The organism is Streptomyces sp. NPDC037389 (assembly GCF_040636475.1).
GTDB lineage: Bacteria > Actinomycetota > Actinomycetes > Streptomycetales > Streptomycetaceae > Streptomyces > Streptomyces hesseae.
In genome coordinates this window covers 1-57,671 of record NZ_JBEZUS010000024.1, presented here as the reverse complement: position 1 = coordinate 57,671, position 57,671 = coordinate 1, and the positions used below count along the sequence as shown (strand labels likewise).

Annotated in this window: 42 protein-coding genes and 1 other RNA gene (1 of these 43 running past the window's edge); 29 read left to right on the top strand and 14 right to left on the bottom strand. The window is 72.6% G+C overall.

Annotated elements, in window-relative coordinates:
• Positions 1-638, top strand: the 3' portion of a protein-coding gene (locus AB0E98_RS32250) for a response regulator transcription factor (RefSeq protein WP_361709673.1). Its footprint begins 106 nt before the window's first position; only the last 638 of its 744 coding nucleotides appear in the window; its start codon lies off the left edge, out of view; its stop codon occupies positions 636-638.
• A gap of 57 nt (positions 639-695) precedes the next feature.
• Here AB0E98_RS32250 and AB0E98_RS32245 read toward each other — a convergent pair whose 3' ends face one another.
• Complete coding sequence (locus AB0E98_RS32245; protein ID WP_361709672.1) at positions 696-1,949, bottom strand: crosslink repair DNA glycosylase YcaQ family protein; 1,254 nt, start codon at positions 1,947-1,949, stop codon at positions 696-698.
• Between the two features lie 13 nt (positions 1,950-1,962).
• Positions 1,963-2,556 (bottom strand): GNAT family N-acetyltransferase, encoded by a 594-nt coding sequence (locus tag AB0E98_RS32240; RefSeq protein ID WP_361709670.1) that lies wholly within the window; start codon positions 2,554-2,556, stop codon positions 1,963-1,965.
• Positions 2,557-2,783: 227 nt separating this feature from the next.
• On the opposite strand from AB0E98_RS32240, the gene secA reads away from it, so the two are divergent.
• Complete coding sequence (gene secA, locus AB0E98_RS32235; RefSeq protein WP_361709668.1) at positions 2,784-5,603, top strand: preprotein translocase subunit SecA; 2,820 nt, start codon at positions 2,784-2,786, stop codon at positions 5,601-5,603.
• A 64-nt stretch (positions 5,604-5,667) separates the two neighbouring features.
• On the opposite strand, the gene AB0E98_RS32230 is transcribed toward secA, so the two are convergent.
• Positions 5,668-6,108: an Rv3235 family protein gene (locus tag AB0E98_RS32230; protein WP_361709666.1), complete on the bottom strand. Its 441-nt coding sequence runs from the start codon at positions 6,106-6,108 to the stop codon at positions 5,668-5,670.
• Between the two features lie 285 nt (positions 6,109-6,393).
• Between AB0E98_RS32230 and AB0E98_RS32225 the strand changes: the two genes are divergently transcribed.
• The 4 genes from AB0E98_RS32225 to AB0E98_RS32210 all read left to right on the top strand — a co-directional run bounded on the left by AB0E98_RS32225 (position 6,394) and on the right by AB0E98_RS32210 (position 14,221).
• The gene (locus tag AB0E98_RS32225) at positions 6,394-6,897 is read left to right on the top strand and encodes a hypothetical protein (protein ID WP_361709664.1); all 504 of its coding nucleotides are present in this window, start codon (positions 6,394-6,396) and stop codon (positions 6,895-6,897) included.
• A gap of 35 nt (positions 6,898-6,932) precedes the next feature.
• On the top strand, positions 6,933-7,637 hold the full coding sequence (locus AB0E98_RS32220) for an HAD family hydrolase (protein WP_361709661.1): 705 nt from the start codon (positions 6,933-6,935) through the stop codon (positions 7,635-7,637).
• A 332-nt stretch (positions 7,638-7,969) separates the two neighbouring features.
• Entirely contained in the window at positions 7,970-12,976 is a 5,007-nt protein-coding gene (locus AB0E98_RS32215; RefSeq protein WP_361709659.1) for an NAD-glutamate dehydrogenase, read from the top strand.
• A gap of 84 nt (positions 12,977-13,060) precedes the next feature.
• The gene (locus AB0E98_RS32210; protein ID WP_361709656.1) at positions 13,061-14,221 is read left to right on the top strand and encodes a hypothetical protein; all 1,161 of its coding nucleotides are present in this window, start codon (positions 13,061-13,063) and stop codon (positions 14,219-14,221) included.
• Here AB0E98_RS32210 and AB0E98_RS32205 read toward each other — a convergent pair.
• Complete coding sequence (locus AB0E98_RS32205) at positions 14,149-14,712, bottom strand: GtrA family protein (protein ID WP_361709654.1); 564 nt, start codon at positions 14,710-14,712, stop codon at positions 14,149-14,151. The two genes, AB0E98_RS32210 and AB0E98_RS32205, sit on opposite strands and share 73 nt — an antisense overlap.
• A 138-nt stretch (positions 14,713-14,850) precedes the next feature.
• Between AB0E98_RS32205 and AB0E98_RS32200 the strand changes: the two genes are divergently transcribed.
• From AB0E98_RS32200 to AB0E98_RS32175, 6 genes are all read left to right on the top strand, one after another.
• Positions 14,851-15,930 (top strand): NDP-sugar synthase, encoded by a 1,080-nt coding sequence (locus tag AB0E98_RS32200; RefSeq protein WP_361709652.1) that lies wholly within the window; start codon positions 14,851-14,853, stop codon positions 15,928-15,930.
• Between the two features lie 127 nt (positions 15,931-16,057).
• Positions 16,058-16,873 carry a polyprenol monophosphomannose synthase gene (locus AB0E98_RS32195; protein WP_361709649.1) on the top strand — a complete coding sequence of 272 codons (816 nt, stop codon included), beginning with the start codon at positions 16,058-16,060 and terminating at the stop codon, positions 16,871-16,873.
• A gap of 3 nt (positions 16,874-16,876) precedes the next feature.
• A complete protein-coding gene (locus AB0E98_RS32190) occupies positions 16,877-18,493 on the top strand; it encodes a hypothetical protein (protein WP_361709646.1) in 1,617 nt (538 codons plus the stop codon).
• Positions 18,490-19,746 carry a glycosyltransferase family 87 protein gene (locus AB0E98_RS32185; RefSeq protein ID WP_361709643.1) on the top strand — a complete coding sequence of 419 codons (1,257 nt, stop codon included), beginning with the start codon at positions 18,490-18,492 and terminating at the stop codon, positions 19,744-19,746. Before AB0E98_RS32190 ends, AB0E98_RS32185 begins: the two co-directional genes overlap by 4 nt.
• A gap of 3 nt (positions 19,747-19,749) precedes the next feature.
• Positions 19,750-22,599, top strand: a complete 2,850-nt coding sequence (locus tag AB0E98_RS32180; RefSeq protein WP_361709641.1) for a CDP-glycerol glycerophosphotransferase family protein — start codon at positions 19,750-19,752, stop codon at positions 22,597-22,599.
• Positions 22,596-23,768 (top strand): glycosyltransferase, encoded by a 1,173-nt coding sequence (locus AB0E98_RS32175; protein ID WP_361709639.1) that lies wholly within the window; start codon positions 22,596-22,598, stop codon positions 23,766-23,768. The genes AB0E98_RS32180 and AB0E98_RS32175 overlap by 4 nt, the downstream gene beginning before the upstream one ends.
• Before the next feature lie 50 nt (positions 23,769-23,818).
• On the opposite strand, the gene AB0E98_RS32170 is transcribed toward AB0E98_RS32175, so the two are convergent.
• Positions 23,819-25,630 (bottom strand): glycosyltransferase family 2 protein, encoded by a 1,812-nt coding sequence (locus AB0E98_RS32170; protein WP_361709636.1) that lies wholly within the window; start codon positions 25,628-25,630, stop codon positions 23,819-23,821.
• A gap of 89 nt (positions 25,631-25,719) precedes the next feature.
• Between AB0E98_RS32170 and AB0E98_RS32165 the strand changes: the two genes are divergently transcribed.
• Positions 25,720-27,264, top strand: coding sequence for a glycosyltransferase family 39 protein (locus tag AB0E98_RS32165; protein ID WP_361709633.1), 1,545 nt, complete (start codon positions 25,720-25,722; stop codon positions 27,262-27,264).
• A gap of 59 nt (positions 27,265-27,323) precedes the next feature.
• Here AB0E98_RS32165 and AB0E98_RS32160 read toward each other — a convergent pair whose 3' ends face one another.
• The 4 genes from AB0E98_RS32160 to AB0E98_RS32145 form a co-directional block, all read right to left on the bottom strand.
• Positions 27,324-28,220: a carbohydrate ABC transporter permease gene (locus AB0E98_RS32160; protein ID WP_361709631.1), complete on the bottom strand. Its 897-nt coding sequence runs from the start codon at positions 28,218-28,220 to the stop codon at positions 27,324-27,326.
• Positions 28,217-29,578: an ABC transporter permease subunit gene (locus tag AB0E98_RS32155; protein WP_361709628.1), complete on the bottom strand. Its 1,362-nt coding sequence runs from the start codon at positions 29,576-29,578 to the stop codon at positions 28,217-28,219. The genes AB0E98_RS32160 and AB0E98_RS32155 overlap by 4 nt, the downstream gene beginning before the upstream one ends.
• A 14-nt stretch (positions 29,579-29,592) precedes the next feature.
• Positions 29,593-31,032, bottom strand: coding sequence for an ABC transporter substrate-binding protein (locus tag AB0E98_RS32150; RefSeq protein ID WP_361709625.1), 1,440 nt, complete (start codon positions 31,030-31,032; stop codon positions 29,593-29,595).
• Between the two features lie 177 nt (positions 31,033-31,209).
• Positions 31,210-34,971, bottom strand: a complete 3,762-nt coding sequence (locus AB0E98_RS32145) for an FtsK/SpoIIIE domain-containing protein (protein WP_361709690.1) — start codon at positions 34,969-34,971, stop codon at positions 31,210-31,212.
• A 512-nt stretch (positions 34,972-35,483) separates the two neighbouring features.
• Here AB0E98_RS32145 and AB0E98_RS32140 point away from each other — a divergent pair.
• The 4 genes from AB0E98_RS32140 to AB0E98_RS32125 all read left to right on the top strand — a co-directional run bounded on the left by AB0E98_RS32140 (position 35,484) and on the right by AB0E98_RS32125 (position 41,550).
• Positions 35,484-37,319: a serine/threonine-protein kinase gene (locus AB0E98_RS32140; RefSeq protein ID WP_361709623.1), complete on the top strand. Its 1,836-nt coding sequence runs from the start codon at positions 35,484-35,486 to the stop codon at positions 37,317-37,319.
• A 200-nt stretch (positions 37,320-37,519) separates the two neighbouring features.
• The gene (locus AB0E98_RS32135) at positions 37,520-38,842 is read left to right on the top strand and encodes a serine/threonine-protein kinase (protein ID WP_361709621.1); all 1,323 of its coding nucleotides are present in this window, start codon (positions 37,520-37,522) and stop codon (positions 38,840-38,842) included.
• 244 nt (positions 38,843-39,086) lie between these two features.
• Complete coding sequence (prfB, locus tag AB0E98_RS32130) at positions 39,087-40,193, top strand: peptide chain release factor 2 (RefSeq protein ID WP_361709619.1); 1,107 nt, start codon at positions 39,087-39,089, stop codon at positions 40,191-40,193.
• A 256-nt stretch (positions 40,194-40,449) separates the two neighbouring features.
• The gene (locus tag AB0E98_RS32125; protein WP_361709617.1) at positions 40,450-41,550 is read left to right on the top strand and encodes a hypothetical protein; all 1,101 of its coding nucleotides are present in this window, start codon (positions 40,450-40,452) and stop codon (positions 41,548-41,550) included.
• 122 nt (positions 41,551-41,672) lie between these two features.
• On the opposite strand, the gene AB0E98_RS32120 is transcribed toward AB0E98_RS32125, so the two are convergent.
• Positions 41,673-41,867, bottom strand: a complete 195-nt coding sequence (locus tag AB0E98_RS32120; protein WP_311615800.1) for a hypothetical protein — start codon at positions 41,865-41,867, stop codon at positions 41,673-41,675.
• A 242-nt stretch (positions 41,868-42,109) separates the two neighbouring features.
• On the opposite strand from AB0E98_RS32120, the gene ftsE reads away from it, so the two are divergent.
• The 5 genes from ftsE to ssrA all read left to right on the top strand — a co-directional run bounded on the left by ftsE (position 42,110) and on the right by ssrA (position 46,149).
• On the top strand, positions 42,110-42,799 hold the full coding sequence (gene ftsE / locus AB0E98_RS32115; RefSeq protein WP_361709615.1) for a cell division ATP-binding protein FtsE: 690 nt from the start codon (positions 42,110-42,112) through the stop codon (positions 42,797-42,799).
• A 28-nt stretch (positions 42,800-42,827) separates the two neighbouring features.
• Entirely contained in the window at positions 42,828-43,742 is a 915-nt protein-coding gene (ftsX, locus tag AB0E98_RS32110) for a permease-like cell division protein FtsX (RefSeq protein WP_361709612.1), read from the top strand.
• A 112-nt stretch (positions 43,743-43,854) separates the two neighbouring features.
• Positions 43,855-45,147, top strand: a complete 1,293-nt coding sequence (locus AB0E98_RS32105) for a S41 family peptidase (protein ID WP_361709610.1) — start codon at positions 43,855-43,857, stop codon at positions 45,145-45,147.
• A gap of 18 nt (positions 45,148-45,165) precedes the next feature.
• On the top strand, positions 45,166-45,681 hold the full coding sequence (gene smpB / locus AB0E98_RS32100) for an SsrA-binding protein SmpB (RefSeq protein WP_361709607.1): 516 nt from the start codon (positions 45,166-45,168) through the stop codon (positions 45,679-45,681).
• Positions 45,682-45,779: 98 nt separating this feature from the next.
• Positions 45,780-46,149, top strand: a transfer-messenger RNA (tmRNA) gene (gene ssrA, locus AB0E98_RS32095).
• A 103-nt stretch (positions 46,150-46,252) separates the two neighbouring features.
• Here the strand turns inward: ssrA and AB0E98_RS32090 are convergent.
• Complete coding sequence (locus AB0E98_RS32090) at positions 46,253-46,714, bottom strand: GNAT family N-acetyltransferase (RefSeq protein ID WP_361709604.1); 462 nt, start codon at positions 46,712-46,714, stop codon at positions 46,253-46,255.
• Between the two features lie 73 nt (positions 46,715-46,787).
• On the opposite strand from AB0E98_RS32090, the gene AB0E98_RS32085 reads away from it, so the two are divergent.
• The 3 genes from AB0E98_RS32085 to AB0E98_RS32075 all read left to right on the top strand — a co-directional run bounded on the left by AB0E98_RS32085 (position 46,788) and on the right by AB0E98_RS32075 (position 49,894).
• Positions 46,788-48,014 carry a hypothetical protein gene (locus AB0E98_RS32085; protein ID WP_361709601.1) on the top strand — a complete coding sequence of 409 codons (1,227 nt, stop codon included), beginning with the start codon at positions 46,788-46,790 and terminating at the stop codon, positions 48,012-48,014.
• A 245-nt stretch (positions 48,015-48,259) separates the two neighbouring features.
• Positions 48,260-49,237, top strand: coding sequence for a LysR family transcriptional regulator (locus AB0E98_RS32080; RefSeq protein WP_361709598.1), 978 nt, complete (start codon positions 48,260-48,262; stop codon positions 49,235-49,237).
• Positions 49,238-49,300: 63 nt separating this feature from the next.
• Positions 49,301-49,894 (top strand): NAD(P)H-dependent oxidoreductase, encoded by a 594-nt coding sequence (locus AB0E98_RS32075; RefSeq protein WP_361709595.1) that lies wholly within the window; start codon positions 49,301-49,303, stop codon positions 49,892-49,894.
• Positions 49,895-49,904: 10 nt separating this feature from the next.
• Here AB0E98_RS32075 and AB0E98_RS32070 read toward each other — a convergent pair whose 3' ends face one another.
• The 3 genes from AB0E98_RS32070 to AB0E98_RS32060 form a co-directional block, all read right to left on the bottom strand.
• On the bottom strand, positions 49,905-50,093 hold the full coding sequence (locus AB0E98_RS32070) for a DUF397 domain-containing protein (protein WP_361709593.1): 189 nt from the start codon (positions 50,091-50,093) through the stop codon (positions 49,905-49,907).
• A 415-nt stretch (positions 50,094-50,508) separates the two neighbouring features.
• The gene (locus AB0E98_RS32065; RefSeq protein ID WP_361709590.1) at positions 50,509-50,886 is read right to left on the bottom strand and encodes a hypothetical protein; all 378 of its coding nucleotides are present in this window, start codon (positions 50,884-50,886) and stop codon (positions 50,509-50,511) included.
• Positions 50,887-51,026: 140 nt separating this feature from the next.
• Positions 51,027-51,923, bottom strand: a complete 897-nt coding sequence (locus tag AB0E98_RS32060; protein ID WP_361709587.1) for a helix-turn-helix transcriptional regulator — start codon at positions 51,921-51,923, stop codon at positions 51,027-51,029.
• Between the two features lie 631 nt (positions 51,924-52,554).
• On the opposite strand from AB0E98_RS32060, the gene AB0E98_RS32055 reads away from it, so the two are divergent.
• The 4 genes from AB0E98_RS32055 (at position 52,555) to AB0E98_RS32040 (ending at position 57,083) form a co-directional block, all read left to right on the top strand.
• Positions 52,555-53,160 (top strand): ABATE domain-containing protein, encoded by a 606-nt coding sequence (locus tag AB0E98_RS32055; protein ID WP_361709586.1) that lies wholly within the window; start codon positions 52,555-52,557, stop codon positions 53,158-53,160.
• 127 nt (positions 53,161-53,287) lie between these two features.
• Positions 53,288-53,809 carry a sigma-70 family RNA polymerase sigma factor gene (locus AB0E98_RS32050; protein WP_361709584.1) on the top strand — a complete coding sequence of 174 codons (522 nt, stop codon included), beginning with the start codon at positions 53,288-53,290 and terminating at the stop codon, positions 53,807-53,809.
• On the top strand, positions 53,806-54,606 hold the full coding sequence (locus tag AB0E98_RS32045) for a zf-HC2 domain-containing protein (RefSeq protein ID WP_361709582.1): 801 nt from the start codon (positions 53,806-53,808) through the stop codon (positions 54,604-54,606). Before AB0E98_RS32050 ends, AB0E98_RS32045 begins: the two co-directional genes overlap by 4 nt.
• A 170-nt stretch (positions 54,607-54,776) precedes the next feature.
• Positions 54,777-57,083, top strand: coding sequence for a UvrD-helicase domain-containing protein (locus tag AB0E98_RS32040; protein ID WP_361709579.1), 2,307 nt, complete (start codon positions 54,777-54,779; stop codon positions 57,081-57,083).
• The last annotated feature ends 588 nt before the right edge of the window (positions 57,084-57,671 follow it).

The window sequence follows — 57,671 nt, the reverse complement described above, 5'->3', positions numbered from 1 at the left end:
TGGACGACCACGCGCTCTTCCGCAGGGGGCTGGAGATCGTCCTCAAGCACGAGGAGGACATCGAGGTCGTCGGCGAGGCCGGGGACGGCGCGGAGGCGGTGGACAAGGCGGCCGACCTGCTGCCCGACATCGTCCTCATGGACGTCCGGATGCCCAAGCGCGGCGGCATCGAGGCCTGCACCTCCATCAAGGAGGTGGCCCCCAGCGCGAAGATCATCATGCTGACGATCAGCGACGAGGAAGCCGACCTCTACGACGCCATCAAGGCCGGGGCGACCGGCTACCTCCTCAAGGAGATCTCCACCGACGAGGTGGCGACGGCCATCCGGGCGGTCGCCGACGGCCAGTCCCAGATCAGCCCGTCGATGGCCTCCAAGCTCCTGACCGAGTTCAAGTCGATGATCCAGCGCACCGACGAGCGCAGGCTGGTGCCCGCCCCCCGGCTCACCGACCGCGAGCTGGAGGTCCTCAAGCTCGTCGCCACCGGGATGAACAACCGCGACATCGCCAAGGAGTTGTTCATCAGCGAAAACACCGTCAAGAACCACGTCCGCAACATCCTGGAGAAGCTCCAGCTGCACTCCAGGATGGAAGCGGTCGTCTACGCGATGCGGGAGAAGATCCTCGAGATCCGCTGAGCCGCCGGCTGCCGCCCGACGCCCACCGCCCACCCGCCCGCCGGGCCGTCGTGGGGCTCAGCCCAGGGCGCCCACCAGGGCGGCGGCCAGCTTCGCGTCGTCGCAGCGCTCGACACGCACGCTGTCGCAGCCCACCCACTCGGCCGCCTCCCACAGCGCCCGGGCCATGGGCTCGACGGCCCTGGGGCCTTCGAGCGACACCTGCCGGGCCACCAGCGTCCGGCCGTCGCGCGCCGGATCCACCCGGCCCGCCAGCCGGCCGCCCGTCAGCAGCGGCATCGCGAAATAGCCGTGGACGCGCCTGGTCTTGGGCACATACGCCTCCAGCCGGTGGGTGAAGCCGAATATCCGCTCTGTGCGCGGCCGGTCCCAGATCAGCGAGTCGAACGGCGAGAGCAGCGTCGTACGGTGCCGGCCCCGGGGCTCCTCGGCCAGCGCCGCCGGGTCCGCCCACGCCGGCTTGTCCCAGCCCGCCACCTCGACCGGCACCAGCCCCGTACCGCCGATGACAGCGTCGACCTGCTCGCCCTTGAGCCGGTGGTAGTCCGCCAGGTCCGCGCGCGTCGCCACACCCATCGCCGAGCCCGCCTGGGCCACCAGGCGTCGCATGCACTCGGCGTCGTCGAGGTCGTCGTGGAAGAGGGCGTCCGGCACGGCGCGCTCGGCCAGGTCGTAGACCCGCTTCCAGCCGCGCCGGCGGGTGCAGACCACCTCGCCGGTGTCCAGCAGCCACTCCACCGCGATCTTCGTCTCGGACCAGTCGTACCACTCGCCGCCGTTCTTGGCACCGCCCAGATCCGTGGCCGTCAGGGGGCCCTCGGCCCTGAGCCGGTCCCGGACGGCCGCGCACGAACGGTCGGCGTCCGCCATGATGTGCCAGCGGTGGCCGCGCTCCCGCATGGCCCGGCGGCGGAAGGCGAACAGCGGCCACTCCTCGATCGGCAGCACGCACGCCGCGTGCGACCAGTACTCGAAGGCCCCCGTCTCGGCGTCCCCGCTCCAGTACGCCTCCTCGACCGCACCGCGCCCGACGGCGCCCAGCCGCGCGTAGGGCACCAGCTCGTGCGAGCGGGCGAGCACCGAGATCGTGTCCAGCTGGACCGCGCCCAGCCGGCGCAGCACGCCCCGGACGCCCCCCTTCCGGTCGGGCGTGCCGAGCAGGCCCTGCGCGCGGAGGGCCACCCGGCGCGCCTCGTCGGCGGAGAGCCGGAAGGCGTCCCCGTGATCCCCGGAAGGGTGCGCGCCGGACGTACCGGCCTTGACTGTGGCGGCAGTTGTCATGCCGATCACCCTAGAGGGGACCACTGACATCGCCCGGTGATGATCAGCCGCGCTCGGGAAACGGCAGGTAGGGGGTGTGGGCCGGCCGGCCGAGGTCCGAGGGGAGCAGCGAGCCGATCCAGGCGTCACGGCGGGTGCCATTGTGGACGATCTTCGAGCGCATGGTGCCCTCCATCCGGAACCCAGCCTTCAGGGCGACGGCGCGCGAGCCTTCGTTGCCCGCCTCCGCGTACCACTCCAGGCGTTCGACGCCCAGGTCCTCGAAGGCCCAGCGGATCACCTCGCGCGCGGCCTCCACCGTGTAGCCGCGGCCGCGGGCGTCCTTGGCGGTCCAGTAGCCGAGCTCGGCCTGACGCTCGGGGGTGCGCAGCTCGGCGAGCCGCACCAGGCACATGGAACCGATCAGCCGGGCGTCCTCGCGGGAGAAGAGACCGAACGTGTACATGGAGTCATCGCGCCAGCCGTCCGGGCACTTCTCCTCGACGAACGCGCGGGCGTCCTCCGGCGTGTAGGGGGAGGGAACGCCGGTGTAGCGCGGAATGTCCGGGTCCTGGCAGGCCGCGTGCGCGGCGGGTACGTCCGACGAGGTGAACGGGCGCAGCAGCAGGCGTTCGGTGGTCAGATGTATGGGCTCCATGGGCGGAGTCTAGATTCGGGGCGCCTCGGACGTGTCCGAATTTCGCCGCTCCGGCACCTTCCGGGACTGCCGTTCGTTCTCACAGTGGGTGACACCCGGCCTCGGTGATGACGGACCTCCCGGCGTGGTGGGGTCCTCGCTTACGATGGCCGTTGCGGCGGGGACTGTCCCGTCGTGCCCGCGCACCCCAACCGTGCCCAGGCCCGACCGGCAAGGAGCCAGCCTACGTGTCCGTCTTCGGCAAGATCATGCGTGCAGGAGAAGGCAAGATCCTGCGCAAGCTGCACCGCATCGCGGACCAGGTCAATTCCATCGAAGAGGACTTCCTGCACCTCTCCGACGCTGAGCTGCGCGCCCTGACCGAGGAGTACAAGCAGCGGTACGCCGACGGCGAGAGCCTGGACGACCTGCTGCCCGAGGCCTTCGCGACCGTCCGCGAGGCCGCCAAGCGCGTCCTGGGCCAGCGGCACTACGACGTCCAGCTCATGGGTGGCGCCGCGCTGCACCTGGGCTATGTCGCGGAGATGAAGACCGGTGAGGGCAAGACCCTCGTCGGCACCCTCCCGACGTACCTGAACGCGCTGTCGGGCAAGGGCGTCCACCTGATCACGGTGAACGACTACCTGGCGGAGCGCGACTCGGAGTTGATGGGCCGGGTGCACAAGTTCCTGGGCCTGTCGGTCGGCTGCATCCTCGCCAACATGACCCCGGCGCAGCGTCGCGAGCAGTACGGCTGCGACATCACGTACGGCACGAACAACGAGTTCGGCTTCGACTACCTGCGCGACAACATGGCGTGGTCCCAGGACGAGCTGGTCCAGCGCGGGCACAACTTCGCCGTGGTCGACGAGGTCGACTCCATCCTGGTCGACGAGGCCCGTACGCCGCTGATCATCTCCGGCCCGGCCGACCAGGCCACCAAGTGGTACGGCGACTTCGCCAAGCTCGTCACCCGCCTGGCCAAGGGCGAGCCGGCGAACCCGCAGAAGGGCGTCGAGGAGACCGGCGACTACGACGTCGACGAGAAGAAGCGCACGGTCGCCATCCACGAGACCGGCGTGAGCAAGGTCGAGGACTGGCTGGGCATCGACAACCTCTACGAGTCGGTCAACACCCCCCTCGTCGGCTATCTGAACAACGCCATCAAGGCGAAGGAACTGTTCAAGAAGGACAAGGACTACGTCGTCATGGACGGCGAAGTCATGATCGTCGACGAGCACACCGGCCGTATCCTCGCCGGCCGCCGCTACAACGAGGGCATGCACCAGGCGATCGAGGCGAAGGAAGGGGTGGACATCAAGGACGAGAACCAGACGCTCGCCACGATCACCCTCCAGAATTTCTTCCGCCTCTACTCCAAGCTGTCCGGTATGACCGGTACGGCCATGACCGAGGCCGCCGAGTTCCACCAGATCTACAAGCTCGGCGTGGTGCCGATCCCGACGAACCGTCCGATGCAGCGCATGGACCAGTCGGACCTGATCTACCGCACCGAGGTCGCGAAGTTCGCCGCCGTCGTCGAGGACATCGCCGAGAAGCACGAGAAGGGCCAGCCGATCCTGGTCGGCACGACCTCGGTCGAGAAGTCGGAGTACCTCTCGCAGCAGCTGTCCAAGCGCGGCATCCCGCACGAGGTCCTCAACGCCAAGCACCACGAGCGCGAGGCCCAGATCGTCGCCCAGGCGGGCCGCAAGGGCGCCGTCACCGTCGCCACCAACATGGCCGGCCGCGGTACGGACATCAAGCTCGGCGGCAACCCCGACGACCTCGCCGAGGCGGAGCTGCGCCAGCGCGGCCTCGACCCGGAGGAGCACATCGACGAGTGGGCGGCCGCGCTGCCCAACGCCCTGGAGAAGGCCGAGGCGGCGGTCAAGGCCGAGTTCGAGGAGGTCAAGGGCCTCGGCGGGCTCTACGTCCTCGGCACCGAGCGCCACGAGTCGCGCCGTATCGACAACCAGCTGCGCGGACGCTCCGGCCGTCAGGGCGACCCGGGCGAGTCCCGTTTCTACCTGTCGCTGGGCGACGACCTGATGCGCCTGTTCAAGGCCCAGATGGTCGAGCGCGTGATGGCCATTGCCAACGTCCCCGACGACGTGCCGATCGAGAACAAGATGGTCACCCGGGCCATCGCCTCCGCCCAGTCGCAGGTCGAGCAGCAGAACTTCGAGACCCGTAAGAACGTCCTGAAGTACGACGAGGTGCTCAACCGCCAGCGCGAGGTCATCTACGCCGAGCGCCGTCGCGTCCTGGAGGGCGAGGACCTCCACGAGCAGGTGCGGCACTTCATGGACGACACCATCGACGACTACATCCGCCAGGAGACCGTCGAGGGCTTCGCCGAGGAGTGGGACCTGGAGCGGCTGTGGGGCGCCTTCAAGCAGCTCTACCCGGTCAAGGTCACCATCGAGGAGCTGGAGGACGCGGCGGGCGACCGCGCGGGCATCACCGCCGAGTTCATCGCCGAGTCCGTCAAGGACGACATCCACGAGCAGTACGCCACCCGCGAGGAGCACCTCGGCTCCGACATCATGCGTGAGCTGGAGCGCCGCGTCGTGCTGTCCGTCCTGGACCGCAAGTGGCGCGAGCACCTCTACGAGATGGACTACCTCCAGGAGGGCATCGGCCTGCGGGCCATGGCCCAGAAGGACCCCCTGGTCGAGTACCAGCGCGAGGGCTTCGACATGTTCACCGCGATGATGGAGGGCATCAAGGAGGAGTCGGTCGGCTACCTGTTCAACCTGGAGGTCCAGGTCGACCAGCAGCTCGAGGAGGTCCCCGTCGAGCAGCGCGAGGCGCCGTCCCTGGAGAAGAGCCAGGACACCGTGCCCGCCGCCCGTCCGGAGATCCGCGCGAAGGGCCTGGACGCCCCGCAGCGCCCCGACCGCCTGCACTTCTCCGCCCCCACGGTGGACGGCGAGGCCGGTCTCGACGAGCGCGACCTCACGGGTGACGAGATGACCGAGTACCGCTCCGAGGCGGACGGCATGACCCGCGCCGAGCGCCGCAAGGCCCAGCGCGGCGCCGCCGGCCGCCGCCGCAAGAAGTAACGCGGCACGCCCACAAGGGCTCGTAAGGGGCGGGACACCGGTGGTGTCCCGCCCTTCGCCGTGTTCAGGTACGGGCTCCGCCCAGCTCCACCGCGGCGCACCGCCACCGCCGGTCAGGGCAGTGCTCCAGCCGGAAGGCCAGCGCCCGAAGCCGGTCCCCCGAGGCGATCCGGGCGAACGCCTCGATCACTCCGGGCCGGGGCTGGAACTCGTCGCAGTGGCGTACGAAGGGGATGCCGCGCCCCGGCGGGAGGGGCCGCAGGGGCGCCCCGGGCGCCAGCTCGGCCAGCTGGTCGTAGGCCGGTGGCAGGGTGTGCCCGAGCATCCAGTGCACCGGGCGCTGTCCGCTGAGGGTGAGCAGCAGCCGCTCGGCGAACCAGTAGCGCGGATGGCGACGTTCGCGTTCGTGGCGACGGGCGGCCGCGTCGGCGGCCGGCCGTCGGGAGTCCGTGCGCCGTGGTGGCGCGGCCGGGCCCGATCCGGCGGGTCCCCTGGTCCTGTACACGCGATCGCCCCCGTGGTGCGCGGCCCGGCTGGTACCGGGCGTGGCTTCGGTCGTGGATCTTCTACCGGTGCCGTCCGGAGGCGGGCAAGGACGTCCCGGGGGCGGCCTCGGGGCCGGGATCGTTCACCTATCAGGGGGACACGGGGCCCGAGGGGCGGGCACGGCCGGGGACCGGGGCGTCCGGGAGGCGGCCCCCAGGGGACCTCCGGCACTTCGAAGGGGGACTCGCGCCCGTATGCTGGCAGCACTGTTCGTAAGCCCTCAGGAAGCAGGAAAGCGGCGGTCATGCGCGTCTACGTCCCCCTGACCCTCCCCGGCCTCGCCGAGGCCCACAAGGCGGGCCTGCTGGGCCCGGCACCGCTGGACGCCTACGCCATCACCCCCGCCCTGCGCGAGTGGTACGTCTCGGACGACACCGAGGAACTGGAGTACGCGGCGCTGAGCCGGGCCGCGCAGGGCTCGCTGCGGCAGCTGGCGGCCGATCCGCGGGCGCCGCGACGGCGCGTGGTCGTGGCGGTCGACGTGCCCGACACGGCGGTGACCGCTGGCCCGGAGCGCGGGCGGGACCAGTCGGCGCTCGGCGAGGTGCGGCTGGCGGAGGCCGTGCCGCTGAAGAAGGCGGCCTCGGTGCACGTCGACGCGGACGACGCCGAGGAGGACGTGGCCGCCGCCGCGGCCGCGCTGGGCGCCGCGGACCAGGGCGACGACGACGCTCAGTTCACCGTGGACGGGGCCGACGACCACGAGCTGATGTGGTTCGGCGTCCAGGAGATCCCGAACCTCGTCTGAGGGGTCTGTCGGACCCGGACGGTACGGTCGTGAGCATGGGGACGCAGAGCATGGGCACGCGGGGCACGGGGGAGCGGGGCACGGAAGCCCCGCCGCACATCGTCTGGGACTGGAACGGGACCCTGTTCCACGACATCGACGCGGTGATCACGGCGACCAACGCCGCCTTCGCCGAGATCGGCCTGGCGCCCATCACCCTGGCCAGGTACCGGGAGCTGTACTGCGTCCCGATCCCGCGCTTCTACGAGCGCCTGATGGGCCGCCTCCCCACCGAGGCCGAGTGGCAGCACATGGACGTCGTCTTCCACCGGCACTACGCGGACCACCGCATACGCTGCGGCCTCACGGACGGCGCCGAGTCGTTGCTGTCGCGCTGGCAGGACGCCGGCGGCACCCAGTCGATCATGTCGATGTACGGACACGAGGACCTGCTGCCGCTGGTGCGGGGCTTCGGCATCGAGCGCAGATTCATCCGGGTGGACGGACGCACCGGGCCTTCCGGCGGCAGCAAGACGGAGCACATGGCGCGCCATCTCGCGGGGCTGGACGGTGTGGCGGCCGGGCGTACGGTGGTCATCGGGGATGCCGTGGACGACGCCGTCGCGGCGGCGCACATCGGTGCCCACGCCGTGCTGTACACGGGCGGTTCGCACAGCCGGGGCAGTCTGGCGGCGGCGGGCGTGCCGGTGGTGGACAGTCTGGCGGAGGCCGTCGCCGAGGCGGAACGTCTCGTTGCCTGAGGCCGTGCTGTCCAGAGTGCGAAGGTTTCGTGGCCGTAATGTATAGAAGCTGCTCATGGACGCGTCCTGGGGGAAGAGCGATAGCCTTACCAGGTGATCAGCGCGATATCCAGCAGGGGCGCCGTCGCCCCTGTCCTGCCCCCGGGCCGCCACCGCGCCCGGGCCATCGCAGCGGATCCCCGGAGCCGGGCTCTCCTGACGGCGTTTCGCCGTGTTCCGCCCGGCCACCCCTCATCCCGGCGGACCGTCGATGACGACCGGACACCCCGAGTCGCGACGTGAAACCATCACCACCTATGTCACGCAACGGCGCGCGACAGGAGCCAGAGGACATGCAGACCAAGCTGGACGAAGCAAAGGCCGATTTGCTCGAGCGGGCGGCCCGCGTCGCTGAAGGCAGCCCGGGGGGAGCGCACCCGGCCGGCCCCAAGGGCGAGGGCGGACTCGACCAGAAGACCCTGACCGCCTACCTCCAGCGCTACTACCTGCACACCGCTGCCGAGGACCTCACCGGCCGTGACCCGGTCGACGTCTACGGCGCGGCGATCTCGCACTTCCGGCTGGCCGAGAACCGGCCGCAGGGCACCGCGAACGTGCGCGTCCACACGCCGACGGTCGAGGAGAACGGCTGGACGTCCAGCCACTCCGTCGTCGAGGTCGTCACCGACGACATGCCCTTCCTCGTGGATTCCGTCACCAACGAGCTCTCCCGCCAGAACCGTGGCATCCACGTCGTCATCCACCCGCAGGTCGTCGTCCGCCGTGATGTGACCGGCCGCCTCCTCGAGGTCCTCGGCTCCGCCTGCGACGCCCACGGCAACGGGAAGGACTCCGAGCTGCCGCACGACGCGCTCGTCGAGTCCTGGATCCACGTCGAGACCGACCGCGAGACCGACCGCGACGATCTCAAGCAGATCGCCGCCGACCTGGTGCGCGTCCTGTCCGACGTCCGCGAGACCGTCGAGGACTGGGGCAAGATGCGCGACGCCGCGCTGCGCATCGCCGAGGGCCTGGCCGAGGAGCCGACCGCCGACGTCCCGCAGACCGAGCTCGACGAGGCTCGTGAGCTGCTGCGCTGGCTGGCCGCCGATCACTTCACCTTCCTCGGCTACCGCGAGTACGACCTGACCAAGGTCACCACCGACGGCGAGGAGGAGGACGTCCTCACCGCCGTCCCCGGCACCGGCCTGGGCGTCCTGCGCTCCGACCCCTCGCACACGGCCAACGGGCACCACGGGGGCCACCACGCCCCGCTGCCCCGCCCCACTTCGCCGTCCTTCAGCCGGCTCCCGGCGGACGCCCGCGCCAAGGCCCGTGAGCACAAGCTGCTCGTCCTCACCAAGGCCAACAGCCGCGCCACCGTCCACCGCCCCTCCTACCTCGACTACGTCGGGGTGAAGAAGTTCGACGCCGCCGGCAACGTGGTCGGCGAGCGCCGCTTCCTGGGCCTGTTCTCCTCGGCCGCCTACACCGAGTCCGTCCGCCGCGTCCCGGTCATCCGCCGCAAGGTCTCCCAGGTCCTGGACGACGCCGGCTTCAGCCCCGACAGCCACGACGGCCGCGACCTGCTCCAGATCCTGGAGACCTACCCGCGCGACGAGCTCTTCCAGATCCAGGCCGACCAGCTTCGCGCCATCGCCACCAGCGTGCTCTACCTCCAGGAGCGCCGCCGGCTGCGGCTGTACCTGCGCCGCGACGAGTACGGGCGCTTCTACTCCGCCCTGGTCTACCTGCCGCGCGACCGCTACACCACCGGCGTCCGGCTGCGCCTGATCGACATCCTCAAGGAAGAGCTCAACGGCACCAGCGTCGACTTCACGGCCTGGAACACCGAGTCCGTCCTCTCCCGGCTGCACTTCGTCGTCCGCGTCGAGCCCGGCTCCGCGCTGCCCGAGCTCTCCGAGGCCGACGCCGACCGCATCGAGGCCCGCCTCGTGGAGGCCGCCCGCTCCTGGGCCGACGGCTTCGCCGAGACGCTCACCGCCGAGGTCGGCGAGGAGCGCGCCGCCGAGCTGCTGCGCCGCTACGGCCAGGCCTTCCCCGAGGGCTACAAGGCCGACCACACCCCCCGTGGCGCCGTCTCCGACCTCGCCCACCTGGAGAAGCTGACCACCGCCGGCGGTGCGCAGGACTTCGAGCTCAGCCTGTACGAGCCGGTCGGCGCGGGCCCCGGTGAGCGCCGCTTCAAGATCTACCGCACGGGTGAGCCCGTCTCCCTCTCCGCCGTCCTGCCGGTGCTCCACCGGCTCGGCGTCGAGGTCGTCGACGAGCGCCCGTACGAGCTGCGCTGCGCCGACCGGACCACTGCCTGGGTCTACGACTTCGGGCTGCGGCTGCCCGGGGACATCGTGGGCGACAACGCGCGCGCCCGCTTCCAGGAGGCCTTCGCGGCCGTGTGGACCGGCGCCGCGGAGAACGACAACTTCAACAACCTCGTGCTGCGGGCCGGTCTCGACTGGCGTCAGGCGATGGTGCTGCGGGCCTACGCCAAGTACCTCCGGCAGGCCGGTACGACCTTCAGCCAGGCGTACATGGAGGACACCCTCAGCAACAACGTCCACACCACCCGCCTCCTGGTCAACCTGTTCGAGGCCCGGATGTCCCCGGCGCTCCCGCAGGACGGCCGGAACGAGCTGATCGAGGGGCTGCTGGAGGAGCTCGAGGGCGCCCTCGACCAGGTGGCGAGCCTGGACGAGGACCGCATCCTGCGCTCCTTCCTCACCGTCATCAAGGCCACGCTGCGCACCAACCACTTCCAGAGGGATGGGCACGGCGAGCCGCACTCGTACCTCTCGCTGAAGCTGGACCCGCAGGCCATCCCGGACCTGCCCGCGCCCCGCCCGGCCTTCGAGATCTGGGTCTACTCGCCGCGCGTCGAGGGTGTGCACCTGCGCTTCGGCAAGGTCGCCCGAGGCGGTCTGCGCTGGTCCGACCGGCGTGAGGACTTCCGCACCGAGATCCTGGGCCTGGTCAAGGCGCAGATGGTGAAGAACACCGTCATCGTGCCCGTCGGCGCCAAGGGCGGCTTCGTCGGCAAGCGGCTCCCGGACCCGTCCGTGGACCGTGACGCGTGGCTCGCCGAGGGCATCGCCTCGTACAAGACCTTCATCTCCGGTCTCCTCGACATCACCGACAACATGGTCGGCGGCGAGGTCGTCCACCCCAAGGACGTCGTCCGCCACGACGAGGACGACACCTACCTCGTCGTCGCCGCCGACAAGGGCACCGCGACCTTCTCCGACATCGCCAACCAGGTCGCCGAGTCCTACGGCTTCTGGCTGGGCGACGCCTTCGCCTCCGGCGGCTCGGCCGGCTACGACCACAAGGGCATGGGCATCACCGCCCGCGGCGCCTGGGAGTCGGTCAAGCGGCACTTCCGCGAGCTGGGCCACGACAGCCAGACCGAGGACTTCACGGTCGTCGGCGTCGGCGACATGTCCGGTGACGTCTTCGGCAACGGCATGCTGCTCTCCGAGCACATCCGCCTGGTCGCCGCCTTCGACCACCGCCACATCTTCATCGACCCCAAGCCGGACGCGGCGGTCTCCTACGCCGAGCGCCGCAGGCTCTTCGAGCTGCCCCGCTCCTCCTGGGCCGACTACAACACCAAGCTGCTCTCCGCGGGCGGCGGCGTGCACCCCCGCAGCGCCAAGTCGATCCCGGTCAACGCCCATGTGCGCGAGGCCCTGGGCATCGCCCCCGGCGTCACCAAGATGACCCCCGCCGAGCTGATGAAGGCCATCCTCAGCTCCCCGGTCGACCTCCTGTGGAACGGCGGCATCGGCACCTACGCCAAGGCGTCCACCGAGTCGCACGGCGACGTGGGCGACAAGGCCAACGACGCCATCCGCGTCGACGGCCGGGACCTGCGCGTCAAGGTCATCGGCGAGGGCGGCAACCTCGGTCTGACCCAGCTCGGCCGCATCGAGTTCGCCCTGGCCGGCGGCCCGGACTCGACCGGCGGCAGGGTCAACACCGACGCCATCGACAACAGCGCCGGCGTGGACACCTCCGACCACGAGGTGAACATCAAGGTCCTGCTCAACGCCCTGGTGACCGACGGCGACATGACCGTCAAGCAGCGCAACAAGCTGCTGGCCGAGATGACCGACGAGGTCGGCGAGCTGGTGCTGCGCAACAACTACGCGCAGAACGTGGCCCTGGCCAACGGTGTGGCCCAGGCGCCCAGCCTGCTCCACGCCCACCAGCGGATCATGCGCCGCCTCACCCGCGACGGCCACCTCGACCGCGCCCTGGAGTTCCTGCCCGCCGACCGGCAGATCCGGGAGCGGCTGGCCGCCGGCCGCGGCCTGACCCAGCCCGAGCTGGCCGTCCTGCTCGCCTACATCAAGATCACTACGGCGGAGGAGCTGCTCGCCACCGGGCTGCCCGACGACCCGTACCTCCAGCGACTGCTCTACGCCTACTTCCCGCAGGCCCTGCGCACGTCGTTCGGTGAGAACATCGACAACCACGCCCTGCGCCGCGAGATCGTCACGACTGTCCTGGTCAACGACACGGTCAACTCCGGTGGCTCGACCTTCCTCCACCGCCTGCGGGAGGAGACCGGCGCCTCGCTGGAGGAGATCGTCCGGGCGCAGACCGCGGCCCGCGAGATCTTCAGCCTGAACGAGGTCTGGGACGCCGTCGAGGGCCTGGACAACGTGGTCGCCGCCGACGTCCAGACCCGCATCCGGCTGCACTCGCGTCGGCTGGTCGAGCGCGGCACCCGCTGGCTGCTCAACAACCGCCCGCAGCCGCTGGAGCTCGCGGAGACCATCTCGTTCTTCCGCGAGGGCGTGGACACGGTCTGGGCCGAGCTGCCCAAGCTGCTGCGCGGCGCCGACATCGAGTGGTGGCAGTCGATCCACGACGAGCTCGTCGCCGCCGACGTGCCCGACGAGCTGGCGGTCAAGGTCGCGGGCTTCTCGTCCGTCTTCCCGGCGCTGGACATCGTCGCCACCGCCGAGCGCACGGGCAAGGAGCCGCTGGGCGTCGCCGAGGTCTACTACGACCTGGCCGACCGGCTGCACATCACCCAGCTGATGGACCGCATCATCGACCTGCCGCGCGCCGACCGCTGGCAGTCCATGGCCCGTGCCTCCATCCGTGAGGACCTCTACTCGGCCCACGCCTCGCTGACGGCCGAGGTCCTCTCCGCGGGCAACGGCTCCTCCACGCCGGAGCAGCGCTTCGCCACGTGGGAGGAGCGGAACGCCGCGATCCTGACCCGGGCGCGGACGACGCTGGACGAGATCCGCGGGTCGGACGCGTTCGACCTGGCCAACCTGTCGGTGGCCATGCGCACGATGCGCACCCTGCTGCGTTCGCACACCTGACGGGTGACCGCCGCACCGGCATGAAGGGGGCGGCCCCGGGGAAAACCCCCGGGGCCGCCCTTTTCGCATGCGTAAGAGAGTCGGATGACAGTCGTTCCGCGGCTCACGGCCACCCGGACGGCGCACCGGGAGGCGGTCGTCGCGGCGGCCGTCCAGCTGGCCGTCGCCGCCGTCGGCTTCGCCGTCCTGCTGCTGGTCAACCACCACCTCGGCCATGGGACGCGCTGGCTGCTGTACCGCTGGGACAGCGGCAACTACCTCCGGATCGCCGAGCGGGGCTATCCCCGTCTCATTCCTCACCGCCCCGACGGCACGCCCGACTACACCCGGCTCGCCTTCTTCCCGCTCGTCCCCGCGCTGATCCGAGGTCTCCACCTGGCGACCGGCCTGCCCGCCGACTGCGCCGGGGTGCTGATCTCCTGGTGCGCGGCGGCGGTGGCGGGGGCCGGGGTGTACACACTCGTACGGCACTGCGGGGGAAGCCGGGGCGCCGGGTACGCGTGCGTGGCGCTGTGGTCCTGTTCGCCGTACGCCTTCGCGCTGTGGGTGCCGTACTCGGAGGCGGTCTTCAGCGCCCTGCTGATGTGGTCCCTGGTGGCGCTGGTGCGGCGCCGCTGGGTCGCGGCGGGCCTCCTGTGCGCCCTGGCGGGCGCCGTACGGCCGACGGCGACGGTGCTGATCGCCACGGTGGTACTGGCCGCCGGAGGGGCGGTGCTGCGCGGGCGGGACGGCGCGCGGCCGTGGGCGGCGCTGGCCCTGGCGCCGCTGGGGCTGCTGGGCGGCTGGCTCTACCTGGGCAGCCGGGTGGGGCGCTGGGACGGCTGGTTCGAGGCGGAGCGGGCCTGGGGGCAGACGTTCGACTTCGGCGCGGGCACCGCGGACTTCCTGCGGCAGGTCCTGCTCTACCGTGATCCCCGCGCGGTCACCGATGTGCGCCACGTCGCCGTGGTCGCCGTGGTGCTGCTGACGGCGGCGGCGGTGGTGGCGCTGGCACTGGACCGGCGGGTGCCCTGGCCGCTGGTCGTGGTCGTCGCCGGGGCCTGGCTGCTGATGGTGGGGACGCCGGGCTCGCCGTACTCCAAACCACGTTTCATGCTGCCGTTCCTGCCGGTTCCGCTGTTGTTGGCGGCCCGGCCGCTCGCGCGTGTTCCGCTGGGGGTGAGGGTGTGTCTCTACGGTGGAGGTGCGGTGGTCTCGGGTTGGTACGCGGCCGGGTTGCTCGTGCTGTTCGACGGGTCGCCGTGAGGAGAGCCGTGGCGCCCGGCCCGCCCGGGCAGGGCCCTGAACACCCAGGCACGGTAGGACCAGAAGCGGAACAGGGTCGCCGTGGCGATGCCCAGGAACTTGAAGAGGTTGCCGAGGAGCGCCCCGCCCCAGCCGAAGCCGTAGGTGGCGGTGTAGAGGACACCGTTCTCGATCACCAGTCCGATTCCGCTGAAGGCCGCGAAGAGGGCGATCTCCCTACTGCGGTGGCTCCTGTCGCGGTCGCGGTAGGTGAAGTGGCGCAGGCCCAGATAGTTGAAGGCGATGGCGACGGCTGTCGCGACCACGCTGCATCGCACCACCGGCAGGCCAGTGGCGCCCCGGCACACATTGAAGACCCCGAGGTTGACGAAGATCCCCAGCCCGCCCACGGTGCCGAACTTCGCGAACTCCCGGGCCAGCGCCGACAGCCGCCCCCGGCCGGGCGGACGCCTCTTCCTCGATTCCGTCGGTCTCGATTCCGTCGGTCGCAAGGGCATCTCCAGATACGGTCGCCACGCGTAGCGGACATCTCACGTAGACAACCGATTGTAGTGTAAATTGCCGCAAAAACTGACGCAGTGCGACGATGTGACCACAATGGGCGAGGCCGCGATGGGTGAGGAACTGGCATGACCGAGGCGGTACTGCTCGTCGGAGGCAAGGGAACCCGGCTCCGGCCGCTCACCATCAACACGCCGAAGCCGATGGTCCCGGCCGCCGGAGTGCCCTTCCTCGCCCATCAGCTGGCCCGCGCCAGAGCCGCCGGCGTCGAGCACGTCGTGCTCGCCACCTCCTACCTCGCCGAGGTCTTCGAGCCCTACTTCGGCGACGGCTCCGCCCACGGCCTGCGGCTCACCTACGTCCACGAGGAGGAGCCGCTGGGCACGGGCGGGGCCATCCGGCACGCCTCCATCGCCCTGACCTCCGGGCCCACCGACCCCGTGCTCGTCTTCAACGGCGACATCCTCACCGGCCTCGACACCGGGGACCTGCTGCTGCGCCACGAGCGGGCCCGGGCCGACGTCACCCTCCACCTCACCCGGGTGGCCGACCCCCGCGCGTTCGGCCTGGTGCCCACCGACCCCGGCGGCCGGGTCCTGGCCTTCACCGAGAAGCCGCGTCGCCCCGAGGAGATCGTCACCGACCAGATCAACGCCGGGGCCTATGTCTTCCGCCGCGAGATCATCGACACCATCCCCCAGGGGCGGCCGGTCTCCGTCGAGCGGGAGACCTTCCCCGGGCTGCTGGCCGCCCGGGCCGTGCTGCACGGCGTGGTCGACGCCTCGTACTGGCTGGACCTGGGCCGTCCCTCGGCCTTCGTCCAGGCGTCCGCCGACCTCGTGCGCGGCGTCGTCCACTCCCCGGCCGTCCCCGGGGACCCCGGCGAGTACCTGGTGCTGCCCGGCGCCCGGGTGGCGGACGGGGCGCGGCTGCGCGGCGGCACGGTGGTGGGCAGCGGCGCGTACGTCGCGGCGGGCGCCGTCGTGGAGGGCTCCGTCGTGCTGGACGGCGCCCGGATCGAGGAGGGCGCGCACGTCCGGGCGTCCATGGTCGGCGCCGGCGCCAGGGTCGGCCCCCGGACCCTCCTCGACGACGTGGTGATCGGGGACCGCTCCGACATCGGCGGGGACAACGAGCTGCGCGAGGGGGCGCGCGTCTGGTGCGGGACCGCGATCCCGGACGCCGCCATCCGTTTCTCGGCCGTCTGAGCGTCACCGCCTGCCCGTACGCGAACACCGACTTAGTGTTTGAACGTCCTTCAGTGTTTGAACGCCCATCGACCGCCAACTGTCGCCAGCCGCCCACTCCCGCTCTCCGTCTGCCGAGGATCCGTTTATGAGCCCTCCGCGCACCCCCGCCGCCACGGCACCGCTGCCCGCCGAATGGGGCCGTACCCCGCTGACCGTCGTGATGCCGACGTACAACGAGGCGCAGAACCTCCCCACCATGGCCGAGGCGCTCATGGCCCTGCCCCTCGAAGGGCTGCGGCTGCTGGTGGTCGACGACAACAGCCCCGACGGCACGGGCACCGTCGCCGAACAGCTGGCGGAGAAGTACAACGAGCCCGGCCGGACGCGCATGGGCGTCATGCACCGCACCACCAAGGACGGCCTCGGCCGCGCCTACGCGGCCGGCATGGAGCGGGCCGTCGCCGAGGGCGCCGTGTACGTCCTCCAGATGGACGCCGACGGCAGCCACCCGACCGGGAAGATCTCCGAGATGCTCGGCGTCGCCCTCGCCACCGGCGCGGACGTGGTCGTCGGCAGCCGGTACGTGCCCGGGGGCACCCTCTCCGACGCCTGGAAAGCCCACCGCAAGCTGCTCTCCCGCTGGGCCAACGCCTACGCCAGCGGGATCCTCGGCACCCGGGTCCGCGACATCACCAGCGGCTTCAACCTGTGGAGCGCGGACGCCCTGCGGGCCGTGGGGCTCGACAGCGTCGACAGCGCGGGCTACAGCTTCCAGGTCGAGACCAAGTACCGCGCGCTGCGCGCCGGTTTCACGGTCATGGAGGTGCCCATCCACTTCGAGGACCGCACTGCCGGGGAGTCGAAGATGAACCTCGCCGTGCAGCTCGAATCCGTGGCCATGCCCTGGCGGCTGCGGTCCAGAGCGCTCCGCGCGCCGGCGGCCGGCAAGCGCCCCCGCTGACCCGTGAGCCCGCCCACGGCCTTCAGGACGCCCCGGCCGCCGCTCTCCCGGACCTTCCCGCCGAGCCGGGCGGGCCTGCCGCGCAGGACGGCCGCGGTCGCCGTCCTGCTGCTGGGCGTCCTGCTGCTGCTCATGGTGGTGCGGCTGCCGTGGTCCGGCGACCTCGGGATGCACGCCGCGGTCCTGGAGCGGCTGCGCGCGGACCTGGCCCACCCGGGCAACCCCCTGGTGGACGAGGACACACCGAGCCCGTACTACTCGCCGTGGACGGTCGTACTGGCGCTGGTGGCGACGGCGACCGGCTGGGGCACCTTCGGGGTGCTGCGGCTGGCCGGGCTCGCCGGCCTCGCCCTGCTGGGCACGGGCCTCGCCGCCTTCACCCGGACGTTCAGCCGGGCGCGGGCCGCCGTCCCGCTCGCGCTGCTGTGCGTGCTGCTGCTGTACGGGGTCGTGCCGTTCGCGTGGAGCGGGATGCCGGGGCTGGCCTCGCTCAGCCTGACCCTCGCCTATCCGGGCACCTTCGCCCTGGGCCTCTCCTGCTGGCTGTGGGCGCTGCTGCGCCGGGCACGGACGGCCGGCTGGGGGCTGCTGGGGCATGTGGGGCTGGGATTTCTGCTGGGCTCGGTGTTGCTGGTGCATCAGTTCACCGGTGTCGTCGCGGTGCTGGGGGTCCTGGCGGTGCTGCTCGGCACACGGCCGGGGCCGGCTGGGGCGGGGTGGGCGCGGTTGGCGGCGGGGGGTGCCGTGGCGCTGGCGCTGTCGCTGTGCTGGCCGTACTACTCCTTTCCCGCGCTGCTCGGCGGGGGCGGGCTGGACCCCGTCCACCGGGCGCTCTACGGCCGTGCGGCGGAACGGTTCTGCCTGGTGGCCGTAGGGATGGTGGCCCTCGGGGCGCGGTGGTGGCGCGATCGCCGTGATCCTCTGGCGCTCCTCTTCGGGCTGGGCGCGGCGGTCGTCGCGGCGGGCTGGGTGAGCGGCCATTACGTGTGGGGGAGGGCGCTGCCGGCCGTGCTGATCCCGGCTCAGCTCGCGCTTGCCGTCGAGACGGCCGAGGCCCTTGAGGGCCGTGGGGCCTTTAAGGGCTGTGAGGCTTCTAAGGGCTGCGAGGCCTTTAAGGGCCGTGGGGCCGGTGGTGAGCGGCTGCGGCGCGGTCTGCCGGTGGTGGCGTTGGCGGCGCTGCTGGCCGGGGCGTGGGCGCAGGCGGGAGTGCTGTCGTACGTGCTGCGGAGGGAGGCCGTGCCGCCCGGGCTGCGCGAGGCGCCCGTCATCGCGCTGTGGCCGCGCTTCGGCTGGGCCGTGGCGCATGTGCCCAAAGGGGCGACGGTGATGACGAACGACTACTACGCGCTGCGGGCGCTCCCCGCGTACGGCCCGTACACCGTCGCCCCGGCCTATCCCGATCTCTTCCTCCCCGACGAGAAGCGGCGCCGCGACGCCACGCGGCGCTACTTCGCCCCGGCCACCCCCCGGGCCGAGCGGCTCGGCATCCTCAAGGAGTACGGCGTGCGGTGGGTGCTGCAGAAGAACGGGGCGGCGGGCCTGGCCCCCGGCGACCCCGCGCTCAGGAAGGCGGCCCAGGGGCCGGGCGGGCGCGTGCTGCTGGAGGTCGTCGGACGATGAGCGCGACGGAGACCGCGCCGGTGACCGTGCCGTCCTTCGGTGACGTGGCCTCCGCGTGGCTGCGCGGCCGGGCTCCCCGGCCCGCGCTGGTCTCGGCGGTGCTGGTGTTCACCCTGAGCTCGGTGCGGGCGTACGGCAAGGCGCGTTCCGGCATCGACAACGCGGTGGTCGTGCGGGCGGCGCGGGCGCTGCTGAGCGGCGGATCGCCGTACGCGGACAAGCGCTTCCTGTATCCGCCGGGGGCGGTGTTCGTGGCGCTGCCGCAGACGCTCCTCTCGGAGAAGGTGCTGTTCTACGCCGTGCCGGTGGTGACCGGCGCGCTGGTCGCGGTGGGTGGGGTGCTGGCGCTGCGGATCTTCGGGGTCCGGGCGGACAGCCGGCTGGCGGTGGCGCTGGCGCTGGGGACGGCGCTGTTCCTGCCCTTCCAGAGCCTGGTGTTCCTGGGCAACTGGACGGCGGCGTCGGTGGTCGCCTTCCCGGCGGCCCTCCTGCTGGCGCGGAACGGGCGGTGGTCCGCGGCGGGGGTGGTGGTCGGGGCGGCCGTCGCCTTGAAGCCGATGCTGGTACCGCTGTTCCTGCTGTTCCTTCTGGCGCGGCAGTGGCGGGCGTTGGCGTGGGCGCTGGGGGTGCCCGCCGCGATCTCGCTGTCGGCGGCGGTTGCGCTGCCCAGGCCTGGGCTGTTCTTCACCCGGACGCTGCCGTTCCTGCTGCACGGCCAGGACGCGTACGCCCGTCCGTACGACGCCTCGTGGCCGGCCGTGCTGCCCCGGCTGGGGGTGCCGCACACGCTGGCGTTCGCGCTGGCGGCCGTGGCCGGGACGGCGGTGCTGTACTTCGCGTGGCTGCGGTGGCGCCGCGGGGGAGACCCGGCGCTGCGGCTGGTGGAGTGCGCCGCGCTGCTGATGCTGGCCGCGTTCGTGGTCTCGCGCCCGTCGTTCCTCAACTACGCGCTGGTCGTGGTGCCCTCACTGGCCACATCGGTGGTGGTACGGGGGGCGACCGTGAGGTCGGTGTGGTTCTGGATGCCTCTGGTGCCGCAGTTGGGCGGGGTGCCGTGGCCGGGGGTGGACAGCGGGCAGCGGCACGCGTTCCGGGACGTGGTGATGTTCGGCGGGCTGGCGGCGGTGCTGGGGCTGGCGGCGTGGCGGGGGAGGAGGCGGGGCGAAGGGGTTGTCACGGAGAGTAGTTGCAGCTACTCTCCGTGTTCAAAGGTTTCGGAGGCTGAGGCCCGGCCCGATCCGGAAGCGAGGTGAACCATGTCCGTTCTCGTGTCCTCCGGCACCCCGGAGGTCAGCGTAGTGGTGATCGTCCACAACGACGCCGGGCGGCTGCCGCGCGCCGTGCGATCGGTCCTCGGACAGTCGCTGCGCCGCCTCGAAGCGATCGTCGTCGACGACTGCTCGACGGACGACACCCCCCGCGTAGCCCGGGCGCTGGCCGTCGGCGACCCCCGTGTGCGCCTGCTGCGGCTCCCGGTCAACAGCGGCGGCTGCGGCGCCCCGCGCAACGCCGGCATCGCCGCTGTCCGCGCCCCCTATGTGATGTTCCTCGACAGCGACGACGAACTCCCCTACCACTCCTGCAAATCACTGCTGCTGGCCGCGGAGGAGACGGGAGCCGACCTCGTCGCCGGCGAGGTCACCCGGCTCTTCGAGGAGAGCGGCACCATCGCCCTGTGGTACCCCGAGCTCTTCGGGGAAGCCCGCCTCGTGACGGACCTGCGCGCCGCCCCCGGGTACCTCCTCGACCACCTCTCCACCAACAAGCTCTACCGCGCCGCCTTCCTTGCCCGCCACGGCCTGCGCTTCCCCGAGGACCTGCACTACGAGGACCAGCTCTTCACCGCCCAAGCCCTCACCCTGGCCCGGTCCTTCGCCGTCGTCCCCTGGCCCGTCTACACCTGGCGGCTCACCGGCGACCCGGCCACGGGACCCTCCATCTCCTCCAGCCGCCACAAACTGCGGAACGTCGCCGACCGCATCGCCGTCGCCCGGCGCGTCGACGCCTTCCTGGAGGAGTCGGGCCACGCCGGCCTGCGGCCCGCGAAGGACGCCAAGTTCCTCCGGCACGACCTCCGCCTCCACCTCGGCGACCTGCCCTTCCGCGACCGGCGGTGGACCGGGGAGTTCGCCGCCCTCGTCGCCCCCTACCTCGCCGGCATCTCGCCCGACGCCTGGGAGACGGTGCCGCGCGAACAGCGTGTCTGCCAGTACCTGCTCCTCGCCGGCCGCCTCGAAGAGGCCGCCGAATGCGCGCGCACCCTCGACCGGCCCCGCATCGCCCCTCGCCACACCGTGCGCGACACCGCCGGGCGCCGGTACTGGGGGCGGGAGCTGCCCGAGGACGAACGGGCCGCCCGGGAGCTGGACATCACCGAATGGCGCCTGGACGATCAGCCCTTCACCACCGGCCCCCTACGGCACGAGGTGACACGCGTCGAACCGGCCGGGAGCCGCCTGCGCCTCACCCTGCGCACCTACGACCCGGCACGGCTGCTGGCCGGGCCCGTGCCCGTCACGGCGGAGCTGCGCGTCAGTGCGACCGCCGAGTCCCTCGTCGTCCCCCTCCACTACGAGCCGGGTGGGGAGGGCTGCGAGCGGGGCGGGGAGGGCTGCGCGCCGGGCGGGGAGGGCACGGAGGCGCCGGAGGCGCGCACCGCCCGGGCCGAGATCGATCTGCGCCGGGTACCCCTCGGGCCCACCGGGTTCCGGGGGCGACACCACCCCCACGTGGTGCTCACCCGGCAAGGGCTGACCCGCACCGATCCGCTGCTGGCCCCCGCCCCGGCGCCGTCCCTGCGGGCACGGATCGGCGGGCACCTGGTGCGGGCGGGATGCGAAGGACACGGCGCCGGACGGTTCGAGCTCACCTGGGAGCGGACGGGCGCCCTCGGCCGGGCCGAAGCCCTCGCCCCCGGCCGGACCGCCCTGCGCCGCGGTGCCCACCGGCTGATCCGCCGCGCGACCGGGCCTCGCGTCAAGGCCCTCGCCTATCACGAGCTGCGGAAACTGCCCATCGACGACAAGCTGGTCGTCTTCGAGGCCCTGGAAGGGCGCGGCTACGCCGACAGCCCCCGCTACATCCACGAGGAACTCGTCCGGCGCGGCCTCCCGCTCCGCGTGGTCTGGTCGTACTCCGGCGACCGGTCCTCTTTCCCCGAGGGTGTGGAGCTCGTCCGGCGCGCCAGCTGGGAGTACGCCCGTACGGTCGCCCGGGCGCGCTACTGGGTGGACTCGCACGGCTTCCCCGCGCCCTTCGCCAAACGGGCGGGCACCCGCTATCTCCAGACCTGGCACGGCCAGGCGTTCAAACACATGGGGTTCGACATCCCCGAACTACGGCTGGCGGGCCCCGAGCGGCGCCGACAGCACCGTGCGACGGTGGCCCGCTGGGACGCGCTGATCTCCCCCAGCGAGGAGTTCGAGCGGACGTTCGTCCGGGCCAATGGCTACGCGGGCCGGCTGCTGCGCACCGGGCTGCCGCGCAACGACGTGCTCGTCCGCTGGAACGAGCCGGGGCAGCTCGACCGAGCGGCCCGCACCCGGGAACGACTACAGATCCCCGACAGCCGGAAGGTGCTGCTGTACGCCCCCACGTTCCGGGACGGCGAGCGCGGCAGCGGGGCGTCGATCCGCGTCGATCTGGCCGGGCTCGTCGACGCGGTCGGCGAGGAGTGGACGGTCGTGGTCCGCCCCCACTACTACGAACGGTTCACCGTGCCCCGCGAGCTCGGGCACGCGGTGCGCGACGGACGTGAGTTCACCGATCTCAACGATTTGCAGCTGGCCTCGGACGCCCTGCTCACGGACTACTCGTCGGTGATGTTCGACTACGCCAACCTGGGCCGGCCCATCCTGCTCTACACCGACGACTACGAGGAATACCGCTCCCTCTCGCGTGGCGCCTACTACGACCTGCCGGACATCGCCCCCGGCCCGATGCTCACCACCACGAGGGACCTGGCCGAGGCGCTGGGCGATCTGACAGGGGTGCGCGAGCGGTGGGCCGGTGCGTACGCCCGCTTCCATGAGCGGTTCAACCCCCTGGAAACCGGATGGTCGAGCAAGGCCGTGGTCGACCTGTTCTTCGAGGGGAGCGCCCGGTGAACCGCCCGGACTCGGACCGCCGGAGGCGGCTGTTCCTGCTCGGCATCGACGTCGATTCGACGGGCGGTTCGCAGAGAGTGCTGCACACCCTCGCCCAGGGGTTCGCCGAGCGCGGCCACGCCGTCGAGCTCATCGGCATCCGGCCGAGCCCCCGGCCCCATTCGTACATCGCCGATCCCGCCTACCGGCGGACCACGCTCTACCGGGCACCCGCCGCGCCCTCCTGGCGGGCGGACTCCCTCGCCGAGCGGCTGAGCCCGGCGCGGCTGTGGTCGGCACGGGCCGAGCGCGGGGAGCGACAGCGGGCCCGGACGCTGCTGGCGCGACGGTTCGCCGGGACACCGGAGGACGGTACGGGGTATGTGATCGCCGGTTCGCCGTGGGCGGCGGTCTGGCTGGAGTCCGTGGCGAGGCCGGCCCGCGTGCGGGTCATCGGCCAGTACCACGAGTCGTTCCACCAGGCGAGGGTGTCCGTCAACCTGGAGCTGATCCTGCGCCACTATCCGGCGCTGGAGAAATCGTTGTTCCTCAGCGAGCCGGACGCGGCGGAGTTCCGCCGCAGGCGGCTGCCGAACGCCGGGGTGATGCCGAACCCGCTGCCCTTCGCGTCTCCCGCCCCCGCGCCCCTGGACGGTCGGCGCGTCGGCGCGGTCGGACGGCTGGAGCCGGTCAAACGGCTGGACCGGCTGCTCGACGCCTTCGCCACCGTCGCGACCGAACACCCCGGCTGGGAGCTCCACTTCTTCGGTGACGGCCCCCAGGAACCGGAGCTGAGGGCGCGGGCGACCCGGCTCGGTGTCGGCGACAGGGTCCACTTCCGGGGAACTGTCCGCGACATGGCCGCCGCCTACCGGGAGCTGTCCCTGGTGGCCCTCACCAGCGAGCGCGAAGGCCGGCCGATGGCCCTCGCCGAGGCGTCCGCCGCCGGGGTGCCCTGTGTGAGCTTCGACCTGTCGGGCGGCGTCCGCGAGCTGGTCGTCCACGGGCGCACGGGCACGCTCGTTCCGCACGGGGATACCGCGGCGTTCACGGCCGCGCTGGGGGAGCTGATGGGGGACGGCCCGGCGCGTGAACGCTACGGGCGGGCCGCGCGCGAGCACGTCGCGCCACTGGCCCTGCCGGCGGTCCTGGACCGCTGGGAGGCGCTGTTCGAGGAGATCGACCGCTAGGTCCGCCACCGGACCGGCCACAGGGGGGATGCGACATGAGTGCAACGAGGCTAGGGACGGGCGGCCGCCGTGCGCCGCAGGAACGGCAGGCGGGGCAGGCGGGGGAGGAGCGTACGGGCCCTGCGCAGGGCGACACCGAGCACGCACCGGGCGCCTGGCGCGAGCCGCAGGACGAGCGAACCGCTCGCCGTGGTGCGCGACTGCGCCAGCAGCAGGCCGTACCGCGCGCCGAGCAGCACGGCGGGCCGGGAGCCGGCGCCCACGGCCCGTACCGCCGTCCGCAGAGTGCCGCCGTGCGCGCAGTGGATGCGGACACGTACGTCCCAGGACTGCGGTCCGGTCGTGAGGGCTCTGCGGGCCCTGGCGTCGAGGAGCCCCCGCGCGGCCAGCGCCGCGAGGTCCACGGGTACGGAGACCACCCAGGACGCCCCGGCGCCCGGCCCGCCCGACCTGCCTGGCCCGCCCGACCTGCCTGGCCCGTCCGGGCCATTTGGTTCGTCCGGCTGTGGCGAGGCGGTGTGTTCCAGGATCGAGGCGCCGTCCCGCAGCCGGAGCTCGACGTCGACGCCGTGTGGCCGGGCCGCCGCCAGACGGCCGTACAGCTCGTGCACCCGCAGCCGGAGTTCGGCGTGGCGGCCGCGCCCCGCGCGGTGGCGCAGGGCGGCGTCGACGGTGACCGGCAGTCGGCGGGCCGGTTTGGCGCCCGGGCCGGTGAGGCCGTCGAGGACGGCCTGCGGCAGGTCCGCCGCCCAGACCGGCCGCCCCGCGGTCTCGGCGTACGGCGGCAGCAGCCGGGCGGGCCGGGCGGCGAGCTGGGCGAGCCGGTCCAGGTCGCGCGGGGCCTCGGAGGCGAGCACGACCCGGGCGATCCAGCGGGCCGGGGCCCGCGCGGCACGCAGGTCGGCCTCGTCGCAGGCGGCCAGCGCGGCGCGCGCCGCCCGCCACCAGGCGGCGCGGTACGCCGGGCCGTGGCCGGGCAGCTCCCGGACGTACATCCGCAGGTCGTGGTCGAGGAACTTCACCCGGGCGGCGTGGGCGAGCGGCTCGTTGCCGGCGTCGCGGAAGACCTCCACACCCCGCTCATGGGCGCGGACACGGGCCTGCCAGTTGGCCACCCGTTCACGGTCCAGGGAGATCGAGGGCCGGGCCGCGCCCCTGCGCACGTGCCAGACGTAGACCAGGTCCGGGACGACGGCCACACGCGGCCCCGCCGCCAGGACGCGGGCGCTGAAGACGAAGTCCTCGTACGGGAAGGGGCCTTCGGGGAAGTCGATGCCGTGCGTGGCGAGGAAGCGGCGGGCGTAGAGCTTGTTGACGCAGAGCGTGTCGCGCAGCAACGCCGGGTGCTCCTCGGGGGAGTCGTGGACGGCGGCCCGCCGGTAGAGGGCGGGCTGCCAGGGCGTGTCCCGCCGCCGGGGGAGTTCCCGGCGGACGCACAGCCCCGCCGTCACCGGCGCGTCATGGGCCAGGGCGCCGCGCAGCAGGGCAGTCACCGCGCCCCGGGGGAGGATGTCGTCGCTGTCGAGGAACATCACATAGGGCGCGGTGGCGGCCCGGAGGCCGTCGTTGCGGGGAGTGCCGCAGCCACCGCTGTTGACGGCCCGGTGGACGACCCGCAGCCGGGGTTCGCGCGTGGCCAGTCGGTCGAGGAGGGCCCCCGTGCCGTCCGTGGACGCGTCGTCCACGGCGACGACCTCGGCGACGGCCGGGCCCTGGCCGAGGGCGGAGCGCACGGCGTGGCCGATATGGGCGGCGTCGTCGTAGCCGATGACGATCACGCCGACCCGGGCGTCGGCCCGGACGGCCGCCGGGAGCCCGGCGGCGGGGTGTGCGACAGGGATTCCACTCCCGTTCACTGCCATAAAGCACAGTTTTATCCAATAAGTATGTGTAATCGGGGCATTCTGCGACCGCGTGTGGCCGACAGCAGCGGATGTGGGGAGGGGCGAGGATGGCACGGACCGCGGTACGGCCCGAGCTGAGGACGGAGCCGAGGGCGCCATGGACGGTCACGCTCGGGGACACGCTCCGGGGGTTGCCCGCCGCCGTGCCCCTGGCCGTGATCGTGCCCGCCGCCGTCATGCTCCTCCTGGGCCTGTGGGGGCTCGACCGGGGCACGATGTGGCGGGACGAGGCCGCCACCTTCCAGGTGGCGCGCCGCTCGACGGGCGAGATCCTGCGCCTGCTCGGCCACGTCGACGCCGTGCACGGGCTCTACTACCTGCTGATGCGCCCCGTGCTGGCGCTGCGCGCCGACGAGACCACGCTGCGGCTGCCGTCCGTCGTGGCCGCGGCCGTCACCGCCGGGCTGATCGGCGCGATCGGCTGCCGGCTGGCCCGCCCCCGGGTGGGCCTGTGGGCCGGGCTGCTGTACGCGGCCACCCCGTTCGTCGGCCACTACGCGCAGGAGGGCCGCTCGTACGCCCTGGTCGCGGCGGGCGGCGCGCTGGCGACGTGGCTGCTGCTGGAGGCCGTCGAGCGGGGTTCGCCCGGGCGCTGGGCCGGCTACGGCGCGGTGGTGGCGGTCACGGCGCTGCTGCACGAGTTCGCGATCCTGCTACTGGCGGCCCATGGGTTGACGCTGCTGCTCTCCCGGGTCCCGGGGCGGATATGGCGCGGTTGGGGCTGCGCGGCGGCCGCGGCCTGCGCCGTGCTGGCGCCGCTGGCCGTGCTCTCCCGGGGCCAGAGCGAGCAGGTCTCCTGGCTCCGCACACCGGGATACGAGCAGGCGAAGGCGCTCCTCCACGCCTTCGCGGGCCCCGGTGAGCCCGTGGTGGCCGGCGTGGTCGCGCTGATGGCCGTCGCCGCGCTCGCCCCCCTGCCCCGCACGGGCCCGCTGCGGCTGACCGCCATCGCCCTGCCGCTGGCCGTCGTACCGCCGGTGCTGCTCTACGCGGCCTCCCAGTTGCAGCCGCTCTTCCTCGACCGCTATCTGCTCTTCTGCCTCGCGGGCGTCCCGCTGCTGGCGGCCGCCGGCGCGGAACGACTCCTCGGGCTATTGCCGTGGCCACGCGTCGTGGCGGCGGTCGGGGTCGCGGCCGTGGCGGCGGTCTTCGTGGCGCAGTTGCCCTTCCACGAGCGCGAGCGGCTGCCGTCCAGCCGGGGTGACGAACTCGCCCGGGTGGCCGCCGCCGTCGGGAGGACGGCCCGGCCGGGGGACGCGGTGCTGTTCCTCCCGCTCCACGAGCGCCGCATATCCCTGGCCTACCCGGAGGCCTTCAGGGGGCTGCGGGACCTCACCCTCAAGAAGTCGCCCGCCGCCTCCGGCACCCTCTACGGCCAGGAGGTCGGGGCGTGGGAGCTGCGCTCCCGGCTACGGGGGCTCTCCCCGGGGACGCGGGTGTGGGTGGTGGCGGACACGACCACGGTCGGGACGCCCTGGTTCCGGGCCCAGCGCGCCGAGTCCGCCAAGGCCAGGGAGCTCGACGCGCTGTACCGGGAGGAGTCCACGGTGTTCGTACGGGGAGGCGCGGTGTCGCTGTACCTGCGGCGTTAGCCGTCACGTACCTGTGGCGTTAGCCGCCACGTACCTGTGGCATGGCCACGCACACGCCGTCACTTCACCGCGCCCGCCATCACCCCGCTCACGAACTGACGCTGGAAGGCGAAGAACACCGCGAGCGGAACGATCATCGAGAGGAAGGCGCCCGACGCGAGGATGTCCACGTTGTCGCCGAACTGCCGGACCTGCTGCTGAAGGGCCACCGTGATGGGAGGGTTGCCGCTGTCCGCGAAGATCAGCGCGACCAGCATGTCGTTCCACACCCACAGGAACTGGAAGATGCCCAGGGAGGCGACGGCCGGCCCGCCCAGCGGCAGTACGACCCGGGTGAACAGCCGTAGCTCGCCCGCGCCGTCCAGCCGGGCCGCCTCCAGCAGCTCGCGCGGTATCTCCGCGAAGAAGTTCCGCAACAGGAACACCGCGAAGGGCAGCCCGAAGGCGGTGTGGAAGAGCACCACACCCACGGTGGACTCGAAGATGCCCAGCGCGCTGAAGAGCTTGGCCACCGGGATCAGCGCCACCTGCACGGGCACCACGAGCAGCCCCACGACGACCATGAACCACCAGTCCCGGCCGGGGAAGTCCAGCCAGGCGAAGGCGTATCCGGCGAGGGCGCCGACGAGGATCACCAGCACCGTCGCCGGGACGGTGATCAGCGCGGTGGTCAGAAGGGAGTGCGTCACCTTGTCGTTGGCGAAGAGCGTGCGATAGCTCTCCGTCGTCAGCTGGGACGGGTGGGCGAAGACCTGCCACCAGCCGGAGGCGGCGATGTCGGCCTTGTCGCGCAGCGAGGACAGCAGCAGCCCCACGGTCGGCATCAGCCAGAACAGCCCGACCAGGACGAGGAAACCACGCGTCGCCCCCGCGCCCAGGCGGGCGGCCAGCCGGGCGGGGAGGGAGCGCTCGCCCCGTACAACCTCGCCCCGTACAGCGGTGTCTTGAAGGCTCATCGTTGCCGCTCCTTCCGGATCCGGCGAATGTTCACGATCACCACCGGAGTGACGAGCAGCAGCAGGAAAACGGCGATGGCGCTGCCCACGCCCTGGTTGACGTCCGTGCCGAAGGAGGATTGATAGAGCTGGAGGGCCAGCACATTGGCGTTGTCGAGGCTGGAGCCCGGGGCGATGATGTAGACCAGGTCGAAGATCTTCAGCACGTTGATCATCAGGGTGACGACCACCACCGCGAGGACCGGTGCCAGCAGGGGCACCGTCACCCGGCGGAAGACCTGCCACTCGTTGGCCCCGTCGACGCGCGCCGCCTCCAGCAGCTCGCGCGGCACGCCCGCCAGGCCGGCCGCGATGAGCACCATGGCGAAGCCCGCCCACATCCAGATGTACGCGCCGATGATCGACGGCGTCACCAGGGAGGGGCCGAGCCAGTCGACGCCGTTGTAGGCGGAGGCGAAGTTGGCCGCGGCCAGCCGCAACCGGGCGCCGTCCGCCGCCGCGGGCAGGGTGAAGGTGCCGTCGGGGTCCGTGGTGGTGGAGGCGACGGTCCTACCGTCCTTGACGGCCTCCACCGTCACCCCGGCCAGGGCCTTCTCACCCGCGTCGATCTTCCCGGCCGTTCCGCCGCCGCCCCGGGTGAAGTCCATCCACACCGTGCCGGTGACCTTCCCGGCCACGTCCCGCGCGGGGATGGCGTCCCTGGCGCCGGACACGTCCTCCGGCTTCACGGCCACCAGCGGCAGCGCCACCGCGCTGCCCGCCCGCGCCGCCGTCTTCGTCAAGAAGCCGCCGTCGCTCGCCACGAGGTCCCCCGCCGGCCGGGGGTGCGCCCCCGGGAAGGGGGCGGGAGCGGCGAAGGTGTCGTGGATGCCGACCCAGACGGCGTTGGCGACGCCTCGGTCCGGGTTCTGCTCGTACACCAGGCGGAAGATGATGCCCGCCGCGAGCATCGAGATGGCCATCGGCATGAAGACGACGAGCTTGAACGCCGTGCCCCAGCGCACCCGTTCGGTGAGCACCGCGAAGATCAGGCCGAGGGCGGTGGCCACGGAGGGGGCGACGACGACCCAGATGACATTGTTCTTCAGCGCCGTGCGGATCCGCGCGTCGGTGAAGACCTCCTGGTAGTTGTCCATGCCCACGAAGCCATGGCCGGAGGCGTCGAAGAGGCTGCGGTAGACGGAGAAGCCGATGGGATAGACGACGAGGGCGCCCAGCAGGGCCAGCGCGGGCAGCAGGAAGCAGGCGGCCACCCAGGGCCGTGTGCCGAGCGCGCCCCGGCCCTTGCCCCGCACCGGGGCCGGAGCCGGGCGTACGGGGGGATCGGGTGGCGGTGGAACGGCTGTGGCGGTGGTCATGGCGACCAGTCCTGTCAGTTCTTGAAGGCCTTGGCCGCGTCGGACTCCAGCCGCTGCTGGGTGCCCTCCACGTCCGCCGGGTTCCGCAGGAAGTCCTGGAGATCCTTCCACTCGCCCTGCCCCGGTTTGCCGCCGAACGCGGCGGGCGCCTGGTCGGACATGTCGAAGCGGAAGGAATCGCCCGCCGAGACCAGCGCCTTGGCGATGGAGCGCTGCACGTCGTCGGGGTAGGAGGCGAGGTCGAGGTTCTTGTTCGCGGAAATGAAGCCGCCCTCCCTCGCCCAGATCCCGGCGGCGTCGGTGGAGGCCAGGAAGGTCAGCAGCGCCTGCGCCGCCTGGCCGTCCTTGAGGGCCACGCCCACGTCGCCGCCGGTCACCACGGGCGAGCGGCCGCCGACCGCCGGGAAGGGGAAGACCTTGGCGTCGGTGCCGATCTTCGCCTTGGCGGCAGTGATGTTCGCGGCCGCGAAGTCGCCCTCGAAGACCATGGCGGCCTTCGCCTTCTCGCCCCCGCTGAAGGTCTGGGTGACGGACGTGGGGAACTGTGCCTGGAGCGCGCCCTCCTGGCCGCCCGCCAGCAGCTCCTTCTTGCCGAAGAGCTGGCCGAGCGTGGTCAGCGCCTCCTTGACGGAGGGGTCGGTCCATTTGATCTTGTGCTGGGCCAGCTGGTCGTACTTCTCCGGGCCCGCCTGGGAGAGGTAGACGTTCTCGAACCAGTCCGTGAGCGTCCAGCCGTCCGCGCCGCCCACCGACACCGGCGAGACGCCGAACTCGGCGACGGCCTGCGCGGTACGCAGGAAATCCGGCCAGGTCGCGGGCACCTTGACGCCCGCCGCTTCGAAGATCTTGGTGTTGTACCAGACGAGGGACTTGTTGCTGGTCTTGAAGTACACGCCGTACTGCTTGCCGTCGGCGGAGCCCAGATCCTGCCAGCCCTGGGGGAAGTTCTTCTTCAGTTGCGCCCGGGCCTCCTCGCCCAGCGGTTTGAGCCACCCCTTACCGGCGAACTCCCGTAGTGCGCCCGGCTGTTGCAGCATCGCCACGTCCGGCGGGTCGCCGCCAGCCACCTTGGAGCCGATGAAGGCGGACATGTCGTCGCCGCTGGGCACGTACGCGACCTCGGCGCCGGTGCGCTTGGCGAACTCGTCCAGGACCTTGGTGAAGCTCTTCTGCTCGACCCCCGTCCAGACAGCGGTCACCTTGAGCTTCTGCCCGTTGAGCTTGGGGAGTTGCACGGTATGCGTGATGAGGTCGGACTGTCCGGGGGCGGGTCTGTCGCCGTTCTTGTCCTTGTCCCCGCCGCTGTCCCCGCAGCCGGCGGCGGTCAGCGCCAGCGCTCCCGCCACGGCCAGGGCCAGCGCGCCCCTCCGCGCGCCCGCGCCGCCCGCTCCGCGCGGGCGTGGAGTGCGCTCCGCGCGTGCCGCGCGGAGCGATGTACGTGTTGCCGTGCGCATGGCCCGTACCTCCCGTGCCCGGTCCCCGTCGACGGCCGCGCCGCACGTCGCCCCGGCATACGGCCGCACTCCCGTGCGACAGTCCTACGCCCCGGCACGGACCGCCGCAATACCGTCTCCGACGTCAACCAGCCGATCGTGACAGGGCTGTGACGCTCCGGCACGGACGGTCCGCCACTACAGCAACGGGGGTGCCGCCTGGGCCCCGGCGGACTGCGCCGCGCGCTGGAGGGCGCTGGCCAGCAGGGCGAGGTCGGTGGGGCCGTTGCCCAGTTCGCGCACCGGCCGGCGGGTGGGCGGGTCGCCCAGACGCTGCCAGTCGAGGGTCACGACCGTCGGCCGGAGCGTCGCCGTGCGGGGGATGCGGCCGGTGACCCGGCCCGCCTGGAACGGGGTGGTCGCGTCGTCGTCCGGACGCCGCAACCGGCCGCGCCCCGGGGCGGGTTCGCCCGCGCCCGGCCCGTCTCCGCCGGCGTCCGCCGACGGCGGGGCGATGTCCAGCGTCACCCGCAGCCCGGCCCGCTCGACCGCCGCCGTGTCGGCCGTACGGTCCGGACGGCCCGACGCGGCGATCAGATGCACCCCGAGCCGCTCGCCGTCCCGCGCCACGGCCTCCAGGGCCCGTACGACCGAACCGGCCGCCGGGCGGCCCGTGCTGCCCAGCGCGGGGGCGACCAGGGAGTCGAAGTCGTCGACGAGCACGACGAGCCGGGGCAGGGCCGTCTCGGCCGTACGCGTCCGACCGCCGCTCTGCGTACGCAACTTGAGCGTCCCGCTCGGCGCCGACTCGAGATCGGCGGCACCGGAACCGGGGACGGCACCGCCACCGGCACCGATGCCCGAACCGGACACGGGCCCGGACGCGGCCGCCGTGACCTGAGCGGCGGCGACCGGAGCCGGGGCCGCCGTCGGCTCGGCGGAGCGGCGCGGGCCGACCACGTTCGGGCCGGGGGCCGGGTTCCGGTCGTGCCAGCCGACGAAGTCCAGCGTGCCCAGCAGCTCGGCGCGGCGCTTGAGCTCCGACGCGAGCGCCTGGGCGAACTCCCGCATCCGCACCGGGTCGGCGGCGGCGAGGTACGTCGACACGTGCGGCAGGTCCGTGCAGACCCGCAGGCCCTCGCCCCGCTCGGCGGCCGCCCCGTCCACCAGGACGAGCGAGAGCCGGTCCGGCCGGTCGGCCGCCGCGAGCGACGCGGCGAGCGAACGCAGCAGCTCGGTCTTCCCGCTGCCCGGGGAGCCCTCCACCAGCAGATGCGGCCCGTCCGCCGCGAGGTCCACGGACAGCGGGCCGTGCGGCCCGGCCCCCAGTACGGCCACGGCCCGGCCCCCGGGCCGGGTGCCCCGGTCGGTGGCGGCCGCCCAGCGGGCGGTCAGCGAGGCGGGCGTGGCCCGGGCGAGCCCCAGCTCGTCCAGCAGCCGGGACGACCGGGGCAGCGCCGCCGCGATGCGCGAGGCGTGCGCGGGGTCGCCCACGTTGTCCGCCATGCGCAGGGGCGCCAGGGCCCGCGCGAAGCGCTCGGCCCACGCGCCGGACACGGCGTCGAGCGCGGCGATCATCGTGTGGCCCGGGCGCACGGGGTGCGCTACGGGCGCGGACGGCGCCGAGGCGCGGTGGATGACCTGCACCACCGTCGCCACGTCACCGCTCAGCAGCGCGACCGCGCCGCAGTGCGCGAACGCGGGGGAGACCGCCTCGGCCGACGCGAGCGTCGCGGAGACGGGGGAGGCGGGCGTCGTGGCCGGGGCCTCCGCCAGGCACAGGACGTGGATGCCCGCCGCCGGACCGCCCGTCGCCAGCCGCGCGACCGTCTCGCGCAGCGCCGTCGAACCGGGGTCGCCGTCGACGATCAGCACCGTGTACGGGCCCTCGTGCCGCGCGGCGGCCGCCGCCACGGCCTCGGGCGGCGCCGTCGTCCAGCCCGTGCCCAGCGGGCCGTCGTCCAGGCGCCGCACCAGCTCGGCGGTACGGGCCTCGGCCTGTTCCCGGTCGTAGCCGACGAGCAGCCGGCAGTCCTGCCCGTGCGCCGGCCGCAGCTGCGGCAGCCAGCCCAGCCAGGACCACTCCGCCGCCCGCTCCTCGGCCGGACGCGACCGGTCGGTGCTGATCAGTACGTACTCCAGGGTGCCGGGCGCGTGGAGCGCGGCCAGCTGCGCCAGCACGGAGCGGGCGAGCCCGGACAGCCGCTCCCGGGGCCCGGTCATGCCGAGCGCCCCGACCTCGCGCAGCCCGACCGTCACCGGTACGGACGGCAGCGGCTCGCCGCCGTCGGGCGCGTAACGGTCGGCCGTGCCCAGCCGGACGGTGAGCAGGTCCGGGTGGCCCGGGCCGCGCTCCCACAGCCGGGGGCCCGGCCCCAGCGCGGTCAGCAGCACGGCGGCGGGGTCCGGCCAGCGCTCGCGCAGCGCGGCGGCGGTGCCCGGGGCGCGCTCGGGCGCGCCAGTGGCCTGCTCCTGCGGCCCCTCGCCCACCGACGCCTCGCGCTGCGCGGCGGCGCGCCCGCCACCGGCGAGGCGGCGGGCCCACGCTCCTATGCCGCGGGCACGGCGCTTGCCGCCGCCGTCCGCCTGCGGCGGCTGCGCGGGCGCGGCGGCCGTGCCGGGGGTCAACGCGGCGTTGCCGCGCACGGTGTGGGTGGCGTGGCCGCCGTCGCCGCCATCGCCGTAGGCGTCCGCCTGGTGCGGCGGGTACGTGCCGGGGGGCGCCGTCGCCGCGTCGGCTCCGGTGAGGTTCGCGAATCCGGCGGCCTGGTTCGTCCCGCCGTCGCCCCGGCCGTTCGTCCGGTCCTTGTCCCGGTCCGGGGACGCGTCGAGGGGGCCGCCGCTCCGCCACGCGGGCCCCTGCTCGGGGTCGCCCGCACGGGCCGCCCGCGCGTCCGAACCCCAACTGGCCGGCGCCCGCCCGGACGCGGGCACGCCACCCGCGAAACCGGCCTGTGCTCCCGCGCCCCAGCCCGGCTCCCCGCCGCCGGCCGAGGGGCCGGCGGAGCCGCCGGGTACGACCGTGCCGGCCGCCGAGGCCGCTGTGCCGGCCTGCCCGTCCGGATTCGTATGTCCGCTCGTATGGCCCGTACGGGCGCCTGCACCCCGGCTCCCAGGACCGGTGTCCGCCGAGGCCGCCGCCGTAGCCGGGCCGGCCGCGAGGCCACCGCCCAGCGCCCCGGCGCCCCCAGGGGCGCCCGTATCGCGTCGCGCGCCCGGTAGCGCCACCGCGCTCTCCCCGGGCCCGGCCGCCCCCCGCACTCGCACGGGCACCCGTAGGTGCCCTTCGCCGTCCGGTGTCGCCGGGAGGGCGCCCGGGGCGTCGGGGGCGTCGGGGGCGTTCGAGGCACCTGCCCCCGCACCCACCCCGTAAAGGCTCAGCGTCGACTCGCCGACCCGCAGCAGCGCGCCCGGGGCCAGGGGGACGGGGGTGCCGTCGACCGGGGCGCCGTCCAGGGCGGTGCCGTTCGTCGAGCCAAGGTCGTGGAGGGTGACGACGCCGGCGTCGGAAAGCGTCACCGCGCAGTGGAGGCGGGAGACGTCGGGGTCGTCCAGGGGGATGTCCGCCGAGCTGGAGCGGCCGACGCGGACCTCGCCGCCGTGCAGCAGGTGGACGCCGCCCGCGTCCGGGCCGGAGACCACGTGGAGGCGCGCGGCGGCCGGGAGGGGGCCGGTGAGGGGGACGTGGCGTTCGGGGTCGGCGGGGGCGCCCAGGGAGAGCACCGCGCCGTCGATCAGCGGCGGCTCGCCCAGCACACAGCGTTGCGGGTCGAGCCGCTCGTCGCCGGAGTGGACGACGACGGCACCGCTGCCGAGGTCGGATCCCGCCGCCGCGACGGCCGTGGCGAGGCCGCTGGTCACGGCGGCCAGGGCGGTCCCCGCGGGGGCGGTCACGAGCACATCGCAGGCGCACGTGGTGTGGCCGCTGAGCGGCCCGAGGACGGTCAGCCGGATCTGCATCGCCGTCAACGGTCCCTTCCTGCCCGGAGTACGCGGCAGGGGCGGCGCCAGGCCTTCCCCCACCTCGCACGGGCGCGTCGGCACGTACAGGTCACCACGTCGCGCGGGGTCTTCCCGCTCCCTCCCCGCCGCATCCGTGCTGGCGAGCAGCATCCTCTCGCCGCGAGCATCCTCGCATCCACCGGGGACGATTCGCCCGGCGAGACTCGATTCGTGATCTTGAACGACGGTCCGAGTATGCGAAACGCGCTGGTCGTGGTGGGGCGATGGCTGATTTCTTCTGGGAATTGCCTCCTCTCGACCCCTTTATTGCCGATATTGAGGGGAGCGCCACCGCTTGCGGCAACCATCCGCACCCGGCCCGCGTCTTTCCCATGAGCCCCACCCATAAGCCCACCGGATTCGCCGGGCCGACGGTCCGGACGGCGGCACTACAGTGGGGCGGAGGTGCCGGTGGAAGGCGACGGTATCGAAGGCTTCGGCATCCGGATCACGACCAGGGAGCGCATGACGTGCGGCCGGTAGGCAGCAAGTACCTGCTCGAGGAGCCGCTCGGACGCGGCGCCACGGGCACCGTCTGGCGTGCCCGCATGGGGGCATCCCCTGGCGCGTCAGCGCTCAGGGGGAGTGAGGCGGCCGGCGCCGAGGCGGCGGTGGCGGGGCAGCCCGGCGAGACCGTCGCGATCAAGGTCCTCAAGGAGGAGCTGGCCCACGACGCGGACGTCGTGATGCGCTTCCTGCGCGAGCGCTCCGTGCTCCTGCGGCTGACCCACCCCAACATCGTCCGCACCCGCGACCTCGTCGTCGAGGGCGATCTCCTCGCGCTCGTCATGGACCTGGTCGACGGCCCGGACCTCCACCGCTACCTCCGCGAGAACGGCCCCTTCACGCCCGTCGCGGCCGCGCTGCTCACCGCGCAGATCGCCGACGCCCTCGCCGCCAGCCACGCCGACGGCATCGTCCACCGCGACCTCAAGCCCGCCAACGTGCTGCTGAAGAGCGAAGCCGGGCAGATGCACCCGATGCTCACCGACTTCGGCATCGCGCGCCTCGCGGACTCGCCCGGCCTGACCCGCACCCACGAGTTCGTCGGCACCCCGGCCTATGTCGCGCCCGAGTCCGCCGAGGGCCGCCCGCAGACCTCCGCCGTGGACATCTACGGCGCCGGCATCCTGCTGTACGAGCTGGTCACCGGCCGTCCGCCGTTCGCGGGCGCCACCGCCCTGGAGGTCCTCCACCAGCACCTCAGCGCCGAGCCGCGCCGCCCCACGACCGTGCCCGAGCCGCTGTGGACGGTCATAGAGCGCTGTCTGCGCAAGCGCCCCGAGGAGCGGCCCAGCGCCGAGAACCTCGCCCGCGGCCTGCGCGTCGTCGCCTCCGGCGTCGGCGTGCACGCCTCCCCGGACCAGGCAGAGGCGGCGCTGGGCGTCGGCGCGCTGCTCGCGCCCGACCCCGAGCCCACCCGGGTGCCCGGTACGGGCCTCCACACCCTCCCCGGCACGGGTCCCGCCACCGGCGACGCCGACCCCACCCAGGTGCTCCCGTCCTCCGCCGGGACCGCCCCGGCCGGGTACGACCCGAACGCCGCGACCAGCGTCCTGCCCAGCACCGGCCTGTCGGGCCCCGGGCGGACCGGCGACGCCGACCCCACCCAGGTGCTCTCCGCGGGCTCCGGCCCGCAGGGCGGCGACCCCACGCGCGTCATGCCGCCCGTACCGCCGGGGCCGCCGTCCGCCCAGCCGGGCCAGGGCGACAGCCCGCACCCGTGGCAGAACCAGATGCGCGCCGCCCGCGACCGCAACGAGCAGACCCAGTACCTCGACCCGGGCGAGGACCCGCTGCGCCGCAGGCCCCAGCGCCGCCCGGCCCAGCCGCCGCAGGGCTACCAGCAGCCGCCCCAGCAGCAGTACGCCCCGCAGCCGCCGCAGCAGCAGTACCCGGCGCGGCGGCCGCCCCGGCGGCAGCCGCAGCCCCAGCCTCAGCGGGCACCGCGCTACCAGCAGCCCCCGCAGCCGCCCCAGCCCCAGCCGCAGCGGTACGCCCCCGCGCCCCCGCCCGAGCCGACGCCCGCCCCGCGCCGGGAGCCGCGCCCGCCGCGCCAGCGCAGCGCGAACCCCATGCGGATCCCGGGCCTGGGCTGCCTCAAGGGCTGTCTGTTCATGATCGTCTTGCTGATCGTCGGCTCCTGGCTGGTGTGGGAGTTCACGCCGCTCAAGGACTGGGTCGCCGACGGCAAGAGCTTCTGGGACGCCGCCCGGGACTGGATCACCAGCGTCAAGGACTGGCTCTCGAGCCTGGGCTCCGACTCCGGAGCGGGGTCGGGTTCCGGCCAGTCACCGGGATGGTGACGGGGTGTTGGAGAACCGATAAGGCAGTCGATATGTCGACACCCGAAGGGTGTTTTCTGCCTCAGAAGTAACGGTTGGCACTGAATCGGTGTCCCCAACGCCCCTCCGGCCGCGTAGCTTGGTCGCCAGCGCGGGTGACGGCCGCCCGGCCGCGCCCGTCGGATGATGTCGCCGGATGGCGGAGGAGTCGGGGAACAGTCTTGGCACGGAAGATCGGCAGCCGGTACACCGCCCACCAGGTCCTGGGACGGGGCAGTGTCGGGACGGTGTGGCTCGGCGAAGGCCCCGAGGGGCCGGTCGCCATCAAGCTCCTGCGGGAGGATCTCGCCTCCGACCAGGAGCTCGTCGGCCGCTTCGTGCAGGAGCGCGCGGCCCTCCTCGGTCTCGACCACCCCCATGTGGTCGGCGTCCGCGACCTCGTCGTCGACGGCAACGACCTCGCCCTGGTCATGGACCTCATCCGCGGCACCGACCTGCGCACCCGGCTCGACCGCGAGCGGCGCCTCGCGCCCGAGGCGGCCGTCGCCATCGTGGCCGACGTCGCCGACGGCCTCGCCGCCGCGCACGCCGCCGGGGTGGTGCACCGCGACGTCAAGCCCGAGAACGTCCTCCTCGACATGCAGGGCCCCCTCGGGCCCGCCGGCGCGCACCCCGCGCTGCTCACGGACTTCGGCATCGCCCGGCTCGTGGACGTGCCCCGCCCGGCGCCCGCCCGCGACCGGGACCGTGACCGCTCGCCGGGCGCCCGCAGCGTCATCGGCACGCCCGACTACCTCGCCCCCGAGATCATCGAGGGCCTGCCGCCGCGCGCGTCCGTCGACGTCTACGCCCTGGCCACCGTCCTCTACGAGCTCCTGGCCGGTTTCACGCCCTTCGGCGGCGGCCATCCCGGGGCGGTGCTGCGGCGCCATGTGACGGAGACGGTGGCGCCGCTGCCGGGCATCCCCGACGAGCTGTGGCAGCTCGTCGTGCAGTGCCTCGCCAAGGCCCCGGCGTCCCGGCTGCGCGCCTCGGAGCTGGCGGCCCGGCTGCGGGAGCTGCTGCCGCACCTGGCCGGGATTCCGCCGCTCGACATCGACGAGCCGGAGGAGGAGGCTCCCGCCGCCGCGGAGGGGGGCCCTGCCCCCGCTCCCTCTGCCGCGGCGGCCGTGCCCGAGCCGCGCCGGCGGGGCGTGGTGCCGCTCGTGCCGGGGGCGGGCGTCTCGGACTCCAGCCGGGACACCCACACCAGCATGCGGGTGCCCGGGCCCGAGGAGCTCGCGGGCGGCCCCCACGGGACGGCTCGCGCTCCGCGCTCGCCGGGGCAGCCGCGGGCGGGCTCCGCGCGCCACCGCTCCCCGGCGGAGCAGGTACGGCGCCGCCGCATCCGCCTCGGCGCGGCGGCCGTCGCGCTGGCCGCGGCGGCGGGTGTCGGCGGCTGGTTCGCCACGAGCGGCGGTTCGGACACGGGCGACGCGAAGCCGGGCGGCTCCCAGCCGCCGGGCATCCACCACACGGCGCCGCCGGTGGCGGGCACGCGGTAGGGGGCGGCGCGGGGCGGGGGCGGTCCGGCACCGCCGGGCACGTAGCGGGTGGCTGATCTCCCCCAGCTACCGCTGGGAGGTACCCCCAGTTTCCCGGGGCTGCCGCCCCGGCCCCCCTCGGACCCGCGCCCGGGCGGGGCGAAGCCTCCCGCTGCGGCCCCCGCCCCGCCCGGAAGGGCGGCCTCCAGGCGTTCCGGGTGCTCCTTCGGACCGGGAAGCCCGGCGCAGCCGTTAGGCTGGGTGCGTGGCAGTCGTTGATGTATCCGAAGAGCTGAAGTCCCTCTCCTCGACCATGGGGTCGATCGAGGCCGTTCTGGACCTCGACAAGATGAGGGCCGACGTCGCCGTGCTCGAGGAGCAGGCGGCCGCCCCGTCACTCTGGGACGACCCGGAGGCGGCGCAGAAGATCACCAGCAAGCTGTCGCACCTCCAGGCGGAGCTGCGCAAGACGGAGACGCTCCGCGGCCGCATCGACGACCTCGGGGTGCTCTTCGAGCTCGCCGAGGCCGAGGACGACGCCGACGCCCTCGCCGAGGCCGAGACGGAGCTCACCTCCGTCCGCAAGGCGCTCGACGAGATGGAGGTCCGCACCCTCCTCTCCGGCGAGTACGACTCCCGCGAGGCCCTCGTCAACATCCGCGCCGAGGCCGGCGGCGTCGACGCCTCCGACTTCGCCGAGCGCCTCCAGCGCATGTACCTCCGCTGGGCCGAGCGCCACGGCTACAAGACCGAGATCTACGAGACGTCGTACGCCGAAGAGGCCGGCATCAAGTCGACCACCTTCGCCGTCCAGGTGCCGTACGCCTACGGCACCCTCTCCGTCGAGCAGGGCACCCACCGCCTGGTCCGCATCTCGCCCTTCGACAACCAGGGCCGTCGCCAGACCTCCTTCGCAGGCGTCGAGGTGCTGCCGGTCGTCGAGCAGACCGACCACGTCGAGATCGACGAGTCCGACCTCCGCGTCGACGTCTACCGTTCCTCCGGCCCCGGCGGCCAGGGCGTCAACACCACGGACTCCGCGGTCCGCCTGACGCACCTCCCCACCGGCATCGTCGTCTCCTGCCAGAACGAGCGCTCGCAGATCCAGAACAAGGCGACCGCCATGAACGTCCTCCAGGCCAAGCTCCTTGAGCGCCAGCGCCAGGAGGAGCGCGCCAAGATGGACGCGCTCAAGGGCGACGGCGGCAGCTCCTGGGGCAACCAGATGCGTTCGTACGTCCTGCACCCGTACCAGATGGTCAAGGACCTCCGCACGGAGTTCGAGGTCGGCAACCCCACCTCCGTCCTCGACGGTGACATCGACGGGTTCCTCGAGGCCGGCATCCGCTGGCGCAAGCAGCAGGAGAAGTAGAACAACTCCCTCCGCTTGTTTGCCGCAACCCCCGCATAGCCGGACATCGCGCCCGTAAGTTCCTTGACGCTGCCCAGAAAACTGGGAAGGCTGGCGCGCGGCATGCGAATCACTGGGGCGCGTGTGGCGGGGGGCGAGCGGCCCGGCCCGTACGACATGCGTACGGGGCCGGATCGGTCACGCCGTCCCCCGAAGCGCCGCGGCCCCGTGCGCAGCTGCTCCATCGACGAGTTCAGCTACTGGGGGTAGCAGGCAGATGACGAGTAAGACGCGACTGCGCGTTGCGCGCATAGCCGCCGGCGCGATGATCGCCGCCGGCGCTTCGCTGACGGCCGCGGGTGCGGCCTCGGCCGCCGGTGTCGACGTCGAGGTCGGCGGTTTCGGCGTGAAGGGCGGCGTCGGTGTGCACACCGCGGCCGCCGACGACCCCACCACCGGCCCGACCGAGATCCCGCAGCCCACGTCCGGCACGGGCGGCTCCACGACCGGCGGTTCCACGACGGGTGGTTCCACGACGGGTGGTTCCACGACCGGCGGCTCCACCACTGGCGGTTCCACCACGGGCGGTTCCACGACCGGTGGCGAGACCACCGGCGGTTCCACCACGGGTGGCGGCTCCACGACCGGTGGTTCCACGACCGGTGGCACGACCACCGGTGGCTCCACCACGGGTGGCGAGACCACGACCGGCGGCTCCACCACGGGCGGTTCCACCACCGGTGGCGAGACCACGACCGGCGGTTCCACGACCGGTGGCTCGACCACCGGCGGTGGTTCGACGACCGGTGGCTCCACCACGGGTGGCGGCTCCACGACCGGCGGTTCGACGACCGGTGGCTCCACCACCGGCGGCGGTACGACGGGCGGTTCCACGACCGGCGGCGGCACCACCGGTGGCTCCACCTCGGGCGGCTCCACCACCGGCGGCGGTACGACCGGTGGCTCCACGACCGGCGGCGACCACGGCTCCACCACTGGTGGCTCGGGCGCCACCGGCGGCTCCGCCACCGGCGGCTCCGCCACGACCGGCGGTGGCTCCACCGGCGGTGACGGCGGCGACGACGCCCGTACCTGCCCGGTGGACACCGACGGCAACTGCAATACCAGCCCCGACAACGCCGGCGTCCAGCCCGTCCAGCAGGGCAAGCCCAAGGAGGAGCTGGCCCAGACCGGTCAGTCCGGTCAGTCCGGGCAGGGCGGCCAGTCCGGCCAGCCCGCGCAGGCCGGTCAGCTGGCCGAGACCGGTGCCGGTCAGACCACCTTCCTCGTGGTCGGCGCCGCCACGATGATCGCCGGTGGCATCGGCTTCCGGATGCTGCCGCGCCTGATCGAGCGCGGCGGCGCGGCCGCCGCCTGACGGCCCCGGCCGTAAGCGCGCACACGACGACCGGGGCCCGGGACGCGGAAAGCGTCCCGGGCCCCGGCCCATAAGCATCAGTATTCAAGCATCGGTATCGATATCGGAGAGCGACCGGGTCGCTACCCTGTGAATCCGCGCGCGAGCACGGCAAGAGCGACGAGCACCACCAGCAGCGCGATCAGCGCGGCCGGCGTGAGGCCGCCGAAGATGCCTTCCTGGTGCTGCAACCGCTCGCGGCTCGCCCGGCAGACCGGGCACCTGCCCTCATTGACAGGGGCCGCGCAGTTGGCGCACACCAGTCGGTCGCATGTCATGCGAAGTCCTCCTCCGGTACGTCCAACGCGCGGGAACGTGGTGCGGTTCCCCTTACCACTGTGCCAGCTTTACCGCCGTCCGGCGCGGCCGGCCCGGTGAAGCGCGAAATGGAACCCAATTGTCCCGTTGACTACCGAGGCCGACTGCGCGTGCACGGGCGGTTCGGTATGGTCACGCACACCGACGGGAGCCGCGAACGCGGCGTTCCGTGCCGCCCTCCAGGCCGACACGTGGTGCACTCGTGATCCGATTCGACAACGTCTCCAAGTCCTACCCAAAGCAGAACCGTCCGGCTCTCCGGGACGTCTCGCTCGAGATCGAGAAGGGCGAGTTCGTCTTCCTGGTCGGTTCCTCCGGCTCCGGGAAGTCGACCTTCCTACGGCTGCTGCTGCGCGAGGAGCGGGCCACCCACGGTCAGGTGCATGTTCTGGGCAAGGACCTCGCCCGGCTCTCGAACTGGAAAGTGCCTCACATGCGCCGCCAGTTGGGCACGGTGTTCCAGGACTTCCGGCTGCTGCCCACCAAGACCGTCGCGGAGAACGTCGCCTTCGCCCTGGAGGTCATCGGGAAGCCCCGGGGCGAGATCCGCAAGGCCGTGCCCCAGGTCCTGGAGCTGGTGGGGCTCGGCGGCAAGGAGCAGCGGATGCCCGGCGAGCTCTCCGGCGGCGAGCAGCAGCGTGTCGCGATCGCCCGCGCGTTCGTCAACCGGCCGCGGCTGCTGATCGCCGACGAGCCCACCGGAAACCTGGACCCGCAGACCTCCGTCGGCATCATGAAGCTGCTGGACCGGATCAACCGGACCGGCACCACGGTCATCATGGCCACCCACGACCAGCAGATCGTGGACCAGATGCGCAAGCGCGTCATCGAACTCGAACAGGGCCGTCTCGTGCGCGACCAGTCGCGCGGCGTCTACGGCTACCAGCACTGAAACCGCCCGAGGGCACTGAAAGGACGCCATGCGCGCCCAGTTCGTCATGTCGGAGATCGGCGTCGGTCTCCGCCGCAATCTCACGATGACCTTCGCGGTGATCGTCTCCGTCGCGCTGTCGCTCGCCCTGTTCGGCGGTTCCCTGCTCATGCGTGAGCAGGTCGGCACGATGAAGGGTTACTGGTACGACAAGGTCAACGTCTCGATCTACCTCTGCAACAAGAACGACGCCCAGAGCCAGGGCGGCGCCTGTGCCAAGGGTGCGGTCACCGAGGACCAGAAGAAGGAGATCAAGGCCGACCTGGAGAAGATGCCGGTCGTCCAGTCGGTCCGGTTCGAGACGGCCGACGAGGCGTTCAAGCACTACAAGGAGCAGTTCGGCAATTCCCCGATCGTGCCCTTCCTCACCCCCGACCAGATGCAGGAGGCCTTCCGCGTCAAGCTGAAGGACCCCGCCAAGTACCGGGTGGTCTCCAGCGCCTTCTCCCAGCGGCCCGGCGTCCAGGAGGTGGAGGACCAGCGCAAGACCCTGGAGCCCCTGCTCAACCTGCTCAACGGCATGAACCTCGCGGCCCTGGGCGTGATGGCGCTGATGCTGGTGGTCGCCCTGATGCTGATCATCAATACGGTCCGGGTCTCGGCCTTCAGCCGGCGCCGGGAGACCGGGATCATGCGGCTGGTCGGCGCGTCCAGCTTCTACATCCAGACGCCCTTCATCATGGAGGCCGCCTTCGCAGGGCTGCTCGGCGCCGGACTGGCCTGTGTCCTGCTGGTCTGCGTCCAGTACTTCCTGGTCAACAACTGGCTGGCGCACCAGATCGACGTGATCCAGTTCATCGGCTGGGACGCCGTCTTCGCCAAGATGCCCCTGGTGATCGCCATCGGGCTGCTGATGCCCGCGCTGGCCGCGTTCGTCGCCCTGCGGAAGTACCTGAAGGTGTAGGGCGCCCGAAGGGGCGGGAAGGTGCAGAAGCTGTAGAGAGGCGTGGAACAGTCAAGGGCGCCGTACGGTCAACTCCCCGTACGGCGCCCTTCGGTGTCCTAGACTCACGCGCATGCCCGGCCCGACGTTGTTCGTACCGCCGCGCCGCGCCAGGCGCGGGGCCGCGCTGACGTTGGTCTTCATGGGGGCGCTGGCGGCGGGCGCCGCGACCGCCGCGTGGGGGGTCGCCGACGGGCGGCAGGTCCGGCCCCCGGCGGGGGAGCACGGCGAGCGGCAGGTGCTCCACGGGGCCGTCGGCCGGAGTGCCGCGGGTCCCCGCGCCGCCGACCGGCACGCCGTCGACCGCCGCGCCGTGGAGGCCGCCGCCGAGCGGGCCGTGGAGGACGGCAAGTCCGGCTCGGAGGCCGCGGCCGAGCTGCTGAGCCGCAGCGGCGACGCCTGGAGCGCCGTCTACACCCCCCGGGAGTACGAAGGGTTCGCGCTCGCCCTCGACGGCGCGTACGTCGGCGTGGGCCTCACCGCCCGGCGGGTGGAGGGCGGCCGGATGGAGGTCGACGGGGTGCGCCCCGACGGCCCCGCCGAGCGGGCCGGCATCGCCCCCGGCGACCGGCTCCTGACCGTCGACGGCGCGGACGTCACCGGCCGTCCCGTGACGGAGGTCGTCTCCCTGCTGCGCGGCGACGGCCGCTCCCTCGGCTCGTGGCCCGTCTCCGCCTCCGGTACGACCGTCCGCCTGGGCATCCAGCGCGGCGCGGAGCGCTGGGAGCGGACGCTGCGCCGCGAGCGACTGCTCACCGAGAGCGTCGAGGTCGAGCGGCGCGACGACGGGCCGGCGGGCGCCCTCCCGGCCACGCTGATCAAGATCAGCTCCTTCACCCGGGGCACCGGCGAGCGGGTCCGGGAGGCGGTCCGGGAGGCCGCGCCCGGCGAGGGGATCCTGCTGGACCTGCGCGGGAACTCCGGCGGGCTGGTCACCGAGGCCGTCACGGCCGCCTCCGCGTTCCTCGACGGCGGGCTCGTCGCCACGTACGACGTGCGCGGCAGCCGGCACGCCCTGTGGGCCGAGCCGGGCGGGGACACCCGCCGCCCCCTCGTCGTCCTCGTCGACGGCGGCACCATGAGCGCCGCCGAGCTGCTGACCGGGGCGCTCCAGGACCGGGGGCGCACGGTCGTCGTCGGCTCCCGGACCTTCGGCAAGGGCTCGGTCCAGATGCCCAGCCGGCTCGCGGACGGCTCCGTCGCCGAGCTCACCGTCGGCCACTACCGCACCCCGGCGGGCCGGGCGGTCGACGGCACCGGGATCACCCCCGACCTGGCCGTGCGGGGACCGGCCGGGGACGGCGGGGAGGGGGACGCCGAGGCGCGGGGCCGGAGAGTATTGAGTGGCCTCGGAGGCGGGGCGTAGTGCGAGAATGACGGTGCTATGGCTAAAGACAAGGACAAGAAAGAGTCGGGCCGGAAGATCGTCGCGCAGAACAAGAAGGCGCGTCACGACTACCACCTCCTGACCACCTACGAGTGCGGCCTGGTGCTCACCGGCACCGAGGTCAAGTCGCTGCGCCAGGGTCGCTCCTCGCTGGTCGACGGCTTCGTCCAGATCGACGGCGGCGAGGCCTGGCTGCACAACGCCCACATCCCCGAGTACGCCCAGGGGACGTGGACCAACCACAGCGCGCGGCGCAAGCGGAAGCTGCTGATGCACCGCGCGGAGATCGACAAGCTGGCCTCCAAGGCGGACGAGACGGGCCACACGATCATCCCGCTGGTCCTGTACTTCAAGGACGGCCGGGCCAAGGTCGAGATCGCCCTGGCGAAGGGCAAGAAGGAGTACGACAAGCGGCAGACGCTCCGCGAGAAGCAGGACACCCGCGAGTCGAACCGCGCGATCGCGGCGGCGCGGCGCCGGCAGCGGACGTCGGCAGCGGCGGCCCGGGGCTAGCCTGCGGGAATACGCTGGCCCCGCCCGGCGTCGTTCCAGTACGATGGGCAATGCGGCACACCGGGTGGTACCGGGTGCGCACCTTGAAAAAACAACATGGGGATGATCGGTTTCGACAGCGGATGTCGAAGCAGGGGAAGCGTGTCGAGGAAGCGGCAATGATCTCGTAAACCATATGTCGCAACCAATAATCGCCAACACCAAGCGCGATTCCTTCGCCCTCGCTGCCTAAGTAGCGACTTGCGAAGTGTCAGCCCGGGGCTGTTCCCGACCCGGATCCTGGCATCAGCTAGGGGACTAAACCACTAGGCCCGGCCACGGGGCCTGGTGGGAAATCAAACAGTGGCTGAGCCCGTCGGAGACTTGTTCGCGTGATCTCCGGGGCCGAGAAAATCGCAGCGAACTGCACACGGAGAAGCCCTGATTCCGCACCGTTGGACGCGGGTTCGATTCCCGCCATCTCCACTCATCCCATGTAGGCGTACGGCCCGCGAGTCTGACTCGCGGGCCGTACGCTTTTCTGCTGCCGCGCGCTGCTGCCGCGCGGCAGCAGCGCCCTGGAAAGGCGCGGCTAGAACAACCGCGCCATGCCCACCGACACCGGGGCCACCTCGGTCCAGCCGAACTTCGCGTAGAGGTGGCGGGCGTCCCCGTCCGCTATCAGGGAGACATAGGCGCCCTCCGGCGCCCGGCGCTCCAGTTCGGCCGTCAGGGCCTCCATGATCCGCTTTCCCAGGCCCTGGCCCTGGTGCTCGGGCAGCACGCAGATGTCCACGATCTGGAGGTGGCAGCCGCCGTCCCCGACGATCCGGCCCATGCCCACCGGCTCGGGGTTCCCCTCCTCCCGGACCAGCACCCCGTACCAGGTGTTCGGGAGCCCGACGGCCGATCCTTCGACCGATTTCGCGCCGAGGCCCGTCGCGGCGCGCAGGGCGCGGTAGGTCTCCGTCGCCGGTACACCCGGGCCGAGTTCATAGCTACGGTTTGTAGTGGTGTTGCTCGCTTCGCTTGCTTTGTTTGCTTCGTCGCTCACGCGCGGAAGGGTAGCCGCCGTGCAACCGGGGGGCCGGACGAGCCCTCTTCCTGGGTGACATAGGGGGTGGCCGGTGAACTGGACACGAACTGCTGTCGCCGTGGTGGGCACGGGCACGCTGTGGCTGGGAGGGGCCGCCGCGGCCGTCGCGCAGGACGGGCCCCGGGGGACCCGGGGGGACCCCGGCGGGGTGCAGGTGCTGCTCAACGGGGCCTTCGACAACCGGCCCGGGGAACTGATCGACATCGACGTCCGGGGGCTGCGGGCCGCCTCCGGCGCCACCGTCACCTCGCCCGTCTTCGACCGCCGGGTACGGCTCGACCCCTACGACGACCCCGGCGCCGCGGGCCGGGGCGGCGGCTCGGGACTGCACGCGCGGCCCGCCGTCTCGGCGCGGGCCAGGCCCGGGACGTATCCGCTGCGCGTGCATGCCGGCGGGCGGGTCGTGGCCGAGGAACAGGTGGAGATCAGGGCCGCGCGACGGCCGGAGTTCCGGGTGGGCGTCAAGGACGACGTGCTGCGGCCCGGGGAGCAGCTGGGCGTCTCGTACGACGATCTCTACCCGGGGGAGACGGGCGATTCCTTCGCCATCGCCTCACCGCTGCTCCCCGCCGCGATCCCGCTGGTCCACGACCCGCGGGGCACCCACTGGAACAACCCCCGGATGTTCACGGCCCTGGTCTCCGTGCCGCCGGACGCCAAGGACGGCACGTACAAGGTGACGCTGACGGCGCCCGGCGGCCGGCGCGTCGACGCGAAGCCGCTCGTAGTCCGGGCCGCCCGTCCCGGCGACGGCGACTACGTGGGCAGGGCGCGCGGCCCCGCCTTCTTCTCCTTCGAGGGCCGCCCGGAGACCGCCCGCGCGTACGGCCACCGGGTCCCGGCGGGCGGCACGGTGAACGTCCTGTGGCGCGACGCCGCCCCCGACCCCGGCGAGGACGACCGGCTCACGGCGACCTCGCCCGCCTTCGAACGCCCGGTTCCGCTGCGGCGCGACGAAAGCAAGGCGAGCGACGGCGACGACCCCCGTTACTACGGCCCCGCCCGGGTCCGGGTGGGGCTGGAGCCGGGCCGCTACCCCGTGACCGTGATCAGCCACCACGGCCGGGTGAAGCGGACCGGAAACCTCCAGATCACCGGCGCGGCGGTCGGGGCCCTCGCGGCGAAGGCGGTCGGCGACGACGGCCCCGGCCCCGCGGTGATCGTCGCGGGGACGGGCGCGGGGCTCGCGGTGCTGGCCGCCGGGACGGGGGCCGTGGTGCTGCTGGTGCGCCGACGGGGGCGGGCGACGGCTCACTGAGCGCCCAGCCGTCACTGAGCGCCCAGGCCTCACCGAGCGCCCCGGCGTGCACGGCCCAGGGCGCGGCGGAGCCGGGTGCGGAGGGCGGGGCGTACGGGCCCGGCCGGCTCGGTCCAGGTCGGTTCGGTCCAGGTCGGGGGAGCGGCGAGGAAGCGGATCATGTCTCCACGGTCGCCGCAGGTGGGGGCCGGGGTCCAACACCTGATCGGTGGCCATTCACGCGCGTGTGTTGTTAACTGCCGTGCGTGCCCGAGCCGTACACCGCCTTCGATGCCGGACCCCGGTTGCTCCGCGCCTTCGTGACCGTGGCCGAGGAGCTCCATTTCACGCGCGCCGCCGCGCGGTTGTACCTCGCCCAGCAGGCGCTCAGCCGTGACATCCGGCGGCTGGAGCGCGAGGTGGGCGCCGAGTTGTTCTCCCGGACCACACGCGCGGTCGCGCTCACCGCCGAGGGGGAGCGGCTGCTGCCGTACGCACGCCGGGTCCTCGCCGCGTACGAGGAGTTCGCGGCGGCGTGCGCGGGGGAGAGCCGCCCCCTGCTCGTGGATGTCGGCGGTCCGGTCAGCACCGGCCGGCGGGTGCTGACGGAGGCCCGTCGGACGGCACCCCGGCTGGAACTGGTGGCCCGCTACCGCTCCGGCCTCACCGGGGCGGCCGAACGGATCCTCGCCGGCCGGCTCGACGTTTCCTTCGGCCGGATCGCCGGCCTCCCCGCGGACGTCCGGGCCGGGCTGGAGCACCTGCCCGTACGGCTGGAGCGGATGACCGTACTGCTGCCCGACGACCACCCTCTGGCGGCCCGGGACCGGGTACCGCTGGACGCGCTGCGGGGCGAGACGCTCTACGCCGGCGCGGGCAACCCCGACACGGCGGAGTGGACCGGCCTCGCGGAGCGGCTCTTCGCCGGCCGGGGCATCGCCGTCGCGGAGCCGTTCCCCGGGATCGAGGGCGAGGAGGAGTTCGTCCGCGTCATACGGAAACGGGGCTGGGCGGTGCTGGCGAGTGAGGAGTTCATCGAGGTGTCAGGGATGGTGCTGAGGCCCCTGGTCGACCCGGTGCCGCTGTCACCCGTGGCGATGGTGTGGCGGCGGGGACTTCGCCACCCCGGGCTGGACGCACTGCGCCACGCGGCGCGGGATCTCACGGGGGCGCGAGGGTGGCTGGAACGGCCCGTGGACGCATGGCTCCCGGAAGCCGACGCGGCCTTGATGAAGACGCCATGACGTCTTCATAAGGTCGTCATATGGCGTGGAATGAGGATGAGATGAGCGCTGTTGTAGCCGTTCATGACGGATGCTGATCAGAACGTTAAGCGCTCCTTTCTCTTCCTGCTGGGCAGCGGCCGCGAGGGCGGCAACACGGAGACGCTGGCGCGCCGGGCGGCAGCCCAACTGCCCTCCGGCGTACGGCAGACGTGGCTGCGGCTCAGCGACCATCCGCTGCCCCCGTTCGAGGACCTCCGGCACAGCGCCGACCGCACGTTCACCCCTCCCACCGGCAACGAGAAGCTCCTGCTCGACGCCACCCTCGACGCGACCGACCTGGTGATCGCCTCGCCGGTGTACTGGTACTCCGTCTCCGCCGGCACCAAGCTCTACCTGGACCACTGGGTCAACTGGCTGAGCATCCCCGAACTGCGCTTCCGCGACCGGATGCGGGGCTCGACGCTCTGGGCCGTCGCCGCCTCGAGCAGCGACGGCCGCACGGTCGCCGAACCGCTCCTCGGCTCGCTGCGCGCGTCCGCCGCGTACATGGGCATGCGGTGGGGCGGGGAACTGCTGGGCTCGGGAACCGAACCGGGAGCGGTGCTGGAGGACGCTGAGGCCGTGGCGGGGGCGAAGTCGCTCTTCTGGCCCGCCGCTCCGGGCCCCCGGCCGTGAACGCGGTGGCTCATGACGAGGTGGGTAACTCGGCGAGGAATTCCGTCCAGGCGATTCGTTCGAAGCTGAGTACAGGCCGGTCCGGCAAATTCGAATCGCGAACCTGTACTCCTTGATCGGTCAGGGCGACTTCTATGCAGTCCTCCGGGGCGCAGAAGCTGCTCCTACGCCAGTGTGGTCGAGGAGTTCGGTCACCCATGTGCGTCCCCTTCCCGCTCGGTTTCCCTCCAGAGTGGCAACCGGATGACGGTCAGGGAAGGGGGGCTCTGGTCGCGTACGCAATACAGAGGAAACTCGGTATTTACTTGCATATGCTGTGATCGGTCACCGCTTGTGCTGCATTAATGCGTCCGGTTACGTCCGGGCAGCTCATCCCCTAACCTGGGGACCTACCGAGCCCTCCGCCAGAGGAGACGTCATGGTGAGCACAGGCCCTGCCGCCCCGCCCCGAGGCGTGAGGTGGCTCGTGTGGGCGGTGTACGGCCTCGCTTCCGGTGTGACCGCCGCCGGTGCGGGGGCGCTGGCCGCCTCGGTCGCCGGCGGGTCGGTCCTGGTGCAGTTCCTGGTGGCAGCGGTCGTGGTGTTGGCGGCGGGATGGATCGCCCCGACCTTGCTCAGCCTGGTGCGTCGGTGGCTGTCTCGGCGGCGTCCGCTGTCCCGCCCTCCCATGGCTCCGGCACCACGCGCTGACTCCCGTCGCCGAGCCGCGCGGCCCGGCCGAGGGTGAGCGAACGGCGCCGAACGGCCCGTACGGCGACCGCCGAGGTGGCGAGTGAGCCGAAAGAACACAGTGCCACCTGTAGGAGCGCTGATGGATCGGGCAACAGGAGAAACACCACCGTCATCGGTACCGATACGACCATCAGCGGTGGCACGGTGAGCAGAAGCAGCAGGTGAAGCGTCCTGCGAGAGTCCGGAAGGACCTCCCGCAGGACGATCTTGACGGTGCCCCAGAAGTCGGCTGCGTGCTGCCTGGCGTTACGACTGGCCATTTTTCTGCCACTTGCGTGTGCGTCCCCGTGACGCGACGGCGGCAGGGCTGACTGTGCTCTTCACGAACCACTCCGATAGCAATGTCTCCGACCGGATACCCCGCTGTGCCGTACGGCTGCCGCCTGGGAACGGGTCTCCGCTACGTCGCCACGCCGACCTCCTCCAAGCGAGTTGTGTCCGCACGGTCGCTCAGTCCCTCGATCGCCCGGTCGATCAATGAGGGGAGATCCTCTGGTGGTGCCATCCGCTCCAGCTCCCAGAAGCGCTCCAGGTACGCGGCGGTGGCTTCCGGCGCGTCACTGAAGACGGATTCCCCCGCGTACTGCTCCTGATAGAGAATGTGGTCGATGTCCCCGTCGAACTCGAGCAGGACGAAGGGGCCTTGCAGGCCGGAGTGGGCGCCGGCACTGAACGGGACGACCTGGATGGTGATGCCGGGGCGGGCCGCCATTTCCTTGAGGCGGTTCAGCTGCCCGCGCATCACCCCCGGGCCGCCGATCCACCGGTGGATCACCGCCTCGTCGATGACGAAGAAGAATTCCGGCGGCCCCTCGCTCTCCAGTAGCTCCTGACGCTGCTGCCTGATCTCGATCATACGGTCGACCTGATCGGCTGAGAGGTCCGGAGTGAAGGCATGGCTCAATGCCCGCGCGTATTCTTCGGTCTGCAACAGACCTGGAATCAGTAGCGGTTGAAAGGCACGCACGATGGACGCGGAGATCTCGTACGAGAGCAGGTCCAGGTACGGCTTCGCGAGCAGCCCCCGATACTCCCGGTAGGGCATCTTCCGGCTGGCCCGGGCCAGCCCCAGGAAGTACTCCGCCTGCTCCTGATCCGTGATCCCGTATTCGCGGAGAAGCGCCCGGAGGTCATTGGTCGAGATGCCCACCTGACCGGACTCGATACGAATGAGCTTCGAGGGGCTCCAGTCCATGCGTTCCGCCACCTGGAGCTGGGTGAGCCGGGATTTGGCGCGTGCTTTCTTGAGCTCCGTGCGAAGTTGCTGCCGCTGTACCACGGCACCAGGAATAGCCACGATCATGTCCTTCCCGCACGCCAGGACATCCGGGGACGTCCCTATGTGCAAGCTAGCAGTTTGTGGGTTGCTCGCCGGCCCTCAGTCGCTTTGGCAGCCCACTTGAGGGATGGCGCTGACCAGGGCGGATGGCACATGGCATGGCTCATTGCCGTAAGTCGCTGTGCGTACTGCTAGGGGCCGGTCGGCGTAACGGTTGCTTCCTTTCGACGTTGTGCAGGTATGCCCGGGTGCACAGCTCCTCGTGCACATGTACGCATCTGATAAGGCCATCGGGCTAACGGCTGCCCAGCTCAGAGCCCTGCCAAGAAGCCGCGTAGGAGCGGGGGACGGCGCCCACCCGCGGCCGCGGGCGTAGGCGCGATCAAGCACGCTCCCACGAACGGGCCGTTCCGGATGGGCGTAGGCCGAGAGGCCGACCGTCCGGCGGAAACCCCCCGGCGATCCGAGCGAAAGTCCGTACCCGAGCAGCCCCACCCCATCCCCCATCCGGCGTGCCCCACTCGAACACCCGCCCCCTTCCGGGGCCGTTGGCGGAAACCCGTGATCCGCCCCTTCCCGCCGCCCGCCCCACCGGGCACCCTGTAACGGCGGGGAACCGGGGAACACCCATACGGAAAGGTGACGACGCATGGCACCGGCCGCGGCGGCCACGAATGGTCTGAGGTTCGACTGCGGGCGGCTCTGCCTGGACCTGCTGGCCACCGCCGAGCCACCGGACCGGCTCGACGGCCCCCGGCGCTTACAGGCATGGCTGCTCGGCACCGGCGTCGTCCCGCCGGGCACGCCGCTCCACGCCGTGGACGGCGCGTGGCTCGCGCGTTTCCAGGCCGCCCGGGAGCTGCTCGCGCGCGTCGTGCACGCCGAGCTCGACGGGGACGGCCGGGCCGCCGGGCCCGACCTGGAGCGGGTGAACGCCCTCGCCGCCACCGCGCCGCCCGCGCCCGCGGCCGCCCGGGGCGCCGACGGGCGGCTCGTCCGGCGCCTCGCCGAGGCCCCGGACTGCGGCGCCCTCCTCGGACAGGTCGCCCGCGACGCCGTCGACCTGCTCACCGACCCCGTCGCCCGCGGCCAGCTGCGCCGCTGCGAGGGCGAGAACTGCCCCCTGATCTATCTCGACACCTCCCGCGGCCGCCGCAGACGCTGGTGCTCCAGCGAGGTCTGCGGCAACCGCGAGCGCGTGGCCCGGCACCGCCGCCGCGCCGGCGAACCCATGGCGGCGGGGGACAAGGCCTGAGGCGCTGAACGGGATCCGGCCGCCGTCCGTACTCCTGGTCGAAGGGCCACGGCACGGCCATGACCCGGCGGCGACACCCCGGCCCGCGCTCTCGACCAAGGGGGAAGGCTTGCGCAAGGATGCCGTCGTGGCTGACAGGACCAGTCCCGACGAGGACCTGATGCGGTCGCTCTACGAGGAGCACGCGGGCCCCCTGCTGGCCTTCGTCCTCCGGCTCGTGGCGGGCGACCGCCAGCGGGCGGAGGACGTCGTCCAGGAGACACTGCTGCGCGCCTGGCGCAACGCCGACCGGCTGCGCGGCGCCACCGGCTCCGTACGGCCCTGGCTGATCACCGTCGCCCGGCGCATCGTCATCGACAACCACCGCAGCCGCCAGGCCCGGCCCCCCGAGGTCGACCCGGGGCCGCTGGAACTGCTGCCCGCCGCCGACGAGATCGACCGGGCCCTGCGCCTGATGACGATCTCCGACGCGCTGGGCGACCTTTCCCGAGCCCACAGAGAGGCCCTGATCGAGACCTACTTCAAAGGACGTACCGTGAGCGAGGCGGCGGAAGTGCTGGGAGTACCGGCCGGGACCGTACGGTCCCGGGTGTTCTACGCGCTGCGCTCCATGAGGCTCTCGCTCGAGGAACGAGGAGTGACGGCATGAACCGGCCGGCACCGCACCATGAGCACCCGCGGCGGGACGACGAGCACACCGCCGTCGGCGCCTACGCGCTCGGCGTGCTGGACGAGGCGGACACCGCCCGTTTTGAGGAGCACCTCGCCGACTGCCCCCGGTGCGCCACCGAACTGGAGACGCTCATGGGCCTCACCCCGCTCCTCGGCGAGCTCAAGGAGGCGACCCCCGGCCCGGCGGCCCTCGCACCCGAGCCCCGCCCCGAACTGCTGGACCGGCTGCTCGACGACGTCACCGTGACCCGTAGGACACAGCGGACCCGCCGGCTGTGGCTCGTCGCCGCCGCCGTCGCCCTGATCGTCGCCGGACCGCTGGCCGGCGCCGCCCTCACCGCACAGGACACCGGGCCCGGCCACACCGGCGTGAGCGCCGCCAAGGAGATGTACGACCAGGGCGAGAAGTACGACGGCGGCACCGACCCGGTCACCCAGGTGAACGCCACCGTGTCCCTCCAGGACAAGGCCTGGGGCACCCATGTCGCGCTGAAGCTCGGCAATGTCAAAGGCCCGCTGACCTGCGATCTCGTCGCCGTCGGCAAGAACGGCCAGGAGCAGGTGGCCACCACATGGGCGGTCCCGGAAGCCGGCTACGGCATCGACAAGGGCGACAAGAGCGGGGTTCCCGCCGGCTCCCCGGGCTACACGGCGGGGACGGCGGAGAAGGAGCCCCTCTACACCCACGGCGGTGTCGCGTTCAACGAGAAGGACATCGCCCGCTTCGAGATCCGCACCCTCGACGGCAAACACCTCGCCACGGTGACGCTGTGATGCCCCGCTGTGATCGACAGATGGGCGATCCGTCAACACCCGACACTCGTGGCAAACCCCTCATGTCCTGACAGGTGCGCTCAGTACCCCTGTTCGCGTACGGTTGACGGCTGCCCTAAGCACAGCAGAAGGGGGCCTGGGTGGCCGCGCAGAACGCCACACACGCGCACGTGGCGACAGAGACGGCGACGGAGTCCGAAGGGATCCGGGACCGTGAGATCGGTGCCGAACAGCACCATCTCGACCGGGTGTACCGACGCCTCGAGGAGAAGATCCACGAGGCGGAGTTCCTCATGGACGACGCGGCCAAACGCGGCCAGGTCGGCACCCCCGGAGCGCTCGCCGAGCGCGACGCCCAGGTGTTCCGCGCCGGCGTGCATCTCAACCGGCTGAACAACGAGTTCGAGGACTTCCTCTTCGGCCGGATCGACCTCCTCCTCGGCAAGGACGGCAAGAAGGGCCCCGACGGCGCCTATACCTCCGTCGACCCCGCCGACGACGCCGTACGCGACGACACCGCCGAGATCGCCGAGACCCTCCACATCGGCCGCATCGGCGTGCTCGACGCCGACTACTCCCCGCTCGTCATCGACTGGCGGGCCCCGGCCGCCGCGCCGTTCTACCGGTCCACCCCGGTGGCCCCCGGCAGGGTCGTACGCCGCCGGGTCATCCGCTCCAAGGGCCGCCGGGTCCTCGGCGTCGAGGACGACCTGCTCCGCCCGGAGCTGCGCGCCACCCTCGACGGGGACGCCCTGCCGGTGGTCGGCGACGGCGCCCTGATGGCCGCGCTCGGCCAGGCCCGCAGCCACACGATGCGCGACATCGTCTCCTCCATCCAGGCCGAGCAGGACCTGGTCATCCGGGCCCCCGCCGCCTCGGTCACCGAGGTCGAGGGCGGCCCCGGCACCGGCAAGACCGCCGTCGCCCTCCACCGAGCCGCCTACCTCCTCTACCAGGACCGCCGGCGCTACGCGGGCGGCATCCTCGTCGTCTCGCCGACCCCGCTGCTCGTCGCCTACACCGAGGGCGTGCTGCCCTCGCTCGGCGAGGAGGGCCAGGTCGCCATCCGCGCCGTCGGCAACCTCGTCGACGGCGCCGAGGCCGAGGTCTACGACGAGCCGGACGTCGCCCGGATCAAGGGCTCCTCCCGCATGGTCAAGGTGCTGCGCAAGGCGGTCCGGGGCGCCCTGGACGTCCCGCGCTCCAGCGCGCCCGTGCCCGAGCGGCTGCGCGTCGTCGCCTTCGGCGCCCGGATCGAGCTGGAGGCCGACGACCTGCGGCGCATCCGGAACGCGGCCCTCGGCGGCACCGCCCCCATCAACCTGCTGCGCCCCCGCGCCCGCCGGCTGATCCTCGACGCCCTGTGGTCCCGGTCCGGCGGCCCCCGCCGCTACACCGACCCCGAGCTCGCCGCCGAGGCCCGCTCGGCCTTCGACGAGGACATCACCACCGAGGACTCCTTCATCGGTTTCCTCGACGCCTGGTGGCCCGAGCTCACCCCCCGCCGGGTGCTGGCCTGCCTCGCCGACGAGAAGCGGCTGGGCCGCTGGTCCCGCCGGGACCTCAACCCCCGCGAGACCCGTCGGCTGGCCCGCTCGCTGCGCCGGCTGGACCCGGCCGGCAAGGGCCCGCTGTCGGTGCACGACGTGGCGCTGCTGGACGAGCTGGAGACGCTCCTCGGCGTTCCGGTCCGCCCCAAGCAGCCCCGCGAGGCCGACCCGCTCGACGCGCTCACCGGCCTTGAGGAGCTGATGCCGCAGCGCTTCGAGTCGCGTCGCGAGCGCGCCGAGCGGCTGGCGCAGGAGCGCCGTGACTACGCGCACGTCATCGTCGACGAGGCCCAGGACCTGACGCCCATGCAGTGGCGGATGGTGGGCCGCCGCGGCCGCCACGCCACCTGGACGATCGTCGGGGACGCGGCGCAGTCCTCCTGGTCCGACCCCGACGAGGCCGGCGCCGCCCGGGACGAGGCGCTGGGCGCCCGCCCCCGCCGCCGCTTCCGGCTCACGGTCAACTACCGCAACCCTGCGGAGATCGCCGAGCTGGCGTCGAAGGTGCTGGCGCTGGCCATGCCGGGGATGGAGTCCCCCTCGGCCGTGCGCTCCACCGGCATCGAGCCCCGCTTCGTGGTCGCCCGCGACGGCCTCGCCGCGACCGTGCGCGCGGAGGCCGAGCACCTGCTGGCGGACGTGGACGGCACGGTCGGCGTGGTCGTCCCCATGGGCCGCCGGGCCGAGGCCCGGGAGTGGCTGGCCGGACTGAGCGACCGCGTGGTGGTGCTGGGCAGCCTGGAGGCCAAGGGCCTGGAGTACGACGCGACGATCGTGGTCACCCCGGCCGGGATCGCCGACGAGTCACCGGCCGGTCTGCGGGTGCTCTACGTGGCGCTCACCCGGGCCACGCAGCGGCTGACGGTGGTCTCGGGCGAGCGGGACGACCCGGACGAGCACGGGGTGCCCGACCTGCTGCGCGACTGAGCGGGCGACGGGCGGAACGGGCCGGCCCAGGGCTTTCGCCGTGGGCCGGATGGCCGGACCGGTGCGGCCGAACGGCCTGTTCCGGCCGCCCGTACGGCCCGTTCTCCCGGTGGGACGATCCGCACGGAATCAGTTCCGTGGACTGTTTGTTAGCCTGGGTACGACACCGGCTCGATCCAAGCCCCCGGGCCCAACCTTCGTCGCTACGAGCGACCACTTGCCGCGAGGCGAGCATGGCGGGTCGGTGTCGCTCTTCGTGAACCGACGGGCGCCCTTCCTTATGCGGAAGGGCGCCCGTCGGTTTTTGTCTTCCCAAGATTCCAACAAGATTCCGGAAGCTTTCTTCCGGAATGAGGGCCTGGTTACCCCCTACTCGCCGGTAGGTGGGACGATCGAACGTCGCGTCCTCCATGGGACATGTCGCGTCTTCGTGACGCGAACCACGGTGAAGCGATCGAAACAAGCGCAGAACAGCGAAAGCAGGGGAAAGCGGCCATGGCAACGGCGCCCAGCGTCTCGTATTCGATGACGGTCCGGTTGGAGGTTCCCGTGTCGGGGACCGCGGTCAGTGAGCTGACCACGGCCGTG

Coding starts and splice junctions, on each gene's coding strand:
- AB0E98_RS32165 (WP_361709633.1), top strand. CDS start 25,720: ATGGCACGGACCGCGGTACGGCCCGAGCTGAGGACGGAGCCGAGGGCG.
- AB0E98_RS32215 (WP_361709659.1), top strand. CDS start 7,970: ATGCAGACCAAGCTGGACGAAGCAAAGGCCGATTTGCTCGAGCGGGCG.
- AB0E98_RS32170 (WP_361709636.1), bottom strand. CDS start 25,630: ATGGCAGTGAACGGGAGTGGAATCCCTGTCGCACACCCCGCCGCCGGG.
- AB0E98_RS32045 (WP_361709582.1), top strand. CDS start 53,806: ATGAACCGGCCGGCACCGCACCATGAGCACCCGCGGCGGGACGACGAG.
- AB0E98_RS32145 (WP_361709690.1), bottom strand. CDS start 34,971: ATGCAGATCCGGCTGACCGTCCTCGGGCCGCTCAGCGGCCACACCACG.
- AB0E98_RS32105 (WP_361709610.1), top strand. CDS start 43,855: ATGCCCGGCCCGACGTTGTTCGTACCGCCGCGCCGCGCCAGGCGCGGG.
- AB0E98_RS32200 (WP_361709652.1), top strand. CDS start 14,851: ATGACCGAGGCGGTACTGCTCGTCGGAGGCAAGGGAACCCGGCTCCGG.
- AB0E98_RS32155 (WP_361709628.1), bottom strand. CDS start 29,578: ATGACCACCGCCACAGCCGTTCCACCGCCACCCGATCCCCCCGTACGC.
- AB0E98_RS32075 (WP_361709595.1), top strand. CDS start 49,301: ATGACGGATGCTGATCAGAACGTTAAGCGCTCCTTTCTCTTCCTGCTG.
- AB0E98_RS32225 (WP_361709664.1), top strand. CDS start 6,394: ATGCGCGTCTACGTCCCCCTGACCCTCCCCGGCCTCGCCGAGGCCCAC.
- AB0E98_RS32125 (WP_361709617.1), top strand. CDS start 40,450: ATGACGAGTAAGACGCGACTGCGCGTTGCGCGCATAGCCGCCGGCGCG.
- smpB (WP_361709607.1), top strand. CDS start 45,166: ATGGCTAAAGACAAGGACAAGAAAGAGTCGGGCCGGAAGATCGTCGCG.
- ftsX (WP_361709612.1), top strand. CDS start 42,828: ATGCGCGCCCAGTTCGTCATGTCGGAGATCGGCGTCGGTCTCCGCCGC.
- AB0E98_RS32185 (WP_361709643.1), top strand. CDS start 18,490: ATGAGCGCGACGGAGACCGCGCCGGTGACCGTGCCGTCCTTCGGTGAC.
- AB0E98_RS32210 (WP_361709656.1), top strand. CDS start 13,061: ATGACAGTCGTTCCGCGGCTCACGGCCACCCGGACGGCGCACCGGGAG.
- AB0E98_RS32065 (WP_361709590.1), bottom strand. CDS start 50,886: ATGGCCAGTCGTAACGCCAGGCAGCACGCAGCCGACTTCTGGGGCACC.
- AB0E98_RS32195 (WP_361709649.1), top strand. CDS start 16,058: ATGAGCCCTCCGCGCACCCCCGCCGCCACGGCACCGCTGCCCGCCGAA.
- AB0E98_RS32070 (WP_361709593.1), bottom strand. CDS start 50,093: ATGGGTGACCGAACTCCTCGACCACACTGGCGTAGGAGCAGCTTCTGC.
- AB0E98_RS32245 (WP_361709672.1), bottom strand. CDS start 1,949: ATGTCAGTGGTCCCCTCTAGGGTGATCGGCATGACAACTGCCGCCACA.
- AB0E98_RS32120 (WP_311615800.1), bottom strand. CDS start 41,867: ATGACATGCGACCGACTGGTGTGCGCCAACTGCGCGGCCCCTGTCAAT.
- AB0E98_RS32240 (WP_361709670.1), bottom strand. CDS start 2,556: ATGGAGCCCATACATCTGACCACCGAACGCCTGCTGCTGCGCCCGTTC.
- AB0E98_RS32150 (WP_361709625.1), bottom strand. CDS start 31,032: ATGCGCACGGCAACACGTACATCGCTCCGCGCGGCACGCGCGGAGCGC.
- AB0E98_RS32220 (WP_361709661.1), top strand. CDS start 6,933: ATGGGGACGCAGAGCATGGGCACGCGGGGCACGGGGGAGCGGGGCACG.
- AB0E98_RS32055 (WP_361709586.1), top strand. CDS start 52,555: ATGGCACCGGCCGCGGCGGCCACGAATGGTCTGAGGTTCGACTGCGGG.
- AB0E98_RS32160 (WP_361709631.1), bottom strand. CDS start 28,220: ATGAGCCTTCAAGACACCGCTGTACGGGGCGAGGTTGTACGGGGCGAG.
- AB0E98_RS32180 (WP_361709641.1), top strand. CDS start 19,750: ATGTCCGTTCTCGTGTCCTCCGGCACCCCGGAGGTCAGCGTAGTGGTG.